The organism is Pseudomonas sp. ARP3 (assembly GCF_001029595.1).
GTDB classification, from domain to species: domain Bacteria; phylum Pseudomonadota; class Gammaproteobacteria; order Pseudomonadales; family Pseudomonadaceae; genus Aquipseudomonas; species Aquipseudomonas rhodesiae.
Genome location: NZ_LEKF01000031.1, coordinates 1 through 56049, shown reverse-complemented (window position 1 = coordinate 56049; position 56049 = coordinate 1). Strand labels below are relative to the sequence as shown.

Below are 56049 nucleotides of genomic sequence, written 5' to 3'. Positions count from 1 at the left end.
GACACGGTGCTTTTCCCCGAGCTGTGGCGAGTGCGTTCCACGCTGTAAACAAATATGGGAGGGGGCAACCCCCCTCCCATATGGCTATCACTGCGCAGCGGCGACCGCTTTCGCCTTACTCATTCGCAACCGGTAGGCCACATAGATCACCCCCACCCACACCGGCATCGCAAACACCGACTCGCGAATCCCCGGAATGGCCAGCATCACGCTGACGATCATCAGCATGAACGCCAGGCACAGGTAGTTGCTGAACGGGAACCAGAAGGTCTTGAACGACGGCTCCACGCCTTGTTGGCCCATGGCCTTGCGGAACTTGATATGGGTAATGCTGATCAGCGCCCAGTTGATCATCAACGAGGCAACCACCAGGGCGAACAGCAACTCCAGCGCGCTCTGCGGCGCGACGTAGTTGACCACCACGCACAGCATCGTCACCAGCGCCGAGATCGCCAGGGCTCGCAGCGGCACGCCTTGCTTGTTGAGCTTCATCAGCGCTTTGGGCGCATCGCCTTGCTCGGCCAGGCCGAACAACATGCGGCTGTTGCAGTACACGCCGCTGTTGTACACCGACAGCGCCGCGGTCAGGACCACGAAGTTGAGGATGTGCGCAGCGGTGTCGTTACCGATCAGCGAGAAGATCTGCACGAACGGGCTGCCGCTGTAGGCGTCGCCCGACGCGCCGAGGGTTTGCAGCAATTGGTCCCATGGATACAGCGACAGCAGCACGGTCAGCGCACCCACGTAGAAAATCAAGATGCGGTACACCACCTGATTGATCGCCTTGGGGATCACCTTGCGCGGTTCGCTGGCCTCGGCGGCGGTGATGCCCACCAGCTCCAGGCCACCGAAGGAGAACATGATGAACGCCATGGACATCAACAGCCCCATGCCGCCATTGGGGAAGAACCCGCCGTGGCTCCACAGATTGTCGATGGAGGCCTGGGGGCCGCCGCTGCCGCTGAACAGCAAGTAGCAGCCGAGCACGATCATGCCGACAATCGCCACCACCTTGATGATCGCGAACCAGAACTCGGCCTCACCGAAGAACTTCACGTTCAGCGTATTGATCAAGTTCACCGCGACGAAGAACACCAACGCACTGACCCAGGTCGGAATCTCCGGCCACCAGAACTGGATGTATTTGCCCACCGCCGTCAGTTCGGCCATGCCCACCAGCACATACAGCACCCAGTAGTTCCAGCCCGCCAGGAAACCCGCGTAACCGCCCCAGTATTTGTGCGCGAAGTGGCTGAAAGAACCGGCCACCGGCTCTTCGACGATCATTTCGCCGAGCTGGCGCATGATCAGGAAGGCGATGAAACCGGCGATCGCGTAGCCGAGGATCATCGACGGCCCGGCAGACTTGAGCACCCCGGCCGAGCCGAGGAACAACCCCGTACCGATGGCGCCGCCCAAAGCGATCAGCTGAATATGCCGGTTCTTCAAGCCACGCTTGAGGCCCACCGGGTTAACCATGTCATCCGCCATTAACGTTCCCTTCTACTTGTTTTTCTTAAGGGGGAGTGCAGGCCGCATCAGCCCCTCAGAAGTGCTGGGGTCAGATATTACTCTGCGTGAACTGTTCGTAATACAGCTGAACGCCATCAAGTGCCTGATCCAACAGCCATTGTTGGGCGGATTCCACCATTGTTGAGGTCGCCGTGCTTGCCGGGTCAACTCCCTCTCACATTTGAATGGGGGCGTGGCTGACTATTTACGCACGACCAGATCCAACACCTCATCCCTATCCTTGATTTTCTGCAGCACGATCTCCGAGCGAATATCCGTCACCCCCGCCGTGCGGTTCAGGTGGTTCACGATAAAGTCCGAAAAATGCTTGAGGTTACGCGCCTGTACCCGCAGCACATAGTTGCTGGCGCCGGTGATCACATAGGCGCTGGCCACTTCCGGCCAGCCTTGCACTTTCTTGATGAACGTCTCGTGCCAATCCTCCACGTCCTGGCGCAAAGACAGGTGAACGATGGCCTCCAATTCGATCCCCAGTTGCTCGGCATTCAGCACCGCCCGGTAGCCGCTGATCACGCCTTCGCTCTCCAGCAGGCGTAAGCGGCGCAGGCAGGCTGAGGGCGACAGGGCGACTTTTTCCGCCAGTTCCTGGTTGCTGATACGGCCATCCTGTTGCAGGAAATGCAGGAGGCGCAAGTCGGTGGGGTCGAGAATCATGCTTAGAATAATTCCGCGTATTTAGAGGTTTAATTCGAATTTCCTACAGCTTAATTAGCTTGTTGCCCACCACTTTGCACGAAAATTCTCTAAAGCTTCGTTAATAATTTGGCTCATCTTCTCTTATAAAAACCAGGATCGCCCATGCCCCTTCGAAGCCATTGCCAAACCCTTGATGCCCAGGACCCATTGGCGCCTTTGCGTGAGCAGTTCGCTCTGCCCCACGGCATGATCTATCTGGATGGCAACTCCCTGGGCGCCCGCCCCGTGGCATCGCTGGCACGGGCGCAACAGGTGATTGCCCAGGAGTGGGGCGACGGTTTGATCCGCAGTTGGAACAGCGCGGGCTGGGCGGACCTGTCCCTGCGCCTGGGCGACCGGTTGGCCCCGCTGATCGGCGCACGCGATGGCGAAGTGGCGATCACCGATACCACCTCGATCAACCTGTTCAAAGTGCTCAGTGCCGCGTTGAGTGTGCAGCGCCAGCGGACGCCGGCGCGCAAGGTGATCGTCAGCGAGGCCGGCAACTTTCCCACCGACCTGTACATCGCCGAAGGCCTGGCCGAGTTGCTGCAACAGGGTTATTCGCTGCGCTTGGTGAACAGCCCCGACGAGCTGACCCAGGCCATCGACGCCGACGTGGCCGTGGTAATGCTCACCCACGTCAACTACAAGACCGGCTACCTATACGACATGCAGGGCGTGACCACCCTGAGCCACGAGTGCGGTGCGCTGACGATCTGGGACCTGGCGCACTCGGCGGGCGCGGTGCCGGTGGACCTGCATCGGGCCGGCGCCGATTACGCGATTGGCTGCACCTACAAATACCTCAACGGTGGCCCCGGTTCCCAGGCGTTCGTGTGGGTCAACCCGGCGCTGGTGGACCTGGTGCGCCAGCCGTTGTCGGGCTGGTTCGGGCATACGCGGCAGTTCGCTATGGAGTCCAGCTATGCGCCGAGCGCTGGCATCGCTCGTTACCTGTGCGGCACCCAGCCGATCACGTCGCTGGCGATGGTGGAATGCGGTCTGGAGATTTTTGAACAGACCGACATGGCCAGCCTGCGCCGCAAATCCCTGGCGTTGACCGATCTGTTTATCGACTTGGTGGAGGCTCGCTGCGCGGCCCATCACCTCGTGCTGATTACCCCGCGTGAACACGCCCGGCGTGGCAGCCATGTGAGCTTCGAGCATCCTGAAGGCTACGCGGTGATCCAGGCCCTGATCGCCCGAGGCGTGATCGGCGATTACCGCGAACCGCGCATCATGCGTTTTGGGTTTACCCCGTTGTACACAACCTTCACCGAAGTCTTCGATGCCGTGGAAATCCTCGGTGAGATTCTCGATAACCGCACCTGGGACCAGCCGCAATTCAAGGTCCGCCACAGTGTCACCTGAAATGTGACGGGGGGCCGATAGGTCGGTTAGCCCATCTGTCACTGACGTACCGTCTTCGGGGGCAAGCCCCCTCCCACAGGGGATCTGGCCAGCGCATCGAACAAGGCCTTGGCGTAACCCGGCAGTTGTTCGAACGAGCGCGCGCATAACAGCAGTCGCCGACAGGCCCAGTCCTCGCGCAGGGGCTGGGCTTTAAAGTGATGCTCCCCCGGCCAGCGGTCCAACGCGGCCTGGGGCACGATCCCCAGGCCGGCGCCGCGGGCGACCATGCGCATCACCCCGTCAAAGCTCTCGGCGCGGATGCGCGCGTGCAGGCGGAAGCCGGCGTGCAGCGCCTGTTCTTCCAGGTACACCGCCAGCGCACTGTGGGCGGCCAGGCCGACGAAATCGTGTTGCAGGCTGTCGACAAAACTGACCGGGCCTGCCGCCAACGTATGCTCCGTCGGCATGATCAGCACCAGTGGGTCGTCGCGAAAGGGCAGGGTCTGCAAGCCGTGGGTGTCGACGGCGTCGGAGATAATCCCCAAATCGGCCGTGCCCTGGCGTAACGCCTGGGTGATGCGCAGGCTGGGCAGCTCCTGCACGTCGATATCCAGGTTGGGATGTTCGCGCAGTACATCCGCCAGCAGTTCAGGCAGGTGTTCACTCAGTGCGGTGGTATTGCAGAGCAAGCGCACCTGGCCCTTGACGCCGTTGGCGTAGGCGGCCAGGTCCTGTCGCAAGTGATCGGCCTGTTGCAATAACAGCCGCGCGTGGCGAGCCAGGGCTTTGCCGGCGGGCGTTGGGCTGACGCCGCGGCGACCGCGTTGCAGCAGCTCGATGCCCAGCGACGCTTCCATGGCCCGGATGCGCGCGCTGGCGGCGGCCAGGGATAAATGGCTGCGGGATGCGCCAGCGGTGATATTGCCGGCGTCCAGGGTGTGCAGGTAGAGACGCAGGTCGATCAGGTCAAAGTGCATGACTGGTTTCTCGGGTGGCTCAGCGGGCCTAATCGGGGGCAAGCCCCCTCCCACATTGGAGTTTCGAGGGGCGCTAAGCCTCAAGCTAAACAAGAGGCTGGCTCAGTATATGGCGAATTTTCGAGCCCATCGGAAAACGTCACTATTGACCAATGACGACTTTCCTTACGTTTTACCAAAATATCGGCCTGGCCTTGTCTTTGCTGGTGATCGGCACCTTTATGCTGGCGGGCACCGTCAAAGGGGTGATCGGCCTGGGCTTGCCCACCGTGGCTATGGGCCTGCTCGGCCTGGCTATGTTACCGGCGCAGGCTGCGGCGTTGCTGATCATTCCTTCAACCGTTACCAACCTCTGGCAATTGGCGTTCGGCGGCCATCTGAGTGCGCTGTTCAAGCGCTTGTGGCCGATGCTGCTGCTGATTTTTCTCGGCACCGGGCTCGGTACTGCGTGGCTGGGCATGGACGGCGGCGGCTGGATGGTGCACGCCTTGGGCGCAGCGTTGCTGATGTATGCATTGAGCGGGTTGTTCTTGCCCACATTCAACGTCGGCTCGGCGACGGAACGCTGGCTGGGCCCGTTATGCGGATTGCTCACCGGCATCGTTACCGCCGCCACCGGAGTGTTTGTGATCCCCGCCGTGCCGTATCTGCAGGCGCTGGGGTTACAGCGCGATCAACTGGTGCAGGCGTTGGGGCTGTCGTTCAGCGTGTCTACCCTGGCTTTGGCTGCCGGGCTGGCCTGGCGCGGCGGGCTGGGCGGCGCCGAACTGAATGCCTCGCTGCTGGCGCTGGTGCCGGCGTTGTTGGGCATGTGGCTGGGTCAGTGGGTACGCCAGCGCATCAGTGCCGTGGTGTTCAAACGGGTATTTTTTGTTGGTATGGCTTTGTTGGGCGGGCATCTGCTGATCAGCGGTTAACAATGGCTGCGTATTCGTGCCTTTAGGTCAAATGTATTTTGCCGGTTTGTGGCTTATTCAAGGGGAGCCAGATGGATAGTCTGCGTCCAGACCTTTCAACCTTCTGGAATCTCCCATGAAAAAAGTCCTATTGCTCAACGGCGGTAAACAATTCGCCCACTCCGATGGCCGCTACAACGCCACCCTGCATGACACCGCAGCGGCGGTGCTGGACCGTGCCGGTATCGACGTCAAGGTCACCCATATCGACGCCGGCTATGACGTGGCCGAAGAGGTCGCCAAGTTCCTATGGGCCGACGTGATCATCTATCAGATGCCCGGTTGGTGGATGGGCGCGCCTTGGATCGTCAAGAAGTACATCGACGAAGTCTTCACCGAAGGCCACGGCAGCCTGTATGCCAGCGACGGTCGCACCCGTTCCGATGCGTCGCAGAAATACGGCAGCGGCGGCCTGATCCAGGGCAAGCAGTACATGTTGTCGTTGACCTGGAACGCACCGCAGCAAGCGTTCGACGACCCCAGTGACTTCTTTGAAGCCAAGGGTGTGGACGCGGTGTATTTCCCTTTCCACAAGGCCAATCAGTTCCTCGGCATGACCGGCCTGCCGACGTTCCTCTGCGTGGACGTGATGAAACGTCCGGCCATCGAGGCGGATGTGGCGCGCTATGAGCAGCATCTGGCGCAGGTGTTCAACCTCTCGGTGTAAGCTGCCCCTCAAGATGAGAGAGGAGCGCCCGTGAAAGCCCGGTCCGATGAACTACAGATCTTTGTCAGCGTGATCGAGTGCGGTTCGATTTCCGCGGCGGCGGAGCAGGCCGGGCAGACGCCGTCGGCGGTCAGCCGTACCTTGTCGCGCCTGGAAGCCAAGCTCGACACCACGCTGATCAACCGCACCACGCGACGCATGGACCTGACCGAAGAGGGCAAATACTTCTTCGAGCAGGCCAAGGTGATCCTGGCGCAGATGGATGAGCTGGAAGAACGCTTGTCCTCGCGCCAGCAAACTCCGGCCGGGCGCTTGCGCATCAACGCGGCGGTGCCGTTCATGCTGCACGGGATCATTCCGTACATCGCCGAATTCCGCCGCCTGTACCCGCAGATCCAGCTGGAGCTCAACAGCGATGACCTGATCATCGACCTGCTGGAACAGAGCACCGACATTGCGATTCGCATCGGTGCATTGGCCGATTCGAGCCTGCATGCGCGTTCCTTGGGCTGCACGCCGTTGCATATCCTCGCCAGCCCCGACTATTTGGAACGCCACGGCACCCCGCGCACGGTCGCTGAACTGGCGAGCCACACCTTGCTGGGCTTCACCCAGACCGAAACCCTCAACCACTGGCCGTTGCGCCACGCGGCAGGCGACCGCTGGTTGATTCAGCCGAGCATCGCCGCCTCCAGTGGCGAGACCCTGCGTCACCTGGCATTGGAGGGGCAAGGCATAGCGTGCCTGTCGAACTTCATGACCTTCGACGATATCGACGCCGGGCGCCTGGTGCCGCTGCTGGAAACGTTCTACAGCGGCTACCGCCAACCGATCCACGCGGTGTTCTATCGCAACTCCCAGTTGGCGTTGCGCATCCAGTGCTTCCTGGACTTTATCCAGGCCAAGCTGGCGCGGTATGCCTGCTGATTCGACTCCCACAGTGATGTGGGAGGGGGCTTGCCCCCGATGAGCCCCACTCGGCCTTCAAGACTAGCCCCACCCCGCTCAATTCCGTACCATTCCCGGCCTTATTCCCCGCAATACCTTGGTACTTCATGAACCTCACCCGTCTGCGCGCCGATACCCTGGCCGGCCTCACCACGTCCTTTGCGTTGCTGCCCGAGTGCATCGCCTTCGCTCTGGTCGCTCACCTCAACCCGCTGATGGGCCTGTACGGCGCTTTTATCATCTGCACCCTCACGGCGCTGTTCGGCGGGCGGCCGGGGATGGTGTCGGGGGCGGCCGGTTCGATGGCCGTGGTGATCGTCGCGCTGGTGGTGCAGCACGGCGTGGAATATTTGCTCGCCACCGTGCTGCTGGGCGGGCTGATCATGGTTGCCTTCGGCCTGTTGCGCCTGGGCAAACTGGTGCGCATGGTGCCGCACCCGGTGATGCTGGGGTTCGTCAACGGCCTGGCGATCATCATTGCCTTGGCGCAGTTGGAACACTTCAAGAACGGTGAAGCCTGGCTCAGCGGTACGCCGTTGTATGTGATGACCGGCCTGGTGCTGGTGACCATGGCGATTGTCTATATGTTGCCGCGCATCACCCGCGCAGTTCCACCTGCGCTGGTGGCGATCCTCGGCGTGGGCCTGGCGGTGTACCTGCTGGGTTTGCCGACGCGCACCCTGGGCGACATGGCCCACATCGCCGGCGGCTTGCCGAGCTTTGCGCTGCCGCAGGTTCCCTGGACCCTGGAAACCCTGGGCATCATCGCGCCCTACGCGTTCCTGATGGCCATGGTCGGTCTGCTGGAAACCCTGCTGACCCTCAACCTCACCGACGAAATCACCGAAACCCGTGGCTACCCCGACCGCGAAAGCGTGGCCCTGGGCGCGGCGAATATGGTCTCGGGTCTGTTCGGCGGCATGGGCGGTTGCGCGATGATCGGGCAAACCGTGATCAACCTCAGCTCCGGCGGGCGCGGGCGTTTTTCCGGGGTGTTTGCCGGGGTGATGATTCTGTTGTTCATTCTGTTTCTGTCACCGCTGATCGAGCGGATCCCGTTGGCGGCGCTGGTGGGGGTGATGTTCGTGGTGTCGCAGCAGACCTTCGCCTGGGCGTCGCTGCGGGTAATCAATAAAGTGCCGCTCAACGATGTACTGGTGATTATCGCGGTGACGGTGATCACCGTGTTCACCGACCTGGCCACCGCCGTACTGTGCGGGATCGTGATTGCGGCGCTGAATTTCGCCTGGCAACAGGCCCGCGAGTTGTATGCCGATGAACACCTGGAAGCCGACGGCAGCAAGCTCTATCGCCTGCACGGCACCTTGTTCTTCGCCTCGACCACGCCGTTTCTGAACCAATTCGACCCGGCCAACGACCCGGCCCAAGTGACGCTGGATTGTCGCCACCTGAGCTTCGTCGATTATTCCGCGATTGCCGCGTTGATGACCTTGCGCGAGCGCTACAGCAAGGCCGGCAAGCACCTGCGGGTGCTGCATTTGTCCGAGCGCTGCAAGAAACTGCTCAAGCGCGCGCGGGTGCATCATGACTGACCTTCGACTCTGATCGAGGGGTTATGGCCCGACCAGGTCTTCGAGTTCCTGGGCGCGGGTCTGGGTCATGTCCAGCACGCAGCCGGAGCCGTTGACCCGATCGATGGAACCACCGGTTGCCGAACCGGCGAAGGCGCAATTAGCGTCGCGATACTTTATCCATAGGCGCTGCACGTCCTGCAGTTGCTGTTTACGCGGGCCTTCCTGAGCGGCGAGGGCGGTTTTGTAGGCGCGGTTCAGGCGCTCGTCCTGAACCTTGGCAGCTTTGGTGTTGCAGGTGACCATGTCGAACGTGGTGGTGGCGCTGTCCATGCATTTTTCCAGCGCCGCGTTATCGGCAGCCGATGCGTGGCCGCACAAAGCCAGAAGCACGGCGCCGGTGGCGAAAGAGCTACGAATCATCATCGATTTTCCTGGGCATGAGTGGATGCGCATTCTAAGACCCAGCGGCGCGGTTTGAGTTTCCGGCAGCGTCCGATCCTCATGTAAGAACACCCCCCTGATTTTCATCCGATGGCGCCGGGCATGCCCGATGGCGACAGCGCTTATCCGTGGGCGAAAGTTACTTTCATGCAGTTTGAAAATGCCGTGCGGAAATGATTTATGACTTTCACAACCAATTCGACGTGACCCTTTCCGAGGAGTACCGCATGGCCGCATCACCGGGCTTCGGGCTGTTGGCATACGCTGCCATCGCCATCATTGCTTTGATCGTGCTGATTGCACGTTACCGACTCAACCCGTTCATCGTTATCACTCTGGTGTCCATCGGCCTAGCGCTGATGGCCGGGATGCCGGCGGATACCATCATGGGGTCCTATGAAGCGGGCGTCGGCAAAACCCTGGGGCACATCGCCCTAGTGGTGGCACTGGGCACCATGCTTGGCAAGATGATGGCCGAGTCCGGCGGCGCCGAGCAGGTGGCGCGCACGTTGATCCATCGTTTCGGCGAGCGCAACGCGCATTGGGCCATGGTGTGTATCGCGTTCCTGGTGGGGCTGCCGCTGTTTTTCGAGGTGGGCTTTGTGTTGTTGGTGCCCATCGCCTTTACCGTGGCGCGGCGCGTGGGGGTGTCGATCCTCATGGTCGGTTTGCCGATGGTGGCCGGGTTGTCGGTGGTGCACGCGCTGGTGCCGCCGCACCCGGCGGCGATGATGGCGGTGCTGGCGTACAACGCGTCGGTGGGGCAGACCGTGCTGTATGCGATTCTGATCGGCATTCCGACGGCGATCATTGCCGGTCCCGTCTACGCCAAGTACATCGTCCCGCGTATCCACCTGCCAGCGGAAAACCCGTTGGAGCGCCAGTTTATCGAGCGCGAACCGCGTAGCCGTCTCCCGAGTTTTACCCTGACCATGGCCACCATCCTATTGCCGGTGGTACTGATGATGATCGGCGGTTGGGCCAACGTGATTTCCACGCCGGGCACGGGGTTCAACCAGTTCCTGTTGTTTATCGGTAACTCGGTGATCGCGCTGCTGGTGGCGACCCTGGTGAGTTTCTGGACCCTGGGCCTGGCTCAAGGCTTCAATCGCGAGTCGATCCTCAAATTCACCAACGAATGCCTGGCGCCGACCGCCAGCATTACGCTGCTGGTGGGTGCGGGTGGCGGTTTGAATCGCATCCTGGTGGATGCCGGCGTGACCAACGAGATTCTTGGCCTGGCCCATGCCTTCCACCTGTCGCCGTTGGTGATGGGCTGGTTGTTCGCCGCATTGATGCGCATCGCCACTGGCTCGGCGACGGTGGCCATGACCACTGCCTCCGGTGTAGTGGCGCCGGTGGCCCTGGGCCTGGGTTATCCACACCCGGAATTATTGGTGCTGGCCACCGGCGCCGGTTCGGTGATCTTTTCCCACGTCAATGACGGCGGCTTCTGGCTGATCAAGGAATACTTCAATATGACGGTGATCCAGACCTTCAAGACCTGGACCGTGCTGGAGACCCTGATTTCGGTGGTTGCCTTCGGTCTGACCTATGGTCTGTCCTGCCTGCTGTAATTCGGAGACGCCATGGACATCCTCTACCAGATCCGCGCCCGCCAGGCGTCCTTCAGCGCCGGCGAAGGGCGCATCGCCCGGCTGATGCTGGAAGACGTGGGGTTTGCTGCGTCGGCCAGCCTGGAAGCGTTGTCCCAACGGGCGGAGGTCAGCACCGCCACCTTGTCGCGCTTTGCCCGCAGTGTGGGGTGTCGCGACCTGCGCGATTTGCGCCTGCAATTGGCCCAGGCCAGCGGCGTCGGCAGTCGCTTCCTGGACCCGGCGGGCACGCCGGAGCAATCGGCGTTTCACCGGCAGATCCTGGGGGATATCGAAACCACTCTGCGTCAGCACCTGTCGGGCTTCGATCAGGCAGGTTTCGCTGATGCCGTCAGCCTGTTGAGCCGGGCGCGCATGGTGCACGCGTTTGGCATGGGCGGGCCGTCGAGCCTGTGCAGCGACGAGTTGCAAGTACGCCTGGTGCGCCTGGGTTTTCCGATTGCGGCCTGTCATGACCCGGTGATGATGCGCGTCACCGCCGCCACGCTGGGCCCGCAGCACGTATTGATCGTCTGCTCGCTGACCGGCCTGACGCCCGAGTTGCTCGATGTGGTGGAACTGGCCCGCAACTACGACGCACGCGTTATCGCCATCACCCTCGCCGACTCTCCTTTGGCGCGCATGGCCGACGTCGTACTGCCGCTGCAACCGGCCGAAACCAGTTTTATCTACAAACCCACGGCGGCGCGCTACGGCATGCTGTTGGCCATTGACCTGCTCGCCACCGAGCTGGCGCTGGCCATGCCGGACGATAACCAGGAGCGCTTGCGCCGCATCAAGCTGGCCCTGGACGACTACCGCGGCGGCCCCGATGCCTTACCGCTTGGAGATTGAAATGAAGTACGACACGTTGATACGCCAGGCGCTGATTATCGATGGCAGCAACACCCCGGGATATGTCGCCGATGTAGGGCTGTTGGCCGGGCGTATCGAGACGATCGGTGACCTGTCGGCTGCCGTGGCCGAGCATCACATCGAGGCTGCCGGCCGCGTGCTGGCACCAGGGTTTATCGACGTGCACACCCATGACGACACTGTGGTGATCCGCCAACCGCAGATGCTGCCCAAACTCAGCCAGGGCGTGACCACGGTGATCGTCGGTAATTGTGGCATCAGCGCCGCGCCGGTCAGCCTGCGCGGCGATCCGCCGGACCCGATGAATCTGCTGGGTCGGCGCGACGCCTTTGCCTACCCGCGCTTTGCCGACTATCGCCAGGCGGTGGAAAACGCCCACCCGGCGGTTAACGTCGCGGCGCTGATCGGCCACACGGCGCTGCGCAGCAACCATTTGGATGACCTGTACCGCACGGCCAGCCCGGCGGAAATCGCGGCCATGCGCGCGCAGTTGAAGGAAAGCCTTGAGGCGGGCGCTCTGGGTTTGTCCACCGGTCTGGCCTACGCCAGCGCGTTCAACGCCGAGACCGATGAGGTGCTGCAATTGAGCGAAGAACTCACCGCCTTCGGCGCGGTGTACACCACTCATTTGCGCAGCGAATTCGAACCGGTGCTGGAGGCCATGGACGAGGCGTTCCTGATCGGTCGGCATGCCCAGGCGCCGGTGATCATTTCCCACCTCAAATGTGCCGGCGCGGGTAACTGGGGGCGTAGTCCGCAGTTGCTGGCGTCCTTGGAACACGCCGCGAAAACCCATCCGGTGGGCTGCGATTGCTACCCCTACGCCGCCAGTTCCTCGACCCTGGACCTCAAGCAAGTCACCGATGCTTTCCCCATCACCATCACCTGGTCGACGCCGCACCCGTCCATGGGCGGGCGCGACTTGCAGGACATTGCCGCCGAGTGGGGCGTTTCGCTGCTCGACGCAGCACGTCGCCTGCAACCGGCGGGGGCGGTGTACTACGGCATGGACGAGACAGATGTGCGGCGCATCCTCGCGCATCCGTTGTCGATGGTGGGCTCTGACGGTTTGCCGGAAGACCCGTTCCCCCATCCGCGCCTGTGGGGTGCGTTCCCACGAGTGCTCGGGCACTTCAGCCGGGATGTGGGGCTGTTCCCACTGCATACGGCGGTTCACAAAATGACGGGCTTGTCGGCGGCGCGGTTTGGTTTGTCGGAGCGCGGGCAAATTCGTGAAGGGCACTGGGCAGATCTGGTGTTGTTCGATCCTCTGCGAGTGCGCGACATGGCGGATTTCAAAGCGCCGCAGCGGGCGGCAGAAGGCATCGAAGGCGTGTGGGTCAATGGCGTTTTGAGCTACCACGATGGGCAGGCCAACGGTCAACGGCCGGGTCGCTTCCTGGCGCGCAGCGGGGATTTGCGCGGTGGCTTTTCGTCTTTATAGTGGGCGCCTTCATACACGGAGCGAGCGCCATGCACTTAGGAAAAGTCACCCCCATCCTGCGGATTTTCGACGAGGCCAAGGCCTTGGAATTCTACGTCGACTTCCTGGGTTTCAAGGTGGATTGGCAGCACCGTTTCGAGGCCAATTATCCGTTGTACCTGCAAGTGTCACTGGGCGAGTGTGTGCTGCATTTGTCCGAGCACCATGGCGATGCCTCGCCTGGCGCCGCTGTGCGTATCCAGGCACAAGGCGTGGACGGTTATCAGCAGCAATTGTTGGCCAAGGATTATCGCTACGCTAAGCCGCAGGTCGAGGAAACGCCATGGGGCTCGCGGGAGATGAGCATCAAGGACCCGTTCGGCAATCGGCTGGTGTTTGTGGAGGAGAGCGAGGGCTGAGCGGTAAATCGCAGGCAATAAAAAACCGTCTTGGTTAAGACGGTTTTTTTGCAATCCCAGTTAGTGGCTGGGATTACTAGCTCACTGAAAGCGCTGACCCACTTTGCGGATATTAATGCCGACTATCTTTTCGTGCAAGGCTCGATCATGCTCGGCCTTCTTTGTTGATCTACAAAAAATGGCGGCAAAACTTTGCAATGAATCGGTTGGTTTTTGCTGCCGATTTTTCGTCACCTGTCACACCTTCGGTCAGGATGTTAGTTAGTATCACCCCCGTTCCAAATATGTCGTTTTGTAGGTGGCTGGGTATGCGCGCGGAATTATGGACCGAACGCCACGGGCTAGTAATCCGTGCCGGATTCATGCGGGAGGAACCAAAGCCCGGCCGCCTCACTGGAAGCGCTGACCCGCATCCGAAGGCCCACATGTTCCGGTAAGTGCGCTGGAGGTAAGGCCCAACTCACGGAGGGCCGAGTATGTCTAAGTTTGCACGACGTATGTGGAACCTCGTAGTGAACTGCCTGCGTGCTTATCACGTATGGAAGTTCCTGCGAGACAGCTTCGATGACCGCTAAGGTCTGAAAAGCGGAGCCGCCTCGGTGTATGCCGAGGCGGCTTTTTGGTTTCTTATACCCGGAAGTGACTCACCATCTGCTGCAACTGGCTGCCCAGTCGGGCCAGTTCCACGCTGGATTTGGCGGTCTCCTCACTGGCGGTGGCGGTCTGCTCCGATACATCACGTACGTTGACGATGCTGCGGCTGATCTCTTCGGCCACGGCGCTCTGTTCTTCGGCGGCAGCCGCGATCTGCTGATTCATCGATTGAATGTTGGACACCGTCCGCGTGATGTTCTCCAGCGACACCCCGGCTTTGCGGGTCAGTTCCACGCTGCTGTCGGTGAGGCTGCGGCTGTTGTTCATCACCGTGGCCACTTGCTGGGTGCCGTTCTGTAAACCGGCCACCAGACCTTCGATTTCTTCAGTGGATTTCTGTGTGCGCTGGGCCAGGCCACGTACTTCGTCCGCGACCACGGCAAACCCGCGACCGGCTTCACCGGCACGCGCTGCTTCGATGGCGGCGTTGAGAGCCAGCAGGTTGGTCTGTTCGGCCACGGCCTTGATCACGTCCATGACGCTGCCGATCTTGTTGCTCTCTTGCTGCAGGTGCGTCATGGCGTCGGTGGAGCGTGCCACTTCGGCGGCCAGTCGCTCGATCTGGGCGATCGCCTCGGCCACCACCTTGTCGCCTTCACGGGCCTGGCCATCGGCATCGGACGCTGCTTGGGAGGCCTGCTCGGCGTTGCGCGCCACTTCCTGCACGGTGGCGGTCATTTCGTGCATCGCGGTGGCGACCTGGTCGGTCTCGATTTTCTGGCTGTTCACGCCGGCGCTGGTTTGCTCGGTCACGGCCGACAACTCTTCGGCGGCGCTGGCGATTTGCGTGACGCCGTCACGAATCCCGCTGATCAGTTCACGCAAGGTCGTGCCCATGCGCTGGATGCCTTGTTGCAGCACGCCCAGTTCGTCGCGACGGGTGACCTGGATGTTATGGCTCAAATCACCGGAGGCAATACGTTCCACTACGGCCAGGGTGTCCTGGATCGGGCGGGTGATCTGGCGGGTAATCACCAGCGCGGCGATGATGCCAACCAGCAGTGCCAGCAAGGTGCTGATCAATTGCAGGCTGCGGGCCTGGGCGCTTTCGGCGTCGCGGCGCTCAAGCTGAATATCGTAGAGCTTGTCGCTGATGGTGACGATATCGGCACCCTGGGTGGTCATCTCGGCCCGGGCGGCGACGATGTTGGCGTTGGCGGCCTTGTAGTTCTGCACGGCACTGCGATAGGCGCTCAGTGCGGTTTCCAGCGCGGTCAATGCGCTTTGCTGGCTGCTGCCGAACACCGCGCTCAAGCCTTTCAAGCCGTTGATGGCTTTCTCGATTTGCGCCGCAGCGCGGGCTTCGGTGTCGGGGTTGACGTTATTGGTGTAGCCGCGCACTTCGTAGCGCGCCAGCTGAAATTCTTGCTTGGCATTGGTCAGCGCCTGGAACTGCGTGAAGCGTTCCGGGCTGTCCGGCATCTGCTGCACATTGGTGTCCAGTGCTTCGATCTGAGCGTTGGCAATGTCGGCCTTGTCGCCCATGACCTGGCGTGAAGCGTTGCCGTTGCGGTAAGCCTCGCGCATTTTGTTCAGGGACTGCTGATAGGCGGTGATCACGGCCTTCTGGTCGGTCAGCAGCTTGACGTTTTCCGGGCTCTTGAAGCTGTCCAGCAGCTTCTGTTGTTGCGCGGCGAACGCATCCAGGCTGGTCTGCACATTCTGCGCAACGGCTTCGTCGCCGTTGGCCAGCATGTACTGCAAACGCACGATGCGCAGTTTGGTCAGCGACGAGTTGAGCTGAGTGATATCGCTCATCCAGTTACTGCGGTCGATCAGGCTGCCGAGGCTGGTCCAGCCGGTGAGGGCCAGGATCGAGGTGAGAACCAGCACCAGGCCGAAGCCCAGGCCGAGTTTGAGGTTGACGCTGATGTTACCGAACCAGCTGTTCATCGAATGCTCCGCAAAAGTGATTTGTCTGCTGGACGGTGTTGTTGTTTGAGCCAGCCAAGTTGAGAAGGAATGTATCGGCGGCAAAAGACGATTCTGTAGTGCTTTTATTGCGCGGGACGACGAAGGGTCACCATCGCCAGGCAGCGATGGCGCCCTTGTGCGTTTACGCGGTGGTGGCGGTGGACACGATGGTCAGCCTCAGGCAGGACGCGGCGTCGCGACTCAGGTGCAGGGTATTGCGCGCTACCCGTGGGTGGTTAGCCTGGCCGCAGGGTTCGCCGCTATTGGGGTTGACGTCGAAGCGCGGGAAGTTACTGCTGGCAATGTCCAGGCGAAGTCGGTGGCCACGCTTGAACAGGTTGCAGGTGGCGAAAGGCTCGATCAGCACCTTGACCCGCTCGCCCGCTGTGAGTGGCTTCGGTTGGGTCCACGAATCGCGATAGCGACAACGCCGGATGCCGTCGGTGATGTTCATCGCGAAGCCCTCGGGGTAATCGGCGCTGGGCGGGTATACATCGATCAACTTGGCGGTGAAGTCAGTGTCGGGGGCGTCGCTGTCGATCCACAGCTCAATCTGTACGTCACCGGCGACGATCAGGTCTTCCTCCAGAGGCTCGGTCTGGAAACTCAGCACATCGTCGCGTTCGTTCAAGGGGCGGTCGTTACCACAGGTGCCGAAGAAGTCCGCGCGTTCACGTTGGTCGAAAGCCCCGCCCACGAACACCGGAGCGCCGGAGGTCAGCGCGCCGCCGATGGTCGGGACCGGGTGCGCCGGGTCGGCAAGGTAGCTCAGGCTCGCGCTGTCGGCCTCGGGTGCTGTGTGGCTCAACTGCCCGTGGGCATTGAGGTATAAGGTCAGCACCTGGCTGTCCGGCAGTGGCCATTGCGTCGATTGCAGCCAGCGCCCGCCATGCTCCAGGCGGCCGTTGCGGTCGCGATGACCACTGCCGCCGCCCATCAAAAATACCTGCACGCGGGTCTGCGCTGCTTGGGCCGAGGCGTTGAGGGTTTGCTCGAACCATGCCAGGCGGCAGCTCAGCCAGTCCTGCTCGACCTGCCCGTCAAATACTGCGGTGGGTCCGAATTCCACGTCGCCGCTGTGGCTGATGTTGCGATCACCATGTAGCCACGGTCCCATGACCAGTCGGGACTTTGCCGTGCCGTTTTGCACGAAAGCACGGTAGTTGGCCAGGGTCGAACTGACGTAGGCGTCGTACCAACTGGACATGAATAGCACCGGAATATCAGGCAGCCGGCCATAGTGGCCTTCGGCATAGAGACCGTTCTTGCGCCAATATTCGCTGAAGCTGCCTTGGGCCCACTGGTCCAGTAAGTACGTCTCGTATTCCGGCACATGGCGCAAGGGCGATTGGCCGGGTTGCCACGGCATGCGTGTGAACCACTGAAGAATGTCTTCCTGCTCCAAGGCCTGGCGAATGTGCGGATCGGCCAGTGCCGTGGGGCTTTCCTTGGCCTGGCGAAAGGCCCAAGTGGCTTGCTTGAGTTCGAACGCGCCACCCTGGCGTATCCCGCACTGATAGGCGTTGGCGAAGCCGCCGCTGTCGAGCGCCATGCTGCTCAAGCCGGGCGGATGCAGGCACGCCATCGCCAGTTGGGTATGGGCCGCGTAAGAAAGACCCATGCTGCCAATCTTTCCGTTGCACCAGGGCTGCCGGACGATCCAGGCCAGGCTGTCGAAACCGTCTTGGCCCTCGGCGGTGTATTTGGTGAACACCCCTTGCGAGGCATAGCGGCCACGGCAGTCCTGAAAGATCGCGACAAAGCCTTGATCGGTAAAGCGCGCGGCCATTTGCTCGCGGGAGATGTGTTGGCCGTCGAGCTGTTTTTCCGAGCGCGAGGGTTTGCTCTTGTCGTAAGGCGTACGTTCGATGACTACCGGAAAAGGCCCCTCGCCCTGTGCGGGCAAGTAGATGTCGGTGGCCAGGCAAATGCCGTCGCGCATCGGGATCATCTGGTTAAGCAGGGTTTGCATGGGGGAAATACGTCCTCGCAAAGCAGTCATTGACTCAGTACCCACTCGTGACCGCGATGGCCAGCAGCACCATCGCCAGTACGGCGTAGATCAGGAACAGCGGCAGGATGTAGCGCGCCCATTGGCCCCAGCCGACATTGGCCGTGGCCAGCAGTACCAGCAAGCCGCTGGAGGTCGGGGTGATCATGTTGGTCAGGCCGTTGCCCATCAAGAACGCGAACACCGTGGTTTGTGGACTGACGCCGGACAGTTGGCCCAACGGGCCGAAGATCGGCATGGTGACGGCGGCCTGGCCTGACGTGGAGGGGATCAACACATCCAGTCCCAGTTGTGCGAAGAACATGCCGTAGGCCGACACAATCGGGCCGTGGTCACCCACCAGATTGGCCAGGCTGTTGACGATGGTGTCCAGTACCTGGCCGGTACTCAGGATGATTTCCACGGCGGTGGCCAGGCCAATCAGTACGCCCGCGATCAGGACTTTTTTCATGCCATCGACGAAGGCGCTGGCGGCGACGCTTGCCCCTAGCCCAGCGACAACGCTGAACACCACCGTCAGGAGCAGATAAAACGCCGACAGTTCGTGGTATTTCCAGGCCCAGCGGTTGGAGGCATACACCAGGAAGCCGATGCCCGCCATCAAGACGATCAGGTTGATCAGGTGGCGTATGGGCAGGGGTTTGCGTTCGAACGTGATTTGCGCGCTCGCATCGAAACCGTGCTTGCGAATACTCCACAGCACGAAGGCGATCCCCACCAGCAGGAAGCTACAGTAGGCGAGCACGCGCATGCTCAGCCCGCTGAATATCGGCAGCCCGACCATTGGCTGGGCGACGGACAACGCCACCGGGTTAGAGATCGACGCGAGGTAACCGATCTTCACGGAGATTGCGACGATTGCCAGGCCGATCAGGTTCGACAGTCCCAGACGATTGGCCATGGCGACCATCAGCGGCACGATCAGAATGAATTCCTTGGCCAGCCCCATGAACGTGCTGCCGGCGGAAAACACCAGCATCAGGCTCGGCACCAGCACGTAGATATTGCCTCGAGTCAGCCCCAGCAGGCGCTCCAGCCCGGCGTCGATCACCCCGGCTTTGTTGAGCACGCCGAACATGCCGCCGATGAACAACACCATGAAGATCAGCGCCGCACGTTTCTCGATGCCCTGGGGAATCGCCATGAAACCTTCCACCAGCGACACCGGGCGGGCCACTGGATCACCGGCCTTGCGCGGCTCCAGTGAAAACAGTTGCCCCAACGCATCGTGTTTTTCCAGCACTTGGTAGGACCCCGGTACCACCAGGCCGTTCTGGCGCTCGAACTTGCCCGCGTTCACCGCGTAGGTGAAGGCGACCGCGAGCAAGACGATGCATAGGAGGATGATGGTCGGGTTGATCTGTTTGCGCAGTGTCGGTTTTTCTACCCCTGCTTGAGGGGAGGTGATCTGTGGTTCGCTCATGCTGGCTGCCCCGGCGTTCGCCGTTTTTGTTATGGGGGAGTGACGTGTGTTGGGCGGACACTAGGGCAAAGTTTTTGCGCCGACAACGTTATGCGCAGGGTGGGTTGGGCTATGCGTTTTGTGGCGCCAGGCGCTGTTTGAGATGCTCGGCGAACGCGGTCACCACTCGTGAGCGGGGTTCGTTGACGCGGTAGGCCAGGCCGAATGCGTAGGGCAGCGCCGGCCGAAAAGGTCGTGTGACAATCGGCAAATGCAGGAAGTGGCTGGCCAGCAGACCATTGACGATGGACACCCCCAGACCTTCGGCGACAAAGCTGCACGCCGCGCCTACGGAATGCACTTCGACACGCACTTGGGGGGTGAGGTTGGCGGCGCGGAACACCTGATTCAGTTGCGCCCGTAAAGCGCGTTGCCGGCCCAGCATCACCAGCGGCACATTGCGCAGGTGCTGCACTTCGATGCAGGCGTGACGAGTCAGAGGGTGGTCGGCCGGCATCACGCATACGCCTTCGGTTTGCAGCACCGGTTCGATGTCGAAATCGGGCATTTCCGTCGGCAGGCGTACGAAGCCCAGGTCGGCGGAACGGTCGAGTACGGCGCGCTCGATGGTGTCGTAGGAACCAGTCAGCAGCTCCACGACGATGTCCTCATGGTCTTTGAGAAACTCCGCAACGATAGGTGGCAACAGCTCCTGGGTCATGCTGGTGGGCACCCCGACCTTGAGCAGGCTCTTGCGCGAGCGACCTACGCGCATTTCGTCGGCCAGGCGCTGAATACGCTGCATGCCGTCCACCAGGCCGGTGACCTCCATCAGCATCTCTTCTGCTTCCGGGGTGGCTATCAGGCGGCCTTTCTTGCGTAGAAACAACACGAACCCCAAGGCTTCTTCCAGTTGGCTCAGCAGACGGCTGACCGCAGATTGCGACAGGCCCATGCGCGTTGCGGCGCCGATGGTCGAGCCGGTGGACATGATCGCCTTGAAGGCTTCGAGTTGCTTGAGATTCACCATGGTTTTCCTGGCGGTTGCGAGCGGCAATTGCTGCTTTGCGCATAGCCTGATGCGCATCTCGCATAACGTTGTAGGGCTTTCGACGAGCCGTTAGTGTCCGCTCCATCGCGACATTCCGTCCAGTGTGTCGCGCCATCGAACTGCCCATAAAAAACCATAAAAAGGCATTGAGGAAGCGGCCATGCGCAGACTGATCAACAGGGGAAAAATAGTCTCGGCGAGCCTGATGGCAAGCCTGTCACCGGCGCTTATGGCGCAAGGCTTCTGGGAGGATTCCCACGGGCGATTGACCTTGCGCAATTTCTATTTCAACGACGGTTACCGCGATGGCGGCGAAGATCGCAAAGAGTGGGCGCAGGGTTTTCTGCTCAACCTGCAGTCCGGCTATACCGAGGGCACCGTGGGGTTTGGCCTGGATGCACTCGGCCTTGCCGGGCTGCGCCTTGATTCCAGGCCCACCCATGCCGGAACCGGCCTGTTGCCGGTGCACGACGATGGCCACGCGGCCAGTGAATTCTCCAGCCTGGGCGTCACCGCGAAGCTGCGCTGGGGCGATGCGGTGGTGAAAAGTGGCACGTTATTGCCCAAGATCCCAGTGTTGGTGCACAACGATGGGCGCCTGTTGCCGCAAACGTTCCAGGGCACCCAGTTGGAATACACCGGCATTCCTGACCTGTACCTGCACACCGGGCATCTGGATCGGTTCAAGCAGCGCAACTCCACCGACAGCGTGGCTATTTATCCTCAGGGCTACACCGGCAACCGTGGCAGCGACTTCGACTTCGCCGGGGCCACCTATGCTTTGACGCCGAGCCTGAGCGCAACGTGGTATTACGGCGAGATGCGTGAGTTCTATCGCCAGCAATTCTTCGGCCTTGTCCATAAACAACCGGTTGGACGTGGCTCGCTGACTAGCGACGTGCGCTACTTCATCAGCGGCGAGGCGGGGGAGGCGCGTAATGGCAAGGTCGACAGTGACCTTTTCAGCGGGCTTTTCACTTACCGGCTGGGCGCACAAGCGTTCGGCGTCGGCTATCAGAAGGTGCGGGGCGATACTGCGTTGCCGTATGCCAGCGTATCGACGGTGTATTCCTTCAGTAATGCCGGTGTGGGCAAGTTCATCCAGGCGGGTGAGCAAACCTGGATGCTGCGCTACGACTACGATCTTGCCGACGTGCTGCCCGGCCTGAGCTTTATGACCCGTTACTACAAGGGTGAGAACGGTGACTACAAGGGGCGTGAGGCCCGCGAATGGGAATCCGACACCAATCTGCGCTATGTGATCCAGGACAGCACTTTCAAAGGTCTTGGGGTGGAGGTGCGCAAGGCGACCTATCGTTCGACCTACGCCAGTGACCGGGACAATTATCGGCTCTATCTCACATACGACCTGGCACTCTGGTAGTCGGGGCGGGGGCTGATCACAGGGCTGTCTTGTGTGCTAGTCTGCTGGCCCTTTTAGTTTTGGGCGGTGCGGGAGACAGTGTTTTCAGTACCGTCCTACAGCGGAGCCTCTTCATGTCCGAAGTTAATCTGTCCACCGACGAAACCCGCGTCAGCTACGGTATCGGCCGTCAGTTGGGCGACCAACTGCGCGACAACCCGCCACCGGGCGTGAGCCTGGACGCGATCCTGGCCGGCCTGACCGACGCTTTCGCGGGCAAGCCAAGCCGTGTTGATCAGGAACAAATGGCTGCCAGCTTCAAGGTGATCCGCGAAGTCATGCAAGCTGAAGCAGCTGCCAAGGCTGAAGCGGCCGCCGGTGCCGGCCTGGCCTTCCTGGCTGAAAACGCCAAGCGCGAAGGCATCACCACCCTGGCTTCCGGCCTGCAATTTGAAGTGCTGACCCAGGGCGACGGCGCCAAGCCGACCCGTGAAGACCAAGTGCGTACCCACTACCACGGCACCCTGATCGACGGCACTGTGTTCGACAGCTCCTACGAGCGTGGCCAGCCAGCCGAATTCCCGGTCGGCGGCGTGATCGCCGGTTGGACCGAAGCTCTGCAACTGATGAATGCCGGCAGCAAATGGCGCCTGTACGTGCCGAGCGAGCTGGCTTACGGCGCTCAAGGCGTTGGCAGCATCCCGCCGCACAGCGTTCTGGTGTTTGACGTCGAGCTGCTCGACGTTCTGTAAGACTGTTGGCTGATCACCTGTAGGAGCGAGTTTGCTCGCTCCTACAGTGTTGGGTGGCGTAGCTCATGGATGAAACTTGCCATTGAGCTCAGTGGTCGGGCGCAAGGCTCGGGCATAGCAGAACAAAAACAGGTTACGCACCACCTCCTTGAGCACACCGGGTTCGCTCGAACTCAAGCCGTTTACGTCCAGGTCGCCCTGGTCTTGCAGTTCATTCAACGCTTCTTCTTCAAGCACCGCGCAGACTTCGCCGGTTTCCCGATGCAGGATCCGCAGGTAAGGGTGTGGGCGATCCAGCCAGGCGTCGATCAAATAAGTCATGGTCAATTCTCCTTGATGAGTTTCAATGAGAATAATTCTTATTCGCTGAATAGCAAGTGCCTATTGGCGATTTTCTGTTTTTTCTGGAAGGGCATTGCGTTCGGTCAACGCAGAGGGCGAAACGCCATCCCGCGGCGGGCGCGGGATGGAAGCAGCAGATTCAGACTTTGCGCACGAACTCGGACTTGAGTTTCATCGGGCCGATGCCGTCGATCTTGCAATCGATATCGTGGTCACCGTCGCACAGGCGAATGTTCTTCACCTTGGTGCCGACTTTTACTACCAGCGAGGTGCCCTTGACCTTGAGGTCTTTGATCACGGTGATGGTGTCGCCGTCCTGCAGCACGTTGCCCACGGAGTCCTTCTTAACGGTTTCATCGCCGGCTGCTTCGGTCTCGCCATTGGCGGACCACTCATGGGCGCATTCCGGGCAGATCAGTTGAGTGCCGTCTTCGTAGGTGAATTCGGAATTGCATTTCGGGCAGGGTGGCAAAGTGCTCACTTGCGCTCCTTAAAGGTCAGGATGGCTAAAGTCGCACATTGTATAGGGATTTATGGTCTTACAGGTTGAATGAGATCTAAATGTGGAAGGAGACAAGCTCCTCCCACATTGGAATGACCTAGTGCGTACGGGCTACCGCGAACTCACTCAGCTCAACCAGGGCGTCCCGGTATTCGCTGGCGGGCAGGGCGTCCAGGCACTGGATGGCACGGGCTACGTAGTCACGGGCCAGTTGCGCGGTGTATTCCAGCGAACCAGACGCCTCGACGGCCTCACGGATGCTTTCCAGGTCTTCGATCCCGCCTTTCTGGATGGCTTTGCGCACCAGGGCAGCCTGCTCCGGCGTACCTTCGCGCATGGTGTAGATCAGCGGCAGGGTGGGCTTGCCTTCGGCCAGGTCGTCGCCGACGTTCTTGCCCAGGGTTTCGGCGTCGCCACGGTAGTCGAGCAAATCGTCCACCAGCTGGAATGCCACGCCCAGATGATCGCCGAACTTACGCAAGGCTTCGGCCTGCTCGGCGGTCGCGCCGCACAAAGCGGCGGCGCTGTGGGTGGAGGCTTCGAAGAGCATCGCGGTTTTGCCGCGAATCACTTCCATGTAGGTTTCTTCGGTGGTGCTGGCGTCACGCACCTTGGACAGTTGCAGCACTTCGCCCTCGGCGATGATGCGCGTGGCCTGGGACAGGATTTTCATAACCGGCATTGAGCCCAGCTCGACCATCATTTCGAACGAGCGCGAATACAGGAAGTCACCCACCAGCACGCTGGGCGCGTTGCCCCACATGGCATTGGCGGTCTCGCGGCCACGGCGCATGCCGGACATGTCGACCACGTCGTCATGCAGCAGGGTGGCGGTGTGCAGGAATTCAATGGTGGCGGCCAGCAAGCGCAGGTCATCGCCTTCGCGGCCCAGGGCCTTGCCGCACAGCAACACTAATAAAGGACGCAGGCGTTTGCCGCCGGCCGACGTAATGTAGTCGCCAATTTTGGAGACCAGCGGCACTTTAGATGTCAGCTGCTGCTTGATGATGCCGTCGACGGCGCTAAAATCGTCCGCGACCGCGCGGTAGAAAGCTTGGGGTTGCATCAGCGACAGTCGCTCCAGAAGGGTTGCGCGGCATGCTAGGACCCAGGCCCCGCAGTGTCAAGGCGCGATGGACGGCCTCTTGCAACACCCATTTACCTTGCGTACAATCGCGCACCCTGAACTTCCTGGGCAGCACCTGCCTTACGCAATTGCATTCGGGACGTCCATCCCATGCAGCCATGCCAGCCAATACCTCTTCTTATAAAGCGCTGGGTGAGCAGGATTATCGGAGAAATACCATGTCGTACGCAGTAATTGTTACTGGTGGCAAGCAATACAAGGTCGCCCCAGGTGAATACCTGAAGATCGAAAAACTGGAAATCGCTACCGGCGAATCCGTGACTTTTGATCGCGTTCTGTTGGTCGCCAATGGCGATGACGTGAACATCGGCGCTCCAGTCGTTGCTGGCGCTACCGTTGTGGCTGAAGTGATCTCCCAAGGTCGTCACGATAAAGTCCGCATCATCAAGTTCCGTCGTCGTAAGCACCACATGAAGCGTATGGGCCACCGCCAGTGGTACACCGAGATCAAAATCACCGGTATTCAGGCTTAATTTCAGCCTAATTCCTCACTAGGAGAATTGACTCATGGCACACAAAAAAGCTGGTGGTAGTACCCGTAACGGTCGCGACTCAGAAGCCAAACGCCTTGGCGTGAAGATGTATGGCGGCCAGAAAATCATTCCGGGCAACATCATCGTGCGTCAGCGCGGCACCCAATTCCACGCTGGCTACGGCGTTGGCATGGGTAAAGATCACACCCTCTTCGCTAAAATCGAAGGCGTGATCAAGTTTGAAGTAAAAGGCGCGTTCAACCGCCGTTACGTGAGCGTTGTCGCAGCTTAATTGCGAGATCGCTGGAAAAGCCCTGTCTTGCGACGGGGCTTTTTCGTTTGTGGAGTGAGTCTCTTGCAAAGCTGTTTGTGATGGGCAAGAGCAGCGGATTTTGCGGATGTTGCTTGAGGTCGCTGCGCTCATTTTTGCAAGAGTCTTATGTCTTGGTTTCTTAAGCTCGTCCATGCGACGAGAGGCGTTTTGTTATGAAGTTCGTTGATGAAGTTTCCATCCGAGTAAAAGCAGGCGACGGCGGTAACGGTTGCATGAGTTTCCGTCGCGAAAAATTCATCGAAAACGGTGGCCCCAACGGCGGCGACGGCGGTGACGGCGGTTCCATCTACATGATGGCCGACGAAAACCTCAACACCCTGGTCGACTACCGTTACACCCGGCACTTCGATGCCGAGCGTGGCTCCAACGGCGGCAGCACCGACTGCACCGGTAAGAAGGGTGAAGACCTGGTCCTGCGCGTACCCGTAGGCACCACGATCATCGACTCGGCGACCCAGGAAGTGATCGGCGACCTGACCAAGGCCGGTCAGAAACTGATGGTGGTACAGGGCGGCTGGCACGGTTTGGGTAACACCCGATTCAAATCCAGTACCAACCGTGCGCCGCGCCAGACTACGCCGGGCAAGCCGGGCGAGCAGCGTGACCTCAAGCTGGAAATGAAAGTACTGGCGGACGTGGGCCTGCTGGGTCTGCCGAACGCTGGCAAGAGTACCTTTATCCGCTCGGTATCGGCCGCCAAGCCGAAAGTCGCCGACTACCCGTTCACCACCCTGGTACCTAACCTGGGCGTGGTCAGCGTAGACCGCTGGAAAAGCTTCGTGATCGCCGACATTCCCGGCTTGATCGAAGGCGCTTCCGACGGTGCTGGCTTGGGTATTCGCTTCCTCAAGCACTTGTCCCGCACCCGTTTGCTGCTGCACCTCGTCGACATGGCGCCGTTGGATGACACCAGCGCGCCGGACGCCGCCGAAGTGATCGTCAGCGAACTGACCAAGTTCAGCCCCTCCCTGGCCGAGCGTGATCGTTGGCTGGTGCTGAACAAGTGCGACCAGATCCTCGAAGAAGAACACGAGGAACGCGTCAAGGAAATCGTCGACCGCCTGGAATGGACCGGTCCGGTCTATGTGATCTCGGCCATCGCCAAAGAAGGCACCGAGCGCCTGACCCGCGACATCATGCGCTACCTGGAAGACCGCGCCGACCGCCTGGCGGCCGATCCAGTGTTCAAGGCCGAACTGGCCGAACTCGACCAGCGCATCGAAGACGAAGCCCGCGCCCAACTGCAGGCCCTGGATGACCAGCGTGCCCTGCGCCGTAGCGGCGTGAAGTCGGTCCACGACATCGGCGACGATGATTGGGACGAAGAAGACGTGGATGACGAAGACGGTCCGGAAATCATTTACGTGCGCGACTGATTCGTTGCAGTAAACTTAAGCGCCGCTCACTTGAGCGGCGTTTTGGTATCTGTAGTCTTTAAAGTAGCCACGAATAACGTTATGGGCCGCGCTGGGTCGCGCAGCCCTCACTCTAAGGTTGAAGATGATGCGGAGCAAAGTGACAGGCGCGCAGCGCTGGGTCGTAAAGATCGGCAGTGCGCTGCTGACGGCGGATGGCAAGGGGCTGGATCGCGCAGCCATGAGCGTCTGGGTCGAGCAGATGGTGGCCTTGCATGAGGCCGGTGTTGAATTGGTGCTGGTGTCGTCCGGGGCGGTTGCCGCCGGCATGAGCCGCCTCGGCTGGACCGCGCGACCCAGCGCGATGCACGAGCTGCAGGCGGCGGCCGCCATCGGCCAGATGGGCCTGGTGCAAGCCTGGGAATCCAGCTTTGCCGAGCACGGCCGTCACACCGCGCAGATCCTGCTGACCCACGACGACCTGTCCGACCGCAAGCGCTACCTGAACGCCCGCAGCACCTTGCGCGCCCTGGTGGAGCTCAAGGTGATCCCGGTGATCAACGAGAACGATACCGTGGTCACCGACGAAATCCGCTTCGGCGACAACGACACCCTGGCCGCCCTGGTGGCCAACCTGGTGGAAGCCGATCTGTTGGTGATCCTCACCGACCGCGACGGCATGTTCGACGCCGACCCGCGCAACAACCCCGATGCCCAGCTTATTTACGAAGCGCGCGCCGATGACCCGGCGCTCGATGCCGTGGCCGGCAGTGTCGGCGGTGCTTTGGGCCGTGGCGGTATGCAGACCAAGCTGCGCGCTGCGCGCCTGGCGGCGCGTTCCGGCGCGCACACCATTATCGTCGGTGGCCGCTTGGAGCGTGTGCTGGACCGTCTCAAGGCCGGCGAGCGCATCGGCACCTTGCTGTCGCCGGAGCGCGGCATGTTGGCGGCACGCAAGCAGTGGCTGGCGGGGCATTTGCAAACCCGTGGCACTCTGGTGCTGGACAACGGCGCTGTGGCGGCGTTGTCCCAAGGCAACAAAAGCCTGTTGCCGGTTGGCGTCAAGCAGGTTCAGGGCAGCTTCCGCCGTGGCGAGATGGTGGTCTGCGTGGCGCCGGACGGTCGTGAGATCGCCCGCGGCCTGGCCAACTACAGCGCTCTGGAAGCGCAAAAAATCATCGGGCAGCCGTCCGACGCGATTGTCGGTCTATTGGGTTACATGGCGGAGCCGGAACTGGTGCACCGCGATAACCTGATCCTGGTTTAACCAAAGGAATACACGATGCGCGTAATGAAAGGATTGCTCGGCCTGCTGTTGGCCATGCCGCTGCTGGCGTCTGCCGAGGAAGTTGGCCAGGTGTCGACGGTGTTCAAGTTCGTCGGCCCCAATGACCGGATTGTGGTCGAAGCGTTCGATGACCCCAAGGTCGAAGGCGTGACCTGCTACCTCTCGCGCGCCAAGACTGGCGGCGTGAAAGGCGGCCTTGGTCTGGCCGAAGACCGCGCCGAAGCCTCGATCGCCTGCCGTCAGGTCGGGCCGATCCGCTTCAAGGGCGAACTCATGGATGGCGACGAAGTGTTCAAGGAGCGCACGTCGCTGGTGTTCAAGACCATGCAGGTGGTGCGTTTCCTCGACAAGAAGCGCAATACCCTGGTGTACCTGGTCTACAGCGACCGCCTGATCGAGGGCAGCCCGCAGAATGCCGTCACGGCGATTCCTATTTTGCCGTGGCCGACCGCTCAGTAACCCGCAGGCGGGTTTTTTAATCGCCGTCTATGATTGCAGGCTTGCGGTCTGTACTCTCGAACAGCCGCATTGCATAGAACATGGGATATCTGGAGTTCGTCATGAGTGCTTTCCACGACCTGAAACTCAAAGCTTTAGACGGACAGGAGCTGCCGCTGGCGCCTTTCAAGGGGCAAGTTGTGCTGGTGGTCAACGTTGCGTCCAAGTGCGGTTTGACCCTGCAATATGCGGCGTTGGAAAACCTCTATCAACAGTACAAAGACCGCGGATTTACCGTGCTGGGCCTGCCGTGCAACCAGTTTGCCGGCCAGGAACCCGGCAGCGAAGAAGAAATCCGCGCGTTCTGCAGCCTGAATTACGGCGTGACCTTCCCCCTGGGTAGCAAACTCGACGTGAACGGCCCTGAGCGTCACCAGTTGTACCGCCTGCTGGCGGGCGAGGGTGCTGAGTTTCCTGGGGATATCACCTGGAACTTCGAAAAATTCCTGCTGGGTAAAGATGGCCGCGTGCTTGCGCGTTTCTCGCCGCGCACGGCGCCGGATGATCCGACGGTCATTCAGGCTATCGAAAAAGCCTTGTCCTGATCCCCCTCACCTGCAGGCGCAAGCATGTTCGCGCCTGCAGGTGTTCGGCGTTTCTAAGCCTTAATCACTCAGATCAATAGTGCTACTCGGCACGCAGAGCTGGCCATATTATCCGCATCATAAATCCAGCCCTTCGTGGAGTGCTCCCATGCCTGCCCAAGCCTTGTTCAAACCGTTCCAGCTCGGTGCGCTGCACTTGCCGACCCGTGTGGTCATGGCGCCGATGACCCGTTCGTTCTCGCCCGGCGGCGTGCCCAATGCCAAGGTCGTCGAGTATTACCGCCGCCGTGCCGCCGCAGGCGTGGGCCTGATCATTACCGAAGGCACCGTGGTCGGGCACCAAGCCTCCAACGGCTACCCGAACGTCCCGCATTTCTATGGCGAAGCTGCTCTGGCCGGCTGGAAGAAAGTGGTGGACGCCGTGCACGCCGAGGGTGGCAAGATTGTCCCGCAGTTGTGGCATGTAGGCAGCGTACGCCGCATAGGCACCGAGCCAGACGCTAGCGTACCGGCCTACGGCCCGATGGAAAAACTCAAGGATGGCAACGTGGTCGTCCACGGTATGACCGCCCAGGATATCCAGGACGTCATCGCCGCCTTCGCACAAGCGGCTAAAGACGCGCAGCGTATCGGCATGGACGGCGTGGAAATCCACGGCGCCCACGGCTATCTGGTAGACCAGTTCTTCTGGGAAGGCAGCAACCAGCGCACCGACGAGTACGGCGGCAGCCTGGCCAACCGCTCGCGGTTCGCCATCGAGCTGATCCAAGCGACCCGCGCCGCTGTGGGCCCGGACTTTCCGATCATCTTCCGTTTCTCCCAGTGGAAACAACAGGACTACACCGCGCGTCTGGTACAAACCCCCGAAGCGCTGGGTGAGTTTCTCAAGCCGCTGTCTGAAGCAGGTGTGGATATCTTCCACTGCTCCACGCGGCGTTTCTGGGAGCCGGAGTTCGAAGGTTCCGACCTTAATCTGGCCGGCTGGACTCGCCAGCTCACCGGTAAACCCACCATCACCGTCGGCAGCGTCGGCCTGGATGGCGAGTTCCTGCAATTCATGGTCAACACCGACAAGGTCGCCCAACCGGCCAGCCTGGAAAAACTGCTGGAGCGTCTGAACAACGACGAGTTCGACTTGGTTGCCGTAGGCCGTGCGCTGCTGGTGGACCCGGATTGGGCCGTCAAGGTGCGCGAAGGCCGCGAAGCGGACATCCTGCCGTTCAGTCGTGAGGCGTTGACGACCCTGGTGTAAGCGGCGACAGGGCGGGTGCCAGGTGTCCGCTCTCGCAGACACCGCGCAATTGGCGCTCGAACTGTTCGATGATCGCCGGCCAGCCCTGGCGGCTCGCATGCTGGCGTGCATTCAAGCGTGCCCTGCGCAAACTTTCGCTTTCTTCGAGTAGCCAGTTGGCCGCATCGCAGAACGCGTCCTCATCTCCAGGCATCGCCAGCACACCGTTATAGCCATGGCGGATGTGCTGGGTTGCGGCGGCCTGATCGTACGCCACCACGCCCAATCCTGAGGCCATGGCTTCCAACACTACATTGCCGAAGGTTTCTGTGAGGCTGGGAAACAGGAACAGGTCCCCCGAGGCATAGTGCCTGGCCAGGGTCTCGCCGCGCTGGGTGCCGCAGAAGATTGCGTCCGGAAGGTCGCGCTCCAACTGAGGCCGCTGTGGGCCGTCGCCGACGATGATTAATTTCAGTCGACGCTGTGGATAAGTGGTTTGCAAGGACTCGTAGCAACGTTTGAGCAACCCTAGGTTTTTTTCCTGGGCCAGTCGCCCGACATGCAGCACCGCCACGTCTTCGTTGCCCAACCCCCAACTGTCGCGCAGTGCATTGTCGCGTTTGGCCGGGTGGAAGAGTTGGCTGTCGACGCCGCGCGACAGCATGCCCAGGCGCTCGAAATGCCGGCGTTCCAGTTCCAGGCGTTGGCTGGCGCTGGGCACCAGCGTCAAACTGGAGCGGTTATGGAACCAGCGCAGATAGTGGGTGACCATCCGGCTTAACAGGCTCAGGCCATATTGGTTCGAGTACTGCTGGAAATTGGTGTGGAAACCACTGACCACGCTGATCCCCAAACGCCGCGCCGCCCGCAACGCCGACAACCCCAAGGGGCCTTCGGTGGCGATGTACAGCACATCTGGGCGCTGACGTGTCCAGCGTCGTAGCAACTTGTGCATCGACGATTGGCCCCATTGCAGCCCCGGATAACCTGGCAGCGGCCAGCCACGGCACAGTAGCAATTGGGCGTCGCTCGGGCGGCTCTGGTCTACGCCCTGGCGCGGGCGCACCAGTTCGACTTGATGGCCACGGGCGCGCAAACCATCGCACAAGCGGCCGAGGGTATTGGCCACCCCGTTGATCTCTGGCGGGAAGGTTTCGGTGATCAGGGTGATGTGAAGCGAAGCTGTCGTCATGACCCACAGTCTCACTGTGGGCCATGTCGTCAATGTGTCATCGGGATGATGGATTTATGACGGGTGTCGCTTTGTGTTGCTGCGCCATGGCCTCGGCCCCTTGTTCACGCACCCAGAACAGCGTCGCGCCGGCCACCGCCGCCGGCATCATCAACAGGTTGACCACCGGCACCAATAGCACCAGATAGACGACGCCGCCGAAGCTCATGCTCTGCCAGCGTTTCTGGCGCAGCCAGGCGAGCATTTCGTTCCAGCCCAGTTTGTGGTTGTCCGCCGGGTAGTCGATGTACTGGATCGCCATCATCCAAACACCGAACAGCAGCCACAGTGGTGCGGCGACCAGGTTGACCACCGGAATGAACGACAGGATAAACAGGCCGATGGCCCGTGGCAGGAAGTAACCCAGCTTGCGCATTTCCCGGGCCAGGGTGCGGGGAACCATGGCGATCAGTTCGCCCCAACTGAAGGGTGGGAAGTCATCGGTGCCCCGCACCACCACTTCGACCTTCTCCGCCAGGAAGCCATTGAACGGCGCCGCGATGATGTTGGCGAGCATAGTGAAGGTGAAGAACACCATCAGCACCACCAGCACCACAAACAGTGGCCACAGCAGATAATTGAGAAAACTCAGCCAACTGGGCAGGGTCGGCATCAAGTGATCGACCCACAGGCTGAACTGATGGCCGGCAAAATAGATCAGGCCGACGAACAAGATCAGGTTGATCGCCAGCGGCAGCAGCACAAACAAACGCAGGCCGGGGCTCAACACCAGTTTGAGGCCCTCGCGCAGGTATTGCGGGCCGGAAAGAACAGGGGCGGGCATGACGAACTCCGAGCAGAATGACGAACGCGCCGACCTTACCGGCTTTGTCTTCAGGGCGAAAGCGTGGTCAGCGCGACGACATCAAAGGTAACAAACGCGTCGATCAAGGGCGCCGACTGCATAGAGACCGCCTATGAGCTGGATTGTTAATCCGTATTTCCTTAATCTTGCCCCCCTCTATACGCTGCACCCATTATTTTTCAGGATCTGCGAGTTCAAGCCTTCCCCAAGTGCTTCGCGGTCCTTTTTTATTCCAGCCGTCTTGTGGTTCGGGCGGTCGATAGGAGCGAGTCATGTCTGATACCCGTCATTCGCGAGTGATTATTCTCGGTTCCGGCCCTGCCGGTTACAGCGCTGCCGTCTATGCGGCCCGCGCCAACCTCAAGCCGCTGCTGATCACCGGCATGCAGGCGGGCGGTCAACTGACCACCACCACCGAAGTCGACAACTGGCCGGGCGACGTCCACGGCCTGACCGGCCCGGCGCTGATGGAGCGTATGAAAGAACACGCCGAGCGCTTTGAGACCGAAATTGTTTTCGACCACATCAACCAGGTCGATTTCTCGAAGAAGCCTTACAGCCTGACCGGCGACAGCGGCGTGTACACCTGTGATGCCCTGATCATCGCCACCGGTGCCAGCGCTCGTTACCTGGGCCTGCCGTCGGAAGAAGCGTTTATGGGCAAGGGCGTGTCCGCCTGCGCCACCTGCGACGGTTTCTTCTACCGTAACAAGCCGGTCGCCGTGGTTGGTGGCGGCAACACTGCCGTGGAAGAGGCGCTGTACCTGGCCAACATCGCCAGCACCGTGACCCTGATCCACCGCCGTGAGACCTTCCGTGCCGAAAAGATCCTGATCGACAAGCTGCACGCCCGCGTCGCCGAAGGCAAAATCATCCTCAAGCTCAACGCCACCCTGGACGAAGTCCTGGGCGACAATATGGGCGTGACCGGTGCTCGCCTGAAAAACAACGACGGCAGCTTCGACGAGCTGAAAGTCGACGGTGTGTTCATCGCCATCGGCCACACTCCGAACACTTCGCTGTTCGAAGGCGTGCTGGAAGCCAAAGACGGTTACCTGGTGGTGCAGGGCGGTCGTGAAGGCAACGCCACCGCCACCAACATCGAAGGTATCTTCGCCGCCGGTGACGTGGCTGACCACGTATACCGCCAGGCCATCACCTCGGCCGGCGCCGGTTGCATGGCTGCCCTGGATGCCGAGCGTTACCTCGACGGTTTGAAGGATGCTTCGTTCTAAAGTGCCCATATAAAAAAACCGGCTGCGAGGCCGGTTTTTTTTGGACACCGCTATCGGGGGCAAGCCCCCTCCCACACTGAATCTGCGCTTGCCTTCAACTTGTCGCATTGTGGAGGCATGGACCCGATCAAAATTGTGGAAGGGGGCTTGCCCCCGATGCAGATGTACCCGCTGTTGAATAGTTGGCTGACCCGACACTATCTGGGCAAGCCTATTACCTGCATCTGACTCAGGACTTGCGCGTCAGGGGCTGTGCCGCAAATTTCACCCCGGCCAACCCATGGGCCATCAACGCGCGAATATTGCCATGGTCATTGCCCTCCGGCGTGGCCACCACCGCACGGTAGTGCTCCCCAAACGCCAGCAGCGCTTCCTGATCGCTCAAGCCTTCCAGCAGGGCCAATCCCAGGGTCTTGCACGAACCTTCGTTCTGCAAAGCGGCGTTTTCCAAGTTGCCATTGGTGAACGCTTGGGGCTGGTAATCGTAACCGGCCGCGACAAACGCCAGGGTATCGGCAAAAACGTGCTCGCCACTGTTAAGGCTGGCGCGCAGAGTGTTCAGATCAGTCATGGGGTTTTCCTTGGGCGAACGCGGCCTGTTGCTCGGCGCTGGCTTCTTTCTGGTATTGGGCTTTCCACTCGGCGTACGGCATGCCGTACACCACTTCACGGGCGTCATCGAGGCTCAGCTCGATCTGGCGCTCATCGGCCTCGGCCTTGTACCACTTGGACAGGCAATTACGGCAAAAGCCGGCGAGGTTCATCAGGTCGATATTCTGCACGTCCTTGCGGCTGTCCAGATGCGCTACCAGTCGGCGGAAGGCGGCGGCTTCGAGTTCGAGGCGTTGTTGATCGTTCATCGTGGGGCTCTTCGAGGCAGCTTCAAGCGGGTGTGCTTCAAGCTGCATGTTGGAATGGGGTTGGCCAATAGCTTGCAGCTTTTAGCTAGCGGCTTGCAGCTAACGTTATCGACACCGACTCGGCAAACCGCAGCGCGTGGGGCTTGTCCACTTCGACTTCGGCATACAGCACCGATGCGTTGCTCATCACCAGGTCCAACAGTTCCTGAGTCAGGCGCTCCAGCAGGGCAAAGCGGTTGCCCTCCACATGGGCAATGATGGCCTTGGTGATGGTGCGGTAGTTCAGCGCGTGGTCGATGTCGTTGTCGCGCACGGCTTCCTGGGCGGCATACAGGATGGTCAGGTTGATCAGCACGTCCTGCTTATTGAGGATTTCGTCCTCATTGATGCCGATATAGGTACGCAGGCACAGGTCCTTGACCCGGATGCGCGCCATGCCTGGTTGAAGTTGTGGCATTGCTACTTGCTCCGTCCAATCAGTTGCAGGAACTCCATGCGCGTGGTGTTCGACTCGCGAAACGCGCCGAGCATCACCGAGGTGTTCATGGTTGAATTCTGTTTCTCCACGCCGCGCATCATCATGCACATGTGCTGAGCCTCGATCACCACGGCCACGCCAGCGGCCTGGGTGACCTCCTGGATCGCATCGGCGATTTGCCGCGTGAGGTTTTCCTGGATCTGCAGGCGTCGGGCGAACATGTCGACGATGCGCGCCAGCTTCGACAGGCCCAGCACGCGGCCGGTCGGGATATACGCCACATGGGCTTTGCCGATAAAGGGCAGCAGGTGGTGCTCGCACAGCGAATACAGCTCGATGTCCTTGAGGATCACCATCTCGTCATTGTCGGAGGCGAACAGCGCGCCATTGACGATCTCTTCCAGGTTCTGCTCGTAGCCATGACACAGGTATTGCATGGCTTTGGCGGCGCGCTTGGGGGTATCGAGCAAGCCTTCGCGTTCCGGGTCTTCGCCCAGGCCCATGAGGATCTCGCGGTAATGGTGGGGCAGGGAAAAGGTCATACAACATCCTCAAAACGGCTTACTTGATATGCCGCCCGCCATTGACGGTCAGGGTGGTACCGGTGACATAAGGGTTATCCAACAGGTAACGCACGCTCTGGTAGATCACGTCGGGGCCGGGCTCGATGCCCAGTGCCGATTTGGCCAGGACTTTGGCGCGATAGGCCGCGTCATCACCCTCGTTGAACATCACCATGGCCGGCGCAATGCCGTTGACCTTGATCCGCGGCGCGAACTGCGCGGCGAACGACAGGGTCAGGCTGTCGAGCCCGGCCTTGGTGGCGCAATAGGCGATGTGCTGGCGGCTGCCCTTGCGCACCACGTCATCGCTGATATGCACGATATCGGCGGGTGAAGAGCGTTGCAGCAAAGGTGAACAATGCAGGTTGATCAGGTACGGCGCAAGCATGTGCACATTGAACATGTCGATAAACGCGCGGCTTTCATCACCCGGGGTTTCCGCGATCCAGGCCGAGGCGTTATGAATGATCGCGCGCAGGCTTTGAGTGCGGGTGTGCACTTGCGCGATAAACGCCAGCACCCCGGCCTCGCTGGAGAAGTCAGCGAAAATGCCGATCGCGCCGCGTTCGCGCAAGGCCTGCACGCCGGGGCGTTCGCTGCGGTAACTGAAAATAACCGGTTGACCCTCGTCCAGCAGGCGATGGGCGCAATGCAGGCCGACACGCTGGCCGGCGCCGGTGATCAGGATCGGGGCGTTCGTTGCAGTCATGGGAGGCTCGCGTCGCTGGCAGGCTCGAATCATACCAGCGACACGCCGCCCCTGTACTCACGCCGCCGCTTCGGTGGCCTTGGGCGGTGGCTGGGTGGGGTGCAGCCAGTTCGCCAGCAGGTGGGTCGACAGCGGGATGAACAGGTAAACCATCAGTGGCGTCAGCGCCAGGGTACTGACCAGCACCCGAGGCACCAGCTCCAGCCCGTTGAGCAGCGGCCCCAACACAAAGTTGAACAGCAGCGACACCGGGAAAAAGGCCAGCCAGATCGCCACGGCCTGCTTCCAGCGCGGTGGACGCGCACCCACTGCGCCGAACCAACCGTCGATGCCACGCACACGGTGCTCGGACGGGTCGGCAAACAAGTCGCTGCCACGGCTCAGCCAGGCACTGCGCGACGCCGAAAACTCCCAGGCGTGCAGGGTCTGTTCATCGGCAAACCGGAAAATGATCTGGAACTCATCGTCGTTGGGCGGTGGCGCGAGTACGCCCGAACCCAGGTAACCGGGGAAGTCAGTGGCCAGTTGCTCGCCTTCGCGCAGCCAGGCCATCAGTTCTTCGTAGCGTCCCTTAGCCACACGGCGGGCGACCATCAGGGTGACGGGAGAGGTAGACATTGTGTATCTCCAAATAGACAGGTGCGCTTGACCGGGTAGGTGGCACACAGACGAGGCTGCGGGGTAATGCAGCGACGTGGAAAAAACAGGCAAGGATTATTCCTGAATTCAGCCAATACACCAGCGACATTGGTCTGAAAAGCACAGGTCTTGAAATAGACAGCTTTAAAGGCGTTAAATGAGGCCCCGTTTACCGTTGGTTCTTGGTCTTAAATGCCTTTGATCATTGCCCCCGTTGATAGTATTTCGCATTCAGACTCGACGGATTCTCAAGAGCTGTTTCCGATCCGCGAAGTGTCCAGAATGACAGGCATCAACCCCGTCACCCTGCGTGCATGGGAGCGACGCTATGGTCTGATCCAACCGATGCGCACTGAAAGCGGGCATCGGTTGTACTCCCGGCACGATATTGAGACGGTCAATCGCATCCTCAGTTGGATCGAGCGTGGCGTGGCGGTCAGTAAAGTGGGCAAGATTCTCGCCCGGGATGCTCGCCAGGCTGCAGCGGTCCGCGCCGAAGGGGTTGCGCCGCAGGAGAATGAATGGCTGCAGTTACAGGCACGGCTGAGACAGGCCATCAGTGGTTTCGATGACCGCCAACTGGAGAGCCTGTACGGCCAGGTGCTTGCCACCTACCCCGTCAGCGTCGCATTCCAAGACGTCCTGATGCCGTTATGGAATGAGCTGCTGCGCCATCAAGGACGCTTCGGCCAGGCCAGTGAATGGTTGTTCTTCGACGCCTTCCTGCGCATGCAAGTATCGCAGCGTCTGCAACTGGCAAGCGCCGCAGCACCGCGTCGAGTTTTACTGGCGGCTCTGCCGGGCGAATGCCGTAAGTTGGAATTGCTGGTGGCGGGCTTGCTGATGGCGCGCGACGGCCTAGCCGTGAGGGTGCTCGGGATGGGCCAGCCTTTCGACGAGTTGACGCTGGTCTGCCAGAAGATCCAGCCCCAGGCGCTGGTGATCTTCTCCAATCATGCCCATAACCACGACCTGGCTGCGCGGTTGAACCGCCTGGCGCAAACCCTGGATTGCCCGCTATTTATCGCCGGGGATGCTTCAGACCTGGCCGAAAACGACCTGGCAGGTTCTTCCATCGGCTGCTTGGGCAATGACGGGCCGGTGATGCAGCGCCGTTTGCAGCAGTTTCTCAGCGGCAGCCTCGATACCTGATTTCAGGCATGCACGTGCGGGTGAGCCAAGCGGTGCTGGTGCAGGATGAAGTGGCGCAGGCGTTCGGTTTCGTCCACGTTGCTCTGGCTAATGCGATAGGCGAACAGGCCCCGCGCGGTTTCCCGTTGCAGCGTGCCGCGCAGGGCGATGCGCTCGTAGCCGGAAGGGCTGAACCACAACGCGAAGGTTTTCGGCGGCTTGAAGCGCCCGCGGATTTCCACCAGCACGCCTTTGAATGACACCTCATGCACCCACAGGGCGCCAGGGATGCCCCGGACATTCTCCAATGCCACCGGCGTTTCCAGCGCCAGCCGCCACGGGCGAATCATGGGCCCGTCTTCGAAAATACTCGGCACGCCTAGCCGCAGATGCACCGCATTGAACTCGTCCTCTACCAACTGCAAAGGGAAGGTCAGTTGCTGGTTGTCGAACTGCGCCTGGATGGTCACATGGTCATGAGCCGCGAGGCGGGTGAGTAGATCGCGAATCTGCGCGCCGCCGTTGACGGTCAGGCTCGACGAAGAATCCCGCAGGTTGAGTTGCGGGTTGTGCTGCATGTTCTGAATGAAGTCCAGTTCATCCTGGGTCAGAAGTGCGTTGCGTGGCATCGCCGTTGCTCGGTAGGAGGTGCTAAAGCGCCATTATCCCCTTTAGTGACCCTGTTTTCTAAATTTTGTTTGTTCCGCTGGTCGCGCGAAGGGCAGCAAGCTCGGCCTTGACCTGGGCCAGTTCGGCTTCCAACTGGGCCACGCGCTGTTGGGCCTTGACCTGCTGGGTAACATCCTTTTGCACACCGACAAAATACGTCTGCTTGTCGGCCTCGTTATAAACCGTCGACAGCGACAGCTCATTCCAGAAATGACTGCCGTCCTTGCGGTAATTACGCAGGATTTCTCGGCAGGCGCCGCCGCTTTCCAGTATGTCGCGAATGGCCATCAGCGCGGGTTGGTCGCGATCGCCCGATTGCAGGAAGCGGCAGTCCTGATAGAGGATTTCATCCAAGGTGTAACCGGTCAGCCGTTCGAATGCCGGGTTGACGTAAATCAGCGGTTTGTCTTTGCCTTCGCGTTCGGCGACGACGATACCGTCGTTCGACGCATTGATGACCAGTTGCATCAGCTTGGCATTAATCATTGAGCGGTCCATGGCATGTCGGTGGAATGTGCAGTTTATGGCAAGTGCTGAATCTTGCACTGGGCACCGCGAAATTTTTGCGCCAGCTGTTAATATCCCAGGCTTTCGCTCAACTACAGGATCAGATTGATGAAAGTCGCCATCCTTTCCGGCTCGGTGTACGGCACCGCAGAAGAAGTGGCCCGCCACGCTGTCGGCATCCTCAAAGCCGCGGGCTTCGAGGCCTGGCACGATCCTCGCGCCACCCTGGCGGACGTGCAGGCCTATGCCCCCCAGGCGCTCGTGGCCGTGACGTCCACCACCGGCATGGGTGAATTGCCCGACAACCTCCAGCCTCTGTACTCGACACTTCGCGATCAACTACCCGCTGCCTTGCGCGGTTTGCCTGGCGCGGTAATCGCCCTGGGCGACGCCAGCTACGGCGATACCTTCTGCGCCGGTGGCGAGCAGATGCGCGAGCTGTTCGGCGAGCTGGGCGTGCGCGAAGTGCTGCCGATGCTGCGCCTGGATGCCAGCGAAAGCGTGACCCCGGAAACCGACGCCGAACCGTGGCTGGGCGAGTTGATCACGGCACTGCGCGGTTGAGTGGGTACTCACGCAACAGCGCCAGCCAGGCTTGGGCGGCTTTCGACAAATAAGCACCTTCGCGCCAGATAAAAGCAATGTCCCAGCGCAGATAATCCGGCGCTTGCAGGGGCACGCGCACCACCCCCGGACGCACCAGCCCACGGGCGACCACGCTGGGCAGCAGCACCACGCCCTGGCCGGCCGCGACCAGGGCCGCAAGGAAGTCCGCCTGGCCGCTGCGCCCGGCTTCCTTGGGGGTAAAGCCCAGGCTTTGGCAGGCTTGCAGCAGCCGATCATTCAACACGAAGCTGCGCTGATACATCAGAAACGGCGTGTCGGCCAGCGCCTCCAGGCGTACCTGCGGTTGTTGCGCCAAGGGGTGATCCACGGGCAACAACGCGTCCAGCGGTTCATCGCAAAACGCCTGCCAGGCGAACGCCGGATCGTTGGGCATCAGGCTGCCGCCCACTTCCAATTCGCCGTTGAGAATCGCCTGTTCGATGCTACGCGTGCCGCCTTCCAGCAATTGGATGGTCACGTTGGGGTAGCGCCGGCGGTATTCGGCAAATAGCTCGGCGAACAAGGTATCGCCGCCTAGCTGCGGCAGGCCCAGGCGTAACTCGCCACGGGTTAGCTGTTGCATGTCGTCCAGTTCGCTCTGCAGTTCGCTTTGCAAGCGCAGCATGGCTTCGGCGCGTTGCAACACGACGCGGCCGGCGGCGGTCAGGCGAATGTGCGAACCGGTGCGCTCCAGCAGCGGCGTGCCGAGGCTGTATTCCAATTGTGCGACCTGCTTACTGACCGCCGATTGGCTGATGTGCAGGGTTTTACCGGCCTGGGTAAACCCACCGCGATGAACCACTTCGACAAAACTGCGCAGCTGTTTGAATTCCATGGGTCCGATTCCAGTCTGGAATGGCTGGCAGTCTAACAATTCGCTTCGGGGATAGGCATGGCCTCTTTAAAATAGGAGCCCTGCGAGGACCCCAACCATGAATCGTCTTACCTTTAAACCCCTTGGCCGTCTGTTGACCGAACTGGTGGTGCTGCTGGCTATCTACCTGCTGGGATGCCAATTGGCCGCCTGGCTGGCCTGGCCGATTCCCGGCGGCGTGGTGGGCCTGGGCTTGTTGCTGGTGGCCTTCGCCAGTGGCTTGGTGCAACCGGCCACGCTGCAATTGGGCGCCGGTGTGTTAATGGCGGAAATGCTGCTGTTCTTTATTCCTGCATTGATGAGCCTGTTGGACTACGGCGGCCTGGTACGCAACGAAGGCTGGCGCATCCTGCTGGTGATCGGTTGCAGCACCTTGGCGGTGATGCTGGTCACGGCGTTTACCGTGGAGCTGGTGTGCCGCTGGAGGTTGCGCCATGAAGCTTGAACTGATGCCGGTGTTCTGGCTTGCGCTGACCCTCGGCGCCTATGTCTTCAGCCGTTGGTTGTATCGACGCACCGGGCGTTATCTGTTGTCGCCGTTGGTCCTGGTGCCGGTGTTGCTGCTGGCGGTGGCGGTGCCGATGCATACCGCCTATGCCGAATACGCCACCGACACGCACTGGTTGATTGGGGTGCTAGGCCCGGTCACCGTGGCGTTCGCGGTGCCTATATGGCAGCAGCGCCGTTTGTTGGCGCGCCACTGGTCGGCGTTGTTGCTGGGGATGGTGGCGGGCAGCGCAGCCTCCATCGCCACCTCGTTTGGCCTGGCCAAAGCGCTTGCGTTAGACAGCTCGGTGGCGTTGTCGCTGGTGCCGCGCTCGATCACTACGCCGTTCGCGATGCCGGTGTCATCCGACCTGGGCGGGGTGCCGGAACTCACGGCTGTATTCGTGATGTTCACCGGGGTGATCGGCGCCATGCTCGGCGGCGTGTTGCTCAAATGGCTGCCGTTGCGCACGCCGTTGGCGCGTGGCGCGCTGTTCGGGGTAGGCGCCCATGGTGCGGGTGTGAGCCGCGCCCATGAGGTGGGTGGCGAAGAAGGCTCGGTGGCTGGCCTGGTGATGGTGCTGACCGGCCTGCTCAACCTGTTTGCCGCGCCTTTATTGGCGGCGCTTCTCTGACGGCGCCTGTACGAATTTCAACTATTCTCAAAGCTGACTCGCACAGTCATCAAGCTGGCTGCCAAGGCGACTCCGCCAGCCAAGCCGCCTGACTAGACTGGCCCATCCCTTAAAAAAAACAATAAGAACGTGCGCCAAGGAGGTCATCACCGTGAGCCTAGCCCCGGTTGTATCGCCACACAATGTCCAGGCCCAAGTCAGCGCTGCCGAGTGGCAAACGCGTGTCGACCTTGCCGCGTGCTATCGCCTGGTGGCGATGCATGGTTGGGACGATCTGATCTTCACCCATATCTCGGCCAAAGTGCCGGGCACCGACGATTTCCTGATCAACCCCTACGGCCTGATGTTCCACGAGATTACCGCGTCGAGCCTGGTCAAGGTCGACCAGGCCGGCAACAAGCGCATGGACAGCCCCTATGACATCAACCCGGCCGGCTACACCATCCACAGCGCCATCCATGAAGTGCGCCACGATGTGACCTGCGTGCTGCACACCCACACCGCCGCCGGTGTCGCCGTGGCTGCGCAGAAACAGGGCGTATTGCCCATCAGTCAGCAATCGATCTTCGTGCTCTCCAGCCTGGCCTATCACGCTTACGAAGGGGTGGCGCTGAACCACGAGGAAAAGGCCCGCCTGCAAGCCGATCTGGGCGACAGTCAATTTCTGATGTTGCACAACCATGGCCTGCTGACCTGTGGCGCCAGCATCGCCGACACGTTCCTAATGATGTTTATCTTCCAGCGCGCCTGCGAAATCCAAGTACTGGCGCAAACCGGCGGCGCCGAGCTGATTGGCATCGAGCCGCAGATTCTCGCGGGAGCGAAGGCCATGAGCGCGGCCGTCACCAAGAGCGCTCAAGGCATGGGCGGCGCGCTGGCCTGGCCGGCGTTGTTGCGTAAGCTGGACCATCAAAACCCTGGGTATAAAACCTGATGCCAATCGCCGAGATCCCGCTTCGAGCCTGGCGCAAGCGTGGCCAGGATTTCGACTTTCATGGCCGTACCATCCGCTACTGGGTAGCGGGGCAGGGCGAGCCGCTGTTGCTGATCCACGGTTTTCCCACGGCCAGTTGGGACTGGCATTACCTGTGGCAAGCCCTGGCCCAGCGCTACCTGGTGATCGCCTGCGACATGCTCGGTTTCGGCGATTCGGACAAGCCCATGGACCATGGCTACTGCCTGCTGGAACAGGCGGATTTGCAGCAGGCCCTGCTCGACCACCTGCGTGTGGGTCAACCGGTGCATGTGTTGGCCCACGACTATGGCGACAGCGTCGCCCAGGAACTGCTGGCGCGGCACTATGAAGGCCGCTTCCGGATGGCCAGCGGGGTGTTTCTCAACGGTGGGCTGTTTCCGGAAACCCATCGCCCGGCGCTGGTGCAGAAACTCCTTCTCAGCCCATTGGGCTGGATGATCGGGCGGGCCTTCGGGCGCAATGCCCTGTCGAAAAGCTTCAGCCAGATTTTCGGCCCCTCCACCCGCCCCAGCGAAAGTGCCCTGGATGATTACTGGAGCCTGATCAGTTGCAACGATGGCCCGCGCATCTTGCACAAATTGATCGCTTACATCCCCCAACGTCGGCGCCTGCGCGATCGTTGGGTGCAAGCCATGCAAAGGGGAGGCGTGCCGTTGCGGGTGATCGACGGCGAGATCGACCCGATTTCCGGTGCCCACATGGTGGAGCGTTACCAGCAGTTGATACCGAATGCCGATACGGTGCTGCTGGCCAATATCGGCCATTACCCACAGGTCGAGGCGCCGGTGCAGGTGCTCAAGCACTACCTGGCATTTCGTGATCGGGTCGGGCGGCCCGCGTCGCAGGTGGCCTATTCCTGAGGCACGCAATATCCCTCAGCCTTATCGCGCACCATTCAGCCGCGACCGTATTTATTGTGACCAAAGGCCCTGTGCCTGACACTCCAGCCATTCCCATTGTCGCCATTGGAGTTCGGTATGAGTGAGTCAGTGCAGTTTCAGGATAAGGTCGTGATCGTCACCGGTGCCGGCGGCGGCTTGGGCCGGGCCCATGCGCTGTTGTTCGCCCGGCATGGCGCCAAGGTGCTGGTCAACGATCTCGGCGGTTCGACCCAGGGCGAGGGCGCCAGTGCGTCGGCGGCTGACCGTGTGGTGGCGGAGATTCGTGCGGCGGGCGGTATCGCCGAGGCCAACCATGACTCTGTCACCGACGGTGACAAGATCGTGCAGAACGCTCTCGATGCGTTTGGCCGTATCGACGTGGTGGTCAACAACGCCGGCATTCTGCGGGACAAGACCTTTCATAAAATGGACGACAGCGACTGGGACCTGGTTTACCGGGTGCATGTCGAAGGCGCCTACAAAGTCACCCGCGCCGCCTGGCCCCATCTGCGCGAGCAAGGTTATGGCCGGGTGATCTTCACCGCGTCCACCTCGGGCATCTACGGCAACTTCGGCCAGTCCAACTACGGCATGGCCAAGCTCGGCCTGTACGGCCTGACCCGCACCCTGGCGCTGGAAGGCCGCAAGAACAACATCCTGGTCAACGCCATCGCCCCGACCGGCGCCACGCGCATGACCGAAGGCCTGATTCCGCCGCAGGTGTTCGAACGCCTCAAGCCGGAGCTGGTCAGCCCGCTGGTGGTGTACTTGGGCAGTGAGGCCTGCCAGGAAACCTCTGGGCTGTTCGAAGTGGGCGGCGGCTGGATCGGCAAGACCCGCTGGGAGCGCAGCCTGGGCGTGGGCTTCGACCCCGAAGCCGGGTTCTCCCCGGACGACGTGGCCGCCCATTGGGCGCAGATCTGCGACTTCGAAGGCGCCGCGCACCCCAAGGACAATATCGAAGCGTTGAAGGAGATGATGGCCAACTTGCAGAAATACAGCCTGTGATCATTGCCTGAACATGCTTGAATCCCACGGGGCGCTGATGGCGCCCCGTTTGTTTCGCGCATAAAAAAGGCCGCTGCACAGGCAGCGGCCGAAGTAAGACGTTTGATCAAGGAGCAACAAATCAACGTCAGTGAACACCGGTAACAGATTGAAAGAAGGCATCAATCTATTGAACTTGAGCTTGTCTTCCAAACCTGGAAGCGGGCGGTTTGCCCTGAAAGCCCGGTCAGAATAGCGGTTTGTAACAAGATGAGTAATAGCGGTTCAGGACAAGGACTGTTACGTATCCGGCAACAGTCTTAAGTTCGCCATCCATGCTCCTGATAGTGCGCCATCCACCCGGCGCATACCCGCGCCCGCACCCAGCCAGAGCGGCCTGTAATCCTTTCGAGCGACAACACGAATCCCTCCTTGGTGCGCTTATCGCTCCTGATTCGCGGCAGTAGGGTGGGGCCTTCTGTCACTCACCGGGGAAGACGCATGACAAAAACAACAATGCGCGCCATCTTCACGCCACAGGCGCTGGCTGCTGCGGTTGCGTTGGGTTGCTGTGCTCAGGCGCAGGCTGTTTCGTTCAACATTGGCGAGATCGAAGGGCAATTCGATTCGTCGCTGTCGGTCGGTTCGAGTTGGGGCATGCGCGATGCCGACAAGAAGCTCGTGGGCACCGTCAACGGCGGCACGGGCCAGGCTTCCACGGGGGATGACGGACGCCTCAACTTCAAGAAGGGCGAGACCTTCTCCAAAATCTTTAAAGGCTTGCACGACCTGGAGCTGAAGTACGGCGATACCGGCGTGTTCGTGCGCGGCAAATACTGGTACGACTTCGAACTCAAGGACGAAGACCGCGAGTTCAAGCCCATCAGCGACCACAACCGCAAGGAAGGCGCCAAATCCAGCGGCGCAGAGATCCTCGATGCGTTCGTCTACCACAACTATTCCCTGGGCGACCTGCCGGGCACCGTGCGCGCCGGTAAGCAGGTGGTCAGTTGGGGCGAAAGCACCTTCATCGGTAACTCCATCAACAGCATCAACCCGATCGACGTGTCGGCGTTTCGTCGGCCGGGCGCCGAGATCAAGGAAGGCCTGATCCCGGTGAACATGCTGTTTGCGTCCCAGAGCCTGACCAACCAGCTGACCGTGGAAGGTTTCTATCAGCTGGAATGGGACCAGACCGTGTTGGACAACTGCGGCACGTTCTTCGGTGGCGATGTGGCGGCGGACGGTTGCACCAATAACTACACCGTCGGCAACCCGGCCATCCGCCCTTTGCAACCGGTAGCGGCGGCGTTCGGCCAGGGTTTTAGTGTGGCCAATGAAGGGGTGATCGTACGGCGTGCCGGCGACCGCGATGCGCGGGATTCCGGCCAGTTCGGCGCCGCGTTGCGCTGGTTGGGCGACGACACCGAGTACGGCCTGTACTTCATGAACTACCACAGCCGTACCCCGACCGTGGGCACCATCACCAACAACACCAGCCTGGCCACCCTCGGCGCCATCGCCGGCGCGGCCAATGGCCTGGCACCCGGCTCCGGTGCGGGCCTGGTGCAAAGCCTGATGCTCGGGCGTGGCCAGTACTACCTCGATTACCCGGAAGATATCCGACTGTTCGGCGCCAGTTTCTCCACCACGTTGCCCACCGGCACGGCCTGGACCGGGGAGATCAGCTACCGGCCGAATGCGCCGGTGCAACTGAATACCACCGACCTGACCCTGGCCTTGATCAACCCGGTCGCCGGCCAGGCGGCCTCGCCGATTCGCAGCAACTTCGGGGATGACAACACCGGCTACCGCCGCAAGGAAATCACCCAAATCCAGAGCTCCATGACCCAGTTCTTCGACCAGGTGTTGGGCGCTGAGCGTCTGACGGTGGTGGGCGAAGCGGCCGTGGTGCATGTGGCGGGCCTGGAAGACAAATCCAAACTGCGTTACGGCCGCGACTCGGTGTATGGCGCTTACGGATTCCAGGGCGACACCGACGGTTTCGTCACCTCGACGTCCTGGGGTTACCGCGCGCGGGCGATCCTGGACTACAACAACGCGATTGCCGGGGTGAACCTCAAACCCAACCTGTCCTGGTCCCATGACGTTGCCGGCTACGGCCCCAACGGCCTCTTCAACAAAGGCGCCAAGGCCATCAGCGTGGGCGTCGATGCCGACTACCGCAGCACCTACACCGCCAGCCTCAGCTACACCGACTTCTTCGGCGGCGACTACAACACCCTGACCGACCGTGACTTCCTCGCCCTCAGCTTCGGCGTGAACTTCTGATTTGGCTTAGAGAAGGACAAGAACGTATGCGTAAGACAATTGCAGTGTTGGCCCTCAGCTTGTTGGCCGCCAACGTATGGGCCGCGGTTTCCCCGGAAGAAGCCGCCAAGCTTGGCACCACCCTCACTCCGGTGGGCGCGGAGAAGGCTGGTAATGCCGACGGTTCGATCCCGGCCTGGACCGGTGGCATCCCCAAAAATGCCGGCGCGGTGGACAGCAAAGGCTTTCTGGCTGACCCGTTCGCCAATGAAAAACCGCTGTTTGTGATCACCGCCGCTACGGTGGACAAGTACAAGGACAAACTGTCCGACGGCCAAGTGGCGATGTTCAAGCGCTACCCCGAGACCTACAAGATTCCGGTCTACCCCAGCCACCGCACGGTGAACCTGCCGCCTGATATCTATGAATCAATCAAACGCAGCGCGCTGAACGTAAAGGCGATCAACGACGGTAACGGCCTGGAGAACTTCACCGGCAATCGTTACTACGCGTTCCCGATTCCCAAGAATGGCGTGGAAGTGCTGTGGAATCACATCACCCGTTATCACGGCGGCAACCTGCGTCGCATCATCACCCAGGCCACCCCACAGACCAATGGCAGCTACACGCCGATCCGCTTCGAGGAAGAAGTGGCGGTGCCACAGGCCATCCCGGATATCGACCCGGCCAAGGCGGCCAACGTGTTGAGTTACTTCAAGCAATCGGTGACCGCGCCGGCGCGCCTGGCGGGTAACGTGCTGCTGGTGCACGAAACCCTCGACCAGGTGAAAGAGCCGCGCCTGGCGTGGATCTACAACGCCGGTCAACGCCGCGTGCGGCGGGCGCCGCAAGTGTCCTATGACGGGCCGGGCACCGCGTCCGACGGCCTGCGCACCACCGACAACTTCGACATGTTCTCCGGCGCGCCCGACCGCTATGACTGGAAGCTGGTGGGCAAAAAAGAGATGTACATCCCCTACAACAGCTACAAGCTCGACTCGCCGTCGCTCAAGTACGACGACATCATCAAGGCCGGCCACATCAACCAGGACCTGACCCGCTACGAGCTGCACCGCGTGTGGGAAGTGGTCGGCACGGTCAAGCCGAGCGAGCGCCACATCTATGCCAAGCGTCACATGTACATCGATGAAGACAGCTGGCAAGTCGCGCTGGTGGATCACTATGACGGCCGTGGCCAACTGTGGCGGGTTGCCGAAGGTCATTCGCAGTTCTACTACGACCATCAGGTGCCGGCGTATACCGTCGAGACCCTGTATGACTTGATCGCCGGGCGTTATATCGCGCTGGGGATGAAGAACGAGGAGAAGAGCAGCTTCGTGTTCGGGTTCGCGGCCAAGGCGGCGGACTACACCCCGGCGGCGTTGCGAGCCGAAGGCGTGCGCTGATCCCGGAGCAAAGGTGGGAGGAGGCTAGTCCCCTCCCACCTTGGGTTTTATGCATGGCCTTCAATCACCCCGCTGAATACTTCTTCAACAATCGCCCGCCACGGGTCTAGGGTACGCGTCAGGTTGCATAACAATAAAAACGCAGGATGCAGCAATGACCGCCATGACTCGCTGCCTGGACCGTCCTGGATTCATGCCTCGGCTGTCCGCCCATCATCTGCTGCGCCCGCGACTGGCTGAGCCGTTGCTGGCGTCTGCCGCGCGGGTAAAGTTGGTGTGCGCCCCCGGCGGCAGTGGCAAGAGCGCGTTGCTTGCCGAGTGCGCATTGCAGGCGCCCGAAGGCTGTCAGGTGTACTGGTTGCCGCTCAATGGCGTGGCGCTCGACCCCCTCGATCTCTGCCAGCGCTTGGCGCATAACCTGGGGTTGCCCTTTACCGATGAAGCCACGTTGCTACAGGACCTGGGTCGCTGGCAGGCGCCGGCGTGGTTGTTCCTCGATGACTTTTGCCGCTTGCCCGCCCCCGCAACCGATGCCTTGCTCGACCGCCTGTTCACCGCCAGCAGCCCGGCGCTGACCTGGTGGCTAGGCGCGCGGCGGCGGCCGGCGTGCAATTGGCCGCGGCTGCTGCTGGACGACGAACTGCTGGAATGCGGCGCGGAGCTGGCCTTCAGCGCCGCAGAGATCCAGGCGCTGCTCAGCCATGCGCCGGGGCAGTCCGTCGAGGGCGTACTGCAATTCAGCGCCGGCTGGTGCGCCGGTGTGCGCATCGCGTTGCTGGGCGACGGTCATCCCGACAAGACCCTACTCGATTACCTGCAACACGAACTGTTCAGCACGTTGCCCCCCGAACTGGCCGACGCGTGGCGCGTGCTGGCCCACCTGCCGCGTTTCAACACCGGACTGTGCGAGCACCTGTTCGGCGCGGGCGACGGTGATCAGTACCTGCGTGACCTACAGGCCCTCGGCGCGTTTATCCAAGCGTGGGAAAGCAGCGATTGGTTGCAGGTGTTCCCACCCCTGGCACGCTTGATACGCGACGAGCCCTGGCCGACCAAGCGCTCCTGGCACCGTCGCGCCTGCCAATGGTTCACCGCCGAGCAGGACTGGCAGGCCGCCTTCGAACAGGCGCTGCTGGCCGAAGAATACGAAGTGGCGGTAAGCCTGTTGCAGCATTTCAGTTTCGAAGACCTGTTCCGTCAGCAGAACGCGGTGTTGCTGTTGCGCCTGCACGAGGAGCATGGCGACGAACTGATGCTCGGTTCAGCGCAGTTGGTGGGGCTGGTCACGGCGGCGCTGCTGTTTGCCGGGCGCTTCGAGCAGGCGGCGGTGTGCATCGACCAACTTGCGCGTTTCGCCCCGCAACCGACGGCGGCGCAACAGCGCCACTTGCTGGCGCGCTGGCAGGCACAGTGGGGGTGGTTGCTGCATTTGGACGGCGACGCCGAGGGTTCGCGCGCGCACTTTATCGAGGCCTTGCAAGCCTTGCCCGACAGCGCCTGGACCTCGCGGTTGATGTGCCTGTCGGGACTCACTCAGCAAGCCTTGCTGCGCGGTGAATTGGACGTGGCACAAACCCTCAACCGCGAAGCCCTGTGCCTGGCGCGCGCCCATGGCTCATTGCTGTTGGAAGCGTTGTTGGAGCTGGATCACGCGCAGTTACTGGAACAGCGCGGCGCGCCGCATCGGGCACAGAGCCTGCTGGAGCATATGCAGACGATGTTGCTCAAGCAGCGGCTCAAGGCCGGACCGTTGCTCGGGCGTATCGCCTTGCGCCGCGGGCACCTGGCGTTGCGCCAGGGGCAGGATGCCTTGGCCGAGGAGTGTTTTGAGAGTGGCTTGCCCCTGTGCCTGCACAGCCAGGACAAACGCGTGCTCTACGGGTTTCTTGGCCTGGCGCTGCTGGCGGCCAACCGAGGCGATTACGCCCAGGCATTCATTCAACTGCGCGAGGCCGAACGGCTGATGCAGCAACGCCAGGTGCCGGACACCGTGTACCGCGCAGTGTTGCTGCTGGTCAGCGGGCATTTCTGGTTGCAGCAGGGCCGCGCCGAGTTGACCGTGGAAGCGCTGCGCCGCGTGCTGCGCCACTTCCGTGGGCCGCTGGCCAAACAAGCGCCGCCGGCCACCCTGGAGTTGATCCCGCGCCTCGAATACTTATTGGTGCTGGCCGAGGTAAAACTGGGTTGCGCCGAACAGCCGCTGGCACGCCTGCAAGCGCTGCTGGACGCCACCCACCAGCGCGGCATGCTCTGTCTGGAAACCGAATTGCATCTGGTGCTGGGCGAAGTGGCTTGGCAACTGGGCGATGCCGGCCTGGCGCGTCGTTCATTGCACGCCGGGCTTGAATTGGCGGCGCGCTGCCAGGTGCAGCAAGCGATTCGCGAATTGCGTCTGCGCTCGCCGGGGCTGTTGAGCGAACTGGGGATGGAGCCCCAGGCCTCAAGCCCGGGCACGGTGGAAAACCCACTCAGTCAGCGCGAGTTGGAAGTGCTGCAATTGATTGCCCTGGGCAACTCCAACCTGGAAATCGCCGACCGATTGTTTATCTCCCTGCACACCGTCAAGACCCATGCACGGCGCATCCACAGCAAGCTCGGCGTGGAGCGGCGTACCCAGGCGGTGGCCAAGGCCAAGACGTTGGGCTTGATGACCTAGGCGCAGAACGCCTGGCGATATTCCCCAGGCGTGGCGCCCATGGCCTGGCGGAAGCGGTGAGTGAAATGGCTGGCGCTGGAGAAGCCGCATATCAGCGCAATCTCGCCAAGGGGCAGGGTGCCGCCCCGCAACAGACTCTGCGCACGAGCCAGGCGGCGCGCCAGCAGGTATTGATGGGGCGGCAGGCCGAAGCTTTGACGGAACATCCGCGCAAAGTGGTATTCCGACAACGCGCACAACCCGGCCAATTGGCCGAGGCTGAGCGGAGCCTCCAAGTGGTAATCGATGTAGTCCACCAACAACCGGCGTTGGTGCGGCGCCAGTCCGCCCTTCAAACGCAACCCGTCGCGCAGGCCGACCTGGCTGAGCAAAGTGTGGTTGAGCAGTTCGTGGGCCAGGCTGCTGGTCAGCAAACGCTCGGCGGGTTCCTGCCAGTTCAGGGCGATCAACTGGTGAAAGCGTTGGGCTTGCCTGGGGTCTTCCAGAAACGTGCTCTCGTGCAACTGCACAGTGCGTGGTTCGCGGTCGAGCAGGGTCACGCAACCGAGGGCAAATTGTTCCTGGCTGAAGTACACATGGGCCAGGCGGATTTCGCCGTTGATCACCCACCCGGACTGATGCTCGGCAGGCAGGATGCACAGCTTGTCGGGGCCGCCCTTGGTATCGGGCCGGTCGCGCCGAAACGTACCGGTGCCGCCGCCCACATAGCACGACAGGGTGTGATGCCCCGGCGCTTGGTAGTCCTGGGAGTCATGATGATTGCTCCACAGCGCCGCGGCGAGGCCGTCACCCAGTTCGGCGCAGGCTTCCAGGCGGGCGTGGGGCGAGCGGTTGAGGGCTTGGAAGACTTGCAGGGATTCCAGTTCTGACATGGCGTGTACTCTCCGACGCCTTGCATCCTACTCCGCACTGCCGGCGCTGTGCGCTGCGCGCCCGACAAAAGCGCAAGAATGTGCAAGAGCCGGGCGCGGCTTGGGGGCGACACTGAGGCTCAATCGATGGAGCCTGTCATGAACCTTTTCCTGTACTTACTCACCGTGCTGATCTGGGGCACCACCTGGATCGCCCTCAAGTGGCAACTGGGCGTGGTAGCGATTCCCGTGTCCATCGTCTATCGCTTCGCCCTGGCGGCGTTGGTGTTGTTTGCGTTGCTATTGCTCAGCCGCAGGTTGCAGGTGATGAACCGGCGCGGGCACCTGATCTGCCTGGCCCAGGGGTTGTGCCTGTTTTGCGTCAACTTCATGTGCTTTCTCACGGCCAGCCAATGGATCCCCAGCGGGTTGGTGGCGGTGGTGTTTTCCACCGCGACGCTGTGGAACGCGTTGAACGCGCGGGTCTTTTTCGGCCAGCGCGTGGCCCGCAACGTGTTGATGGGCGGTGGCCTTGGGTTGGCAGGGTTGGGGTTGTTGTTCTGGCCAGAACTGGTGGGGCACACCGCTAGCCCGCAGACCTTGCTGGGCCTGGGGTTGGCGCTGTTGGGAACGATGTATTTCTCGGCCGGCAATATGTTGTCGAGCTTGCAGCAGAAGGCCGGGCTCAGGCCACTGACCACCAATGCCTGGGGCATGGCGTATGGCGCGGCCATGCTGGCGACCTGGTGTGTGCTGCGTGGCATTCCGTTCGAGATGGACTGGAGCGCGCGGTATATCGGCGCGTTGTGGTACCTGGTGATTCCGGGGTCGGTGATTGGGTTTACCGCGTATTTGACGCTGGTCGGGCGTATGGGGCCGGAGCGTGCGGCGTATTGCACGGTGTTGTTTCCAGTGGTGGCGTTGAATGTGTCGGCGTTCGCCGAGGGCTATCAGTGGACCGCCCCGGCGCTGGTGGGGTTGGGGTTGGTGATGGCGGGGAATGTGTTGGTATTTCGCAAGCCCAAGATTGTGAGTCCGGTCTTGAAGGCGAGAACAGTCTGAACAGAGGGCAAGTCACTGATGCCCATCAGTAAAGGACTCCGTGAATGAATTTCTGCCCTGGACGGGACCAAATGTGGGAGGGGGCTTGCCCCCGATTACGGTGTGACAGTCAGCCCAGCTATCACTGACGTACCGCTATCGGGGGCAAGCCCCCTCCCCCTTTTGATAGTCATTGCCTGAGGTGGATCGGACTGGCATCAGGACTTGCGCCCTCATTTTTGACCGAGTTCAGCGAGCTATTTTATCCCCAGGCGCTTGGCCAGGCGGGCGAGGTTGGCGCGGTTGAGGCCGAGTTCGCGGGCGGTGCTGGCCCAGTTGTGCTGGTGGCGTTCCAGGCAGGTGTTGATGATTTGCCGTTGGTAATCTTCGGTGGCCTGGCGCAAGTCGCCGGTGATGGGCGTCGATGGTAGCTGGGCTTCGATTAGCGGCGCGCTGACGTCGGGCAGGTCGAGGTCGGCGGCGCTCAGGCTGAGAATCCTCGGACGTTCGCGACAGTTTCCCAGGGCCTTGAGCGCGCTGCGCCCGATCAAATGTTCCAGCTCCCGCACGTTGCCTGGCCAGTTGTAGGCCAGCAGGGCTGCCTGGGCATCGCCGGTCAGGCGCAGACTGCCCAGGCCCATGCGTGAACGGTTCTGTTCGAGGAAGAAACCCGCCAGCAGCAGCACGTCGCGACCGCGTTCGCGCAGGGCCGGTACTTGCAGCGGGTAAACACTCAGGCGGTGGTAGAAGTCGGCGCGATAGCGGCCATTGCGCACCTCATCGGCCAGGTCGCGGTTGGTGGCGGCGATCAGGCGCACATCCACGTGGTGTTCCTTGTCCGAGCCCAGGCGCTGCAGCTGACCGCTTTGCAGCACGCGCAGCAGTTTGGCCTGCACCGTCAGGGACAGCTCGCCCACTTCGTCGAGAAACAAGGTGCCGCCGTTGGCCAGCTCGAACTTGCCCCGACGCTCGTTCAGCGCGCCGGTGAAGGCGCCACGCACATGACCGAACAGCTCGCTCTCCACCAGGGTTTCCGGCAGGGCCGCGCAGTTGAGGCTGATCAGCGGTTTGTCGGCACGCGCCGAAGCGGCGTGAATCGCCTGGGCCACCAACTCCTTGCCCACCCCGGTTTCCCCGGTGATCAGCACGGTGAGGTCGCTGCCGCCCACCAGTTTGATTTCTTCCACCAGGCGCTTGTGGCTTTTGCTCTGGCCGATCATTTCCTTGTGTTGTTGGCCGCTGGCCTGACGGTAGATTTCGGCGCGTTGGTGTTCGTCTTCGGCGCGCAGGGCCAGGCGTTCGATGCGTTCGGCCACATTGACGGTGGCGGCGGCCAGGCTGGCGAAGGCTTGCAGGGCGTCCAGCTCGACCCGTTCGAAGCGCTCGGTGTCGAGCGCATCGAGGGTCAGCAGGCCCCAGGGCCGGTCGTCGACAAACAACGGGCAGCCCATGCAGTCATGCACAGGCAGGTGCCCGTGCAGGCCGTCCACTAGGCCGTCATACGGGTCGGGCAACTCGCTGTCGCTATCGAAGCGCGTGGGGCCGGGGCTGGCGAGCAACACCGCAAACCGCGGGTGTTCGCTGACCTTGAAGCGTCGGCCCAGGGTATCGGCGCTCAGGCCGTCCACCGCCAGCGGCACCAGCGCTTCACCGTCCAGGCGCAACAGCGCGGCGGCGTCGCAGGGCAGCAGAGTGCGCATGGCTTGCAGCAAGCGGCGGTAACGCTCGCCCTCCGGCAGATCGCGGGACAGGTCGGCCACTAAAGGCAGGAGGGTGGTGAGCAGTGAGTGCGCAGTCATAATGACTCCTTGTAGTCCTTATGACTCTAGCGTGTAGGAAGTCATACTGACTACATCTATTTCAAATAGCTGATAAATAACGAATTTTTAGTTGGCACGAATGCTGAGTACTCAAGGGTAATCCTTAAAGAAGCCCTGGAGGCTCTCATGCTTAGTGCCCAAGACCGTGCCATCGTCAAATCCACCGTGCCTCTGTTGGAAAGTGGCGGTGAAGCGCTGATCACCCATTTCTACCGCATGATGCTGTCCGAGTACCCCGAAGTTCGCCCGCTGTTCAACCAGGCCCACCAGGCCAGCGGCGATCAGCCCCGCGCCCTGGCCAATGGGGTGCTGATGTACGCGCGACATATTGACCAGTTGGATCAACTGGGCGATCTGGTGGCCAAGATCATCAATAAACATGTGGCCTTGCAGATCCTGCCGGAGCATTACCCGATTGTGGGCGCCTGCCTGCTGCGGGCGATTTCTGAAGTGCTGGGCAGCGAGATCGCCACGCCGGAGGTGATGAATGCCTGGGGCGCGGCCTACGGGCAATTGGCGGATATCCTGATCGGCGCCGAAGCGGCCATTTACGACGAGAAAGCCCAAGCCCCTGGCGGCTGGCGCGGTGCGCGGTCGTTCACGCTGGCCAAGCGGGTAGAGGAGAGCGCCGAGATCACCTCCTTCTATTTCACCCCGGTGGATAACGGCCCGATCCTGGCGGCTGCGCCAGGCCAGTACATCGGTATGACGCTGGTGTTGGACGGCGAAGAGGTGCGTCGCAACTATTCCCTCTCGGCGTTGAGCGATGCTGGGCAGTACCGTATCAGCGTCAAGCGTGAAGCCGGCGGGCGAGTGTCCAATTACCTGCATGATGAGTTGCAGGTGGGCGCGACCCTCGACCTGTTCCCGCCGGCGGGAGAGTTCACCCTGGCCGCCAGCGATAAGCCGTTGGTGCTGATCAGCGGCGGCGTAGGCATCACCCCGACCCTGCCGATGCTCGAAGCGGCGCTGGCCACCGAGCGCCCGGTGCATTTTATCCACTGCGCGCGTAACGGCGGCGTGCATGCGTTTCGCGACTGGGTCGACGCCCTGGCGGTCAAGCACCCGCAGCTCAAGCGTTTCTATTGCTATGCCGAAGACGACGGCGTGAGCCCGGCGGCGGACAAGGTCGGCCTGCTCAGCCAGGAACAACTGGCCGCATGGTTGCCTGAACAGCGCGACCTGGATGCTTACTTCCTGGGACCTAAAGGCTTCATGGCCGCGATCAAACGCCACCTCAAGGCCTTGGGCGTACCCGAGAAACAAAGCCGCTACGAATTCTTCGGCCCGGCGGCGGCCTTGGAATAGGACCTATAGGTCAACAATGTGGGAGGGGGCCTGCTGTGGTAATGGAATGGACGCCCCCTTCCTAACGGCATCTATGTGCCAAAGTTAAAGTGTTACCCACACTTAGCGGAAGGGAGCGTCCTCATGCAGCTTACGACTGTTTCGGTTGACTTGGCAAAAAC

55 protein-coding genes and 2 pseudogenes (1 of these 57 only partly in view) are annotated in these 56049 nt (G+C 61.3%); 32 read left to right on the top strand and 25 right to left on the bottom strand.

Annotated features, from left to right (window positions below):
* A protein-coding gene (gene kynA, locus ABX75_RS26040; RefSeq protein WP_047882925.1) for a tryptophan 2,3-dioxygenase crosses the window boundary here: on the top strand, positions 1–48 show its final stretch. The gene continues 810 nt to the left of window position 1, outside the view; the window shows 48 of its 858 coding nt (coding positions 811–858); its start codon lies off the left edge, out of view; its stop codon occupies positions 46–48.
* Positions 49–87: 39 nt separating this feature from the next.
* On the opposite strand, the gene ABX75_RS26035 is transcribed toward kynA, so the two are convergent.
* Entirely contained in the window at positions 88–1491 is a 1404-nt protein-coding gene (locus tag ABX75_RS26035) for an amino acid permease (protein WP_034100579.1), read from the bottom strand.
* Positions 1492–1713: 222 nt separating this feature from the next.
* Complete coding sequence (locus tag ABX75_RS26030) at positions 1714–2187, bottom strand: Lrp/AsnC family transcriptional regulator (protein ID WP_034100577.1); 474 nt, start codon at positions 2185–2187, stop codon at positions 1714–1716.
* Between the two features lie 144 nt (positions 2188–2331).
* Here ABX75_RS26030 and kynU point away from each other — a divergent pair, with 144 nt between their 5' ends.
* Positions 2332–3582: a kynureninase gene (gene kynU, locus ABX75_RS26025; protein ID WP_047882924.1), complete on the top strand. Its 1251-nt coding sequence runs from the start codon at positions 2332–2334 to the stop codon at positions 3580–3582.
* Positions 3583–3620: 38 nt separating this feature from the next.
* On the opposite strand, the gene ABX75_RS26020 is transcribed toward kynU, so the two are convergent.
* On the bottom strand, positions 3621–4541 hold the full coding sequence (locus ABX75_RS26020; protein WP_047882923.1) for a LysR family transcriptional regulator: 921 nt from the start codon (positions 4539–4541) through the stop codon (positions 3621–3623).
* A gap of 152 nt (positions 4542–4693) precedes the next feature.
* Between ABX75_RS26020 and ABX75_RS26015 the strand changes: the two genes are divergently transcribed.
* From ABX75_RS26015 to ABX75_RS26000, 4 genes are all read left to right on the top strand, one after another.
* On the top strand, positions 4694–5458 hold the full coding sequence (locus ABX75_RS26015; protein ID WP_047882922.1) for a sulfite exporter TauE/SafE family protein: 765 nt from the start codon (positions 4694–4696) through the stop codon (positions 5456–5458).
* A gap of 115 nt (positions 5459–5573) precedes the next feature.
* Positions 5574–6164 (top strand): NAD(P)H-dependent oxidoreductase, encoded by a 591-nt coding sequence (locus tag ABX75_RS26010; RefSeq protein WP_034100571.1) that lies wholly within the window; start codon positions 5574–5576, stop codon positions 6162–6164.
* 30 nt (positions 6165–6194) lie between these two features.
* Positions 6195–7091 carry a LysR family transcriptional regulator gene (locus ABX75_RS26005; protein WP_034100570.1) on the top strand — a complete coding sequence of 299 codons (897 nt, stop codon included), beginning with the start codon at positions 6195–6197 and terminating at the stop codon, positions 7089–7091.
* A gap of 128 nt (positions 7092–7219) precedes the next feature.
* Positions 7220–8665, top strand: a complete 1446-nt coding sequence (locus ABX75_RS26000; protein WP_034115076.1) for a SulP family inorganic anion transporter — start codon at positions 7220–7222, stop codon at positions 8663–8665.
* A gap of 21 nt (positions 8666–8686) precedes the next feature.
* Here the strand turns inward: ABX75_RS26000 and ABX75_RS25995 are convergent, their stop codons facing one another.
* Positions 8687–9067, bottom strand: a complete 381-nt coding sequence (locus ABX75_RS25995; protein ID WP_034115089.1) for a lysozyme inhibitor LprI family protein — start codon at positions 9065–9067, stop codon at positions 8687–8689.
* 248 nt (positions 9068–9315) lie between these two features.
* On the opposite strand from ABX75_RS25995, the gene ABX75_RS25990 reads away from it, so the two are divergent.
* Genes ABX75_RS25990 through ABX75_RS25975 form a run of 4 tightly spaced genes read left to right on the top strand, consistent with a single transcriptional unit; the run spans position 9316 to position 13401 of the window.
* Positions 9316–10665 (top strand): gluconate:H+ symporter, encoded by a 1350-nt coding sequence (locus tag ABX75_RS25990; RefSeq protein WP_236238723.1) that lies wholly within the window; start codon positions 9316–9318, stop codon positions 10663–10665.
* Between the two features lie 12 nt (positions 10666–10677).
* Positions 10678–11538, top strand: a complete 861-nt coding sequence (locus tag ABX75_RS25985) for a MurR/RpiR family transcriptional regulator (RefSeq protein WP_047882921.1) — start codon at positions 10678–10680, stop codon at positions 11536–11538.
* 1 nt (position 11539) lies between these two features.
* Positions 11540–13003, top strand: coding sequence for an amidohydrolase family protein (locus tag ABX75_RS25980; RefSeq protein ID WP_047882920.1), 1464 nt, complete (start codon positions 11540–11542; stop codon positions 13001–13003).
* A 29-nt stretch (positions 13004–13032) separates the two neighbouring features.
* Positions 13033–13401: a glyoxalase superfamily protein gene (locus ABX75_RS25975; protein WP_034100565.1), complete on the top strand. Its 369-nt coding sequence runs from the start codon at positions 13033–13035 to the stop codon at positions 13399–13401.
* 627 nt (positions 13402–14028) lie between these two features.
* On the opposite strand, the pseudogene ABX75_RS30125 reads toward ABX75_RS25975, so the two are convergent.
* The 5 genes and pseudogenes from ABX75_RS30125 to ABX75_RS25955 form a co-directional block, all read right to left on the bottom strand.
* Positions 14029–14625, bottom strand: a pseudogene (locus tag ABX75_RS30125) (methyl-accepting chemotaxis protein); the annotation flags it as partial.
* 258 nt (positions 14626–14883) lie between these two features.
* Positions 14884–15948 (bottom strand): annotated as a pseudogene (locus tag ABX75_RS30120) (methyl-accepting chemotaxis protein); the annotation flags it as partial.
* A 163-nt stretch (positions 15949–16111) separates the two neighbouring features.
* Positions 16112–17941 (bottom strand): CocE/NonD family hydrolase, encoded by a 1830-nt coding sequence (locus ABX75_RS25965; RefSeq protein WP_047882919.1) that lies wholly within the window; start codon positions 17939–17941, stop codon positions 16112–16114.
* A gap of 34 nt (positions 17942–17975) precedes the next feature.
* The gene (locus tag ABX75_RS25960) at positions 17976–19403 is read right to left on the bottom strand and encodes a YfcC family protein (RefSeq protein WP_034100562.1); all 1428 of its coding nucleotides are present in this window, start codon (positions 19401–19403) and stop codon (positions 17976–17978) included.
* 109 nt (positions 19404–19512) lie between these two features.
* Positions 19513–20409, bottom strand: coding sequence for a LysR substrate-binding domain-containing protein (locus ABX75_RS25955; RefSeq protein ID WP_034100624.1), 897 nt, complete (start codon positions 20407–20409; stop codon positions 19513–19515).
* 184 nt (positions 20410–20593) lie between these two features.
* Here ABX75_RS25955 and ABX75_RS25950 point away from each other — a divergent pair, with 184 nt between their 5' ends.
* Together ABX75_RS25950 and ABX75_RS25945 are read left to right on the top strand one after the other, a co-directional pair.
* The gene (locus ABX75_RS25950; RefSeq protein ID WP_047882918.1) at positions 20594–21817 is read left to right on the top strand and encodes an OprD family porin; all 1224 of its coding nucleotides are present in this window, start codon (positions 20594–20596) and stop codon (positions 21815–21817) included.
* A 113-nt stretch (positions 21818–21930) separates the two neighbouring features.
* Positions 21931–22548: an FKBP-type peptidyl-prolyl cis-trans isomerase gene (locus ABX75_RS25945; RefSeq protein ID WP_034100560.1), complete on the top strand. Its 618-nt coding sequence runs from the start codon at positions 21931–21933 to the stop codon at positions 22546–22548.
* Between the two features lie 63 nt (positions 22549–22611).
* On the opposite strand, the gene ABX75_RS25940 is transcribed toward ABX75_RS25945, so the two are convergent.
* From ABX75_RS25940 to ABX75_RS25930, 3 genes are all read right to left on the bottom strand, one after another.
* Complete coding sequence (locus ABX75_RS25940) at positions 22612–22869, bottom strand: hypothetical protein (protein WP_024077374.1); 258 nt, start codon at positions 22867–22869, stop codon at positions 22612–22614.
* A 160-nt stretch (positions 22870–23029) separates the two neighbouring features.
* Complete coding sequence (locus ABX75_RS25935; protein WP_034100559.1) at positions 23030–23371, bottom strand: zinc ribbon domain-containing protein YjdM; 342 nt, start codon at positions 23369–23371, stop codon at positions 23030–23032.
* A 118-nt stretch (positions 23372–23489) separates the two neighbouring features.
* The gene (locus ABX75_RS25930; RefSeq protein ID WP_034100558.1) at positions 23490–24458 is read right to left on the bottom strand and encodes a polyprenyl synthetase family protein; all 969 of its coding nucleotides are present in this window, start codon (positions 24456–24458) and stop codon (positions 23490–23492) included.
* Positions 24459–24697: 239 nt separating this feature from the next.
* On the opposite strand from ABX75_RS25930, the gene rplU reads away from it, so the two are divergent.
* The 7 genes from rplU (at position 24698) to ABX75_RS25895 (ending at position 30284) form a co-directional block, all read left to right on the top strand.
* Complete coding sequence (gene rplU / locus ABX75_RS25925; RefSeq protein WP_003176051.1) at positions 24698–25012, top strand: 50S ribosomal protein L21; 315 nt, start codon at positions 24698–24700, stop codon at positions 25010–25012.
* Between the two features lie 34 nt (positions 25013–25046).
* A complete protein-coding gene (gene rpmA / locus ABX75_RS25920; protein WP_003176049.1) occupies positions 25047–25304 on the top strand; it encodes a 50S ribosomal protein L27 in 258 nt (85 codons plus the stop codon).
* A 194-nt stretch (positions 25305–25498) separates the two neighbouring features.
* Positions 25499–26722: an Obg family GTPase CgtA gene (gene cgtA, locus ABX75_RS25915; RefSeq protein WP_024077369.1), complete on the top strand. Its 1224-nt coding sequence runs from the start codon at positions 25499–25501 to the stop codon at positions 26720–26722.
* Positions 26723–26849: 127 nt separating this feature from the next.
* A complete protein-coding gene (gene proB, locus ABX75_RS25910) occupies positions 26850–27968 on the top strand; it encodes a glutamate 5-kinase (protein WP_034100557.1) in 1119 nt (372 codons plus the stop codon).
* Positions 27969–27983: 15 nt separating this feature from the next.
* Complete coding sequence (locus ABX75_RS25905) at positions 27984–28448, top strand: CreA family protein (protein ID WP_034115068.1); 465 nt, start codon at positions 27984–27986, stop codon at positions 28446–28448.
* Positions 28449–28549: 101 nt separating this feature from the next.
* On the top strand, positions 28550–29032 hold the full coding sequence (locus ABX75_RS25900; RefSeq protein WP_034100555.1) for a glutathione peroxidase: 483 nt from the start codon (positions 28550–28552) through the stop codon (positions 29030–29032).
* Between the two features lie 148 nt (positions 29033–29180).
* Entirely contained in the window at positions 29181–30284 is a 1104-nt protein-coding gene (locus ABX75_RS25895; protein ID WP_034100554.1) for an NADH:flavin oxidoreductase, read from the top strand.
* Here the strand turns inward: ABX75_RS25895 and ABX75_RS25890 are convergent.
* Entirely contained in the window at positions 30253–31455 is a 1203-nt protein-coding gene (locus ABX75_RS25890) for a glycosyltransferase family 1 protein (RefSeq protein ID WP_034115066.1), read from the bottom strand. The genes ABX75_RS25895 and ABX75_RS25890 overlap by 32 nt on opposite strands.
* 37 nt (positions 31456–31492) lie before the next feature.
* Positions 31493–32278: a sulfate transporter CysZ gene (gene cysZ / locus ABX75_RS25885; protein WP_034115065.1), complete on the bottom strand. Its 786-nt coding sequence runs from the start codon at positions 32276–32278 to the stop codon at positions 31493–31495.
* A gap of 293 nt (positions 32279–32571) precedes the next feature.
* Here cysZ and trxB point away from each other — a divergent pair, with 293 nt between their 5' ends.
* Positions 32572–33534 carry a thioredoxin-disulfide reductase gene (gene trxB / locus ABX75_RS25880; protein WP_034115064.1) on the top strand — a complete coding sequence of 321 codons (963 nt, stop codon included), beginning with the start codon at positions 32572–32574 and terminating at the stop codon, positions 33532–33534.
* A gap of 229 nt (positions 33535–33763) precedes the next feature.
* Here the strand turns inward: trxB and ABX75_RS25875 are convergent, their stop codons facing one another.
* The 6 genes from ABX75_RS25875 to ABX75_RS25850 form a co-directional block, all read right to left on the bottom strand.
* A complete protein-coding gene (locus tag ABX75_RS25875; protein WP_047882917.1) occupies positions 33764–34105 on the bottom strand; it encodes a HopJ type III effector protein in 342 nt (113 codons plus the stop codon).
* The gene (locus ABX75_RS25870; protein ID WP_034139261.1) at positions 34098–34394 is read right to left on the bottom strand and encodes a DUF1244 domain-containing protein; all 297 of its coding nucleotides are present in this window, start codon (positions 34392–34394) and stop codon (positions 34098–34100) included. Before ABX75_RS25870 ends, ABX75_RS25875 begins: the two co-directional genes overlap by 8 nt.
* Before the next feature lie 85 nt (positions 34395–34479).
* A complete protein-coding gene (gene folX, locus ABX75_RS25865) occupies positions 34480–34851 on the bottom strand; it encodes a dihydroneopterin triphosphate 2'-epimerase (protein WP_034100548.1) in 372 nt (123 codons plus the stop codon).
* A 2-nt stretch (positions 34852–34853) separates the two neighbouring features.
* On the bottom strand, positions 34854–35414 hold the full coding sequence (gene folE / locus ABX75_RS25860; RefSeq protein WP_034100547.1) for a GTP cyclohydrolase I FolE: 561 nt from the start codon (positions 35412–35414) through the stop codon (positions 34854–34856).
* A 19-nt stretch (positions 35415–35433) separates the two neighbouring features.
* Entirely contained in the window at positions 35434–36144 is a 711-nt protein-coding gene (folM, locus tag ABX75_RS25855; protein WP_034115062.1) for a dihydromonapterin reductase, read from the bottom strand.
* A gap of 57 nt (positions 36145–36201) precedes the next feature.
* Positions 36202–36762 carry an antibiotic biosynthesis monooxygenase gene (locus ABX75_RS25850; protein ID WP_034100545.1) on the bottom strand — a complete coding sequence of 187 codons (561 nt, stop codon included), beginning with the start codon at positions 36760–36762 and terminating at the stop codon, positions 36202–36204.
* Positions 36763–36975: 213 nt separating this feature from the next.
* Between ABX75_RS25850 and ABX75_RS25845 the strand changes: the two genes are divergently transcribed.
* On the top strand, positions 36976–37935 hold the full coding sequence (locus tag ABX75_RS25845; protein WP_047882916.1) for a MerR family transcriptional regulator: 960 nt from the start codon (positions 36976–36978) through the stop codon (positions 37933–37935).
* Positions 37936–37937: 2 nt separating this feature from the next.
* On the opposite strand, the gene ABX75_RS25840 is transcribed toward ABX75_RS25845, so the two are convergent.
* Positions 37938–38543, bottom strand: coding sequence for a hypothetical protein (locus tag ABX75_RS25840; protein WP_034115060.1), 606 nt, complete (start codon positions 38541–38543; stop codon positions 37938–37940).
* Between the two features lie 58 nt (positions 38544–38601).
* Positions 38602–39069 (bottom strand): PAS domain S-box protein, encoded by a 468-nt coding sequence (locus ABX75_RS25835; protein ID WP_034100542.1) that lies wholly within the window; start codon positions 39067–39069, stop codon positions 38602–38604.
* Between the two features lie 129 nt (positions 39070–39198).
* On the opposite strand from ABX75_RS25835, the gene ABX75_RS25830 reads away from it, so the two are divergent.
* Positions 39199–39654, top strand: coding sequence for a flavodoxin (locus ABX75_RS25830; protein WP_034100540.1), 456 nt, complete (start codon positions 39199–39201; stop codon positions 39652–39654).
* On the opposite strand, the gene ABX75_RS25825 is transcribed toward ABX75_RS25830, so the two are convergent.
* The gene (locus ABX75_RS25825; protein WP_047882915.1) at positions 39635–40531 is read right to left on the bottom strand and encodes a LysR family transcriptional regulator; all 897 of its coding nucleotides are present in this window, start codon (positions 40529–40531) and stop codon (positions 39635–39637) included. The genes ABX75_RS25830 and ABX75_RS25825 overlap by 20 nt on opposite strands.
* Positions 40532–40628: 97 nt before the next feature.
* Between ABX75_RS25825 and ABX75_RS25820 the strand changes: the two genes are divergently transcribed.
* The 8 genes from ABX75_RS25820 (at position 40629) to ABX75_RS25785 (ending at position 50868) form a co-directional block, all read left to right on the top strand.
* On the top strand, positions 40629–41015 hold the full coding sequence (locus ABX75_RS25820) for a CidA/LrgA family protein (protein ID WP_034100536.1): 387 nt from the start codon (positions 40629–40631) through the stop codon (positions 41013–41015).
* Positions 41005–41691 (top strand): LrgB family protein, encoded by a 687-nt coding sequence (locus ABX75_RS25815; protein ID WP_040269416.1) that lies wholly within the window; start codon positions 41005–41007, stop codon positions 41689–41691. The genes ABX75_RS25820 and ABX75_RS25815 overlap by 11 nt, the downstream gene beginning before the upstream one ends.
* 151 nt (positions 41692–41842) lie before the next feature.
* The gene (locus tag ABX75_RS25810; RefSeq protein ID WP_034115057.1) at positions 41843–42625 is read left to right on the top strand and encodes a class II aldolase/adducin family protein; all 783 of its coding nucleotides are present in this window, start codon (positions 41843–41845) and stop codon (positions 42623–42625) included.
* On the top strand, positions 42625–43527 hold the full coding sequence (locus ABX75_RS25805) for an alpha/beta fold hydrolase (RefSeq protein WP_034115056.1): 903 nt from the start codon (positions 42625–42627) through the stop codon (positions 43525–43527). The genes ABX75_RS25810 and ABX75_RS25805 overlap by 1 nt, the downstream gene beginning before the upstream one ends.
* Before the next feature lie 117 nt (positions 43528–43644).
* The gene (locus ABX75_RS25800) at positions 43645–44556 is read left to right on the top strand and encodes an SDR family oxidoreductase (protein ID WP_034100526.1); all 912 of its coding nucleotides are present in this window, start codon (positions 43645–43647) and stop codon (positions 44554–44556) included.
* Between the two features lie 480 nt (positions 44557–45036).
* Positions 45037–46827, top strand: a complete 1791-nt coding sequence (locus ABX75_RS25795) for a DUF1302 domain-containing protein (protein WP_371264009.1) — start codon at positions 45037–45039, stop codon at positions 46825–46827.
* A 26-nt stretch (positions 46828–46853) separates the two neighbouring features.
* Positions 46854–48212 carry a DUF1329 domain-containing protein gene (locus ABX75_RS25790; RefSeq protein ID WP_034100521.1) on the top strand — a complete coding sequence of 453 codons (1359 nt, stop codon included), beginning with the start codon at positions 46854–46856 and terminating at the stop codon, positions 48210–48212.
* Positions 48213–48366: 154 nt separating this feature from the next.
* Positions 48367–50868, top strand: coding sequence for a LuxR C-terminal-related transcriptional regulator (locus ABX75_RS25785; RefSeq protein WP_034115054.1), 2502 nt, complete (start codon positions 48367–48369; stop codon positions 50866–50868).
* Here ABX75_RS25785 and ABX75_RS25780 read toward each other — a convergent pair.
* Positions 50865–51740 carry an AraC family transcriptional regulator gene (locus tag ABX75_RS25780; RefSeq protein WP_047882914.1) on the bottom strand — a complete coding sequence of 292 codons (876 nt, stop codon included), beginning with the start codon at positions 51738–51740 and terminating at the stop codon, positions 50865–50867. The genes ABX75_RS25785 and ABX75_RS25780 overlap by 4 nt on opposite strands.
* A 138-nt stretch (positions 51741–51878) precedes the next feature.
* Here ABX75_RS25780 and ABX75_RS25775 point away from each other — a divergent pair, with 138 nt between their 5' ends.
* Positions 51879–52781, top strand: a complete 903-nt coding sequence (locus ABX75_RS25775) for a DMT family transporter (protein ID WP_047882913.1) — start codon at positions 51879–51881, stop codon at positions 52779–52781.
* Positions 52782–53017: 236 nt separating this feature from the next.
* Here ABX75_RS25775 and norR read toward each other — a convergent pair whose 3' ends face one another.
* The gene (gene norR, locus ABX75_RS25770) at positions 53018–54559 is read right to left on the bottom strand and encodes a nitric oxide reductase transcriptional regulator NorR (RefSeq protein WP_034100512.1); all 1542 of its coding nucleotides are present in this window, start codon (positions 54557–54559) and stop codon (positions 53018–53020) included.
* A 147-nt stretch (positions 54560–54706) separates the two neighbouring features.
* Between norR and hmpA the strand changes: the two genes are divergently transcribed.
* Positions 54707–55888, top strand: coding sequence for an NO-inducible flavohemoprotein (gene hmpA / locus ABX75_RS25765; protein WP_047882912.1), 1182 nt, complete (start codon positions 54707–54709; stop codon positions 55886–55888).
* The last annotated feature ends 161 nt before the right edge of the window (positions 55889–56049 follow it).

Excerpts from the sequence above, each read along its gene's own strand:
- ABX75_RS25940 (WP_024077374.1), bottom strand. The coding sequence starts at position 22,869 with ATGACTTATTTGATCGACGCCTGGCTGGATCGCCCACACCCTTACCTG.
- ABX75_RS25805 (WP_034115056.1), top strand. The coding sequence starts at position 42,625 with ATGCCAATCGCCGAGATCCCGCTTCGAGCCTGGCGCAAGCGTGGCCAG.
- ABX75_RS25995 (WP_034115089.1), bottom strand. The coding sequence starts at position 9,067 with ATGATTCGTAGCTCTTTCGCCACCGGCGCCGTGCTTCTGGCTTTGTGC.
- ABX75_RS25820 (WP_034100536.1), top strand. The coding sequence starts at position 40,629 with ATGAATCGTCTTACCTTTAAACCCCTTGGCCGTCTGTTGACCGAACTG.
- ABX75_RS25930 (WP_034100558.1), bottom strand. The coding sequence starts at position 24,458 with ATGCAACCCCAAGCTTTCTACCGCGCGGTCGCGGACGATTTTAGCGCC.
- proB (WP_034100557.1), top strand. The coding sequence starts at position 26,850 with ATGCGGAGCAAAGTGACAGGCGCGCAGCGCTGGGTCGTAAAGATCGGC.
- ABX75_RS25985 (WP_047882921.1), top strand. The coding sequence starts at position 10,678 with ATGGACATCCTCTACCAGATCCGCGCCCGCCAGGCGTCCTTCAGCGCC.
- norR (WP_034100512.1), bottom strand. The coding sequence starts at position 54,559 with ATGACTGCGCACTCACTGCTCACCACCCTCCTGCCTTTAGTGGCCGAC.
- ABX75_RS25965 (WP_047882919.1), bottom strand. The coding sequence starts at position 17,941 with ATGCAAACCCTGCTTAACCAGATGATCCCGATGCGCGACGGCATTTGC.
- ABX75_RS25975 (WP_034100565.1), top strand. The coding sequence starts at position 13,033 with ATGCACTTAGGAAAAGTCACCCCCATCCTGCGGATTTTCGACGAGGCC.
- cysZ (WP_034115065.1), bottom strand. The coding sequence starts at position 32,278 with ATGCCCGCCCCTGTTCTTTCCGGCCCGCAATACCTGCGCGAGGGCCTC.
- ABX75_RS25980 (WP_047882920.1), top strand. The coding sequence starts at position 11,540 with ATGAAGTACGACACGTTGATACGCCAGGCGCTGATTATCGATGGCAGC.
- folM (WP_034115062.1), bottom strand. The coding sequence starts at position 36,144 with ATGACTGCAACGAACGCCCCGATCCTGATCACCGGCGCCGGCCAGCGT.
- ABX75_RS25790 (WP_034100521.1), top strand. The coding sequence starts at position 46,854 with ATGCGTAAGACAATTGCAGTGTTGGCCCTCAGCTTGTTGGCCGCCAAC.
- ABX75_RS25945 (WP_034100560.1), top strand. The coding sequence starts at position 21,931 with ATGTCCGAAGTTAATCTGTCCACCGACGAAACCCGCGTCAGCTACGGT.
- ABX75_RS26000 (WP_034115076.1), top strand. The coding sequence starts at position 7,220 with ATGAACCTCACCCGTCTGCGCGCCGATACCCTGGCCGGCCTCACCACG.
- ABX75_RS25775 (WP_047882913.1), top strand. The coding sequence starts at position 51,879 with ATGAACCTTTTCCTGTACTTACTCACCGTGCTGATCTGGGGCACCACC.
- trxB (WP_034115064.1), top strand. The coding sequence starts at position 32,572 with ATGTCTGATACCCGTCATTCGCGAGTGATTATTCTCGGTTCCGGCCCT.
- ABX75_RS26020 (WP_047882923.1), bottom strand. The coding sequence starts at position 4,541 with ATGCACTTTGACCTGATCGACCTGCGTCTCTACCTGCACACCCTGGAC.
- ABX75_RS25950 (WP_047882918.1), top strand. The coding sequence starts at position 20,594 with ATGCGCAGACTGATCAACAGGGGAAAAATAGTCTCGGCGAGCCTGATG.
- ABX75_RS25780 (WP_047882914.1), bottom strand. The coding sequence starts at position 51,740 with ATGTCAGAACTGGAATCCCTGCAAGTCTTCCAAGCCCTCAACCGCTCG.
- ABX75_RS25835 (WP_034100542.1), bottom strand. The coding sequence starts at position 39,069 with ATGATTAATGCCAAGCTGATGCAACTGGTCATCAATGCGTCGAACGAC.
- ABX75_RS25850 (WP_034100545.1), bottom strand. The coding sequence starts at position 36,762 with ATGTCTACCTCTCCCGTCACCCTGATGGTCGCCCGCCGTGTGGCTAAG.
- ABX75_RS25960 (WP_034100562.1), bottom strand. The coding sequence starts at position 19,403 with ATGAGCGAACCACAGATCACCTCCCCTCAAGCAGGGGTAGAAAAACCG.
- ABX75_RS25905 (WP_034115068.1), top strand. The coding sequence starts at position 27,984 with ATGCGCGTAATGAAAGGATTGCTCGGCCTGCTGTTGGCCATGCCGCTG.
- cgtA (WP_024077369.1), top strand. The coding sequence starts at position 25,499 with ATGAAGTTCGTTGATGAAGTTTCCATCCGAGTAAAAGCAGGCGACGGC.
- ABX75_RS25890 (WP_034115066.1), bottom strand. The coding sequence starts at position 31,455 with ATGACGACAGCTTCGCTTCACATCACCCTGATCACCGAAACCTTCCCG.
- ABX75_RS25785 (WP_034115054.1), top strand. The coding sequence starts at position 48,367 with ATGACCGCCATGACTCGCTGCCTGGACCGTCCTGGATTCATGCCTCGG.
- ABX75_RS26030 (WP_034100577.1), bottom strand. The coding sequence starts at position 2,187 with ATGATTCTCGACCCCACCGACTTGCGCCTCCTGCATTTCCTGCAACAG.
- hmpA (WP_047882912.1), top strand. The coding sequence starts at position 54,707 with ATGCTTAGTGCCCAAGACCGTGCCATCGTCAAATCCACCGTGCCTCTG.
- ABX75_RS25825 (WP_047882915.1), bottom strand. The coding sequence starts at position 40,531 with ATGGAATTCAAACAGCTGCGCAGTTTTGTCGAAGTGGTTCATCGCGGT.
- ABX75_RS25800 (WP_034100526.1), top strand. The coding sequence starts at position 43,645 with ATGAGTGAGTCAGTGCAGTTTCAGGATAAGGTCGTGATCGTCACCGGT.
- ABX75_RS25815 (WP_040269416.1), top strand. The coding sequence starts at position 41,005 with ATGAAGCTTGAACTGATGCCGGTGTTCTGGCTTGCGCTGACCCTCGGC.
- kynU (WP_047882924.1), top strand. The coding sequence starts at position 2,332 with ATGCCCCTTCGAAGCCATTGCCAAACCCTTGATGCCCAGGACCCATTG.
- ABX75_RS25795 (WP_371264009.1), top strand. The coding sequence starts at position 45,037 with ATGACAAAAACAACAATGCGCGCCATCTTCACGCCACAGGCGCTGGCT.
- rpmA (WP_003176049.1), top strand. The coding sequence starts at position 25,047 with ATGGCACACAAAAAAGCTGGTGGTAGTACCCGTAACGGTCGCGACTCA.
- ABX75_RS25830 (WP_034100540.1), top strand. The coding sequence starts at position 39,199 with ATGAAAGTCGCCATCCTTTCCGGCTCGGTGTACGGCACCGCAGAAGAA.
- ABX75_RS25845 (WP_047882916.1), top strand. The coding sequence starts at position 36,976 with ATGCCTTTGATCATTGCCCCCGTTGATAGTATTTCGCATTCAGACTCG.
- ABX75_RS25870 (WP_034139261.1), bottom strand. The coding sequence starts at position 34,394 with ATGAACGATCAACAACGCCTCGAACTCGAAGCCGCCGCCTTCCGCCGA.
- ABX75_RS25895 (WP_034100554.1), top strand. The coding sequence starts at position 29,181 with ATGCCTGCCCAAGCCTTGTTCAAACCGTTCCAGCTCGGTGCGCTGCAC.
- rplU (WP_003176051.1), top strand. The coding sequence starts at position 24,698 with ATGTCGTACGCAGTAATTGTTACTGGTGGCAAGCAATACAAGGTCGCC.
- ABX75_RS25900 (WP_034100555.1), top strand. The coding sequence starts at position 28,550 with ATGAGTGCTTTCCACGACCTGAAACTCAAAGCTTTAGACGGACAGGAG.
- folX (WP_034100548.1), bottom strand. The coding sequence starts at position 34,851 with ATGCCACAACTTCAACCAGGCATGGCGCGCATCCGGGTCAAGGACCTG.
- ABX75_RS26010 (WP_034100571.1), top strand. The coding sequence starts at position 5,574 with ATGAAAAAAGTCCTATTGCTCAACGGCGGTAAACAATTCGCCCACTCC.
- ABX75_RS25990 (WP_236238723.1), top strand. The coding sequence starts at position 9,316 with ATGGCCGCATCACCGGGCTTCGGGCTGTTGGCATACGCTGCCATCGCC.
- ABX75_RS25875 (WP_047882917.1), bottom strand. The coding sequence starts at position 34,105 with ATGACTGATCTGAACACTCTGCGCGCCAGCCTTAACAGTGGCGAGCAC.
- folE (WP_034100547.1), bottom strand. The coding sequence starts at position 35,414 with ATGACCTTTTCCCTGCCCCACCATTACCGCGAGATCCTCATGGGCCTG.
- ABX75_RS25840 (WP_034115060.1), bottom strand. The coding sequence starts at position 38,543 with ATGCCACGCAACGCACTTCTGACCCAGGATGAACTGGACTTCATTCAG.
- ABX75_RS26015 (WP_047882922.1), top strand. The coding sequence starts at position 4,694 with ATGACGACTTTCCTTACGTTTTACCAAAATATCGGCCTGGCCTTGTCT.
- ABX75_RS26035 (WP_034100579.1), bottom strand. The coding sequence starts at position 1,491 with ATGGCGGATGACATGGTTAACCCGGTGGGCCTCAAGCGTGGCTTGAAG.